Annotated in this window: 47 protein-coding genes and 1 pseudogene (1 of these 48 running past the window's edge); 23 read left to right on the forward strand and 25 right to left on the reverse strand. The window is 70.7% G+C overall.

Annotation, left to right across the window (positions count from 1 at the left end; all coding sequences use genetic code 11):
• Nucleotides 1-82 precede the first annotated feature (82 nt).
• Genes SSP08S_RS41570 through SSP08S_RS41585 form a run of 4 tightly spaced genes read right to left on the reverse strand, consistent with a single transcriptional unit; the run spans nt 83 to nt 4,090 of the window.
• Nucleotides 83-1,102, reverse strand: a complete 1,020-nt coding sequence (locus SSP08S_RS41570) for a Gfo/Idh/MocA family protein (protein WP_019073568.1) — start codon at nt 1,100-1,102, stop codon at nt 83-85.
• A complete protein-coding gene (locus SSP08S_RS41575) occupies nt 1,099-2,100 on the reverse strand; it encodes a Gfo/Idh/MocA family protein (protein ID WP_019073569.1) in 1,002 nt (333 codons plus the stop codon). Before SSP08S_RS41575 ends, SSP08S_RS41570 begins: the two co-directional genes overlap by 4 nt.
• A gap of 31 nt (nt 2,101-2,131) precedes the next feature.
• Nucleotides 2,132-2,893, reverse strand: coding sequence for an SDR family oxidoreductase (locus SSP08S_RS41580; RefSeq protein ID WP_019073570.1), 762 nt, complete (start codon nt 2,891-2,893; stop codon nt 2,132-2,134).
• A gap of 18 nt (nt 2,894-2,911) precedes the next feature.
• A complete protein-coding gene (locus tag SSP08S_RS41585) occupies nt 2,912-4,090 on the reverse strand; it encodes a phytanoyl-CoA dioxygenase family protein (RefSeq protein WP_019073571.1) in 1,179 nt (392 codons plus the stop codon).
• 108 nt (nt 4,091-4,198) lie between these two features.
• Between SSP08S_RS41585 and SSP08S_RS41590 the strand changes: the two genes are divergently transcribed.
• Both SSP08S_RS41590 and SSP08S_RS41595 read left to right on the forward strand, forming a co-directional pair.
• Complete coding sequence (locus SSP08S_RS41590; protein WP_019073572.1) at nt 4,199-5,245, forward strand: LacI family DNA-binding transcriptional regulator; 1,047 nt, start codon at nt 4,199-4,201, stop codon at nt 5,243-5,245.
• A 99-nt stretch (nt 5,246-5,344) separates the two neighbouring features.
• Nucleotides 5,345-5,791 (forward strand): SRPBCC family protein, encoded by a 447-nt coding sequence (locus tag SSP08S_RS41595; protein ID WP_019073573.1) that lies wholly within the window; start codon nt 5,345-5,347, stop codon nt 5,789-5,791.
• Nucleotides 5,792-5,805: 14 nt separating this feature from the next.
• Here SSP08S_RS41595 and SSP08S_RS41600 read toward each other — a convergent pair whose 3' ends face one another.
• Nucleotides 5,806-9,849, reverse strand: a complete 4,044-nt coding sequence (locus SSP08S_RS41600; protein ID WP_026179285.1) for a discoidin domain-containing protein — start codon at nt 9,847-9,849, stop codon at nt 5,806-5,808.
• 223 nt (nt 9,850-10,072) lie between these two features.
• Between SSP08S_RS41600 and SSP08S_RS41605 the strand changes: the two genes are divergently transcribed.
• The 10 genes from SSP08S_RS41605 (at nt 10,073) to SSP08S_RS41650 (ending at nt 22,044) form a co-directional block, all read left to right on the forward strand.
• Nucleotides 10,073-12,202 (forward strand): DUF8189 domain-containing protein, encoded by a 2,130-nt coding sequence (locus SSP08S_RS41605; RefSeq protein WP_102133518.1) that lies wholly within the window; start codon nt 10,073-10,075, stop codon nt 12,200-12,202.
• 78 nt (nt 12,203-12,280) lie between these two features.
• Nucleotides 12,281-13,573, forward strand: a complete 1,293-nt coding sequence (locus tag SSP08S_RS41610; protein ID WP_019073576.1) for an ABC transporter substrate-binding protein — start codon at nt 12,281-12,283, stop codon at nt 13,571-13,573.
• Between the two features lies 1 nt (nt 13,574).
• Complete coding sequence (locus tag SSP08S_RS41615; RefSeq protein ID WP_019073577.1) at nt 13,575-14,510, forward strand: carbohydrate ABC transporter permease; 936 nt, start codon at nt 13,575-13,577, stop codon at nt 14,508-14,510.
• Nucleotides 14,510-15,358: a carbohydrate ABC transporter permease gene (locus tag SSP08S_RS41620; protein WP_019073578.1), complete on the forward strand. Its 849-nt coding sequence runs from the start codon at nt 14,510-14,512 to the stop codon at nt 15,356-15,358. Before SSP08S_RS41615 ends, SSP08S_RS41620 begins: the two co-directional genes overlap by 1 nt.
• Nucleotides 15,355-17,415, forward strand: coding sequence for an alpha-galactosidase (locus tag SSP08S_RS41625; protein ID WP_019073579.1), 2,061 nt, complete (start codon nt 15,355-15,357; stop codon nt 17,413-17,415). The genes SSP08S_RS41620 and SSP08S_RS41625 overlap by 4 nt, the downstream gene beginning before the upstream one ends.
• Before the next feature lie 52 nt (nt 17,416-17,467).
• Complete coding sequence (locus SSP08S_RS41630) at nt 17,468-18,241, forward strand: SDR family NAD(P)-dependent oxidoreductase (RefSeq protein WP_019073580.1); 774 nt, start codon at nt 17,468-17,470, stop codon at nt 18,239-18,241.
• Nucleotides 18,242-18,275: 34 nt separating this feature from the next.
• Nucleotides 18,276-19,037, forward strand: coding sequence for a FadR/GntR family transcriptional regulator (locus tag SSP08S_RS41635; protein WP_026179286.1), 762 nt, complete (start codon nt 18,276-18,278; stop codon nt 19,035-19,037).
• Nucleotides 19,034-20,179, forward strand: a complete 1,146-nt coding sequence (gene dgoD / locus SSP08S_RS41640) for a galactonate dehydratase (RefSeq protein WP_019073582.1) — start codon at nt 19,034-19,036, stop codon at nt 20,177-20,179. Before SSP08S_RS41635 ends, dgoD begins: the two co-directional genes overlap by 4 nt.
• Entirely contained in the window at nt 20,176-20,994 is an 819-nt protein-coding gene (locus SSP08S_RS41645; protein WP_019073583.1) for a hypothetical protein, read from the forward strand. The genes dgoD and SSP08S_RS41645 overlap by 4 nt, the downstream gene beginning before the upstream one ends.
• 30 nt (nt 20,995-21,024) lie before the next feature.
• Nucleotides 21,025-22,044, forward strand: a complete 1,020-nt coding sequence (locus SSP08S_RS41650) for a sugar kinase (RefSeq protein ID WP_019073584.1) — start codon at nt 21,025-21,027, stop codon at nt 22,042-22,044.
• Here SSP08S_RS41650 and SSP08S_RS41655 read toward each other — a convergent pair.
• From SSP08S_RS41655 to SSP08S_RS41705, 11 genes are all read right to left on the reverse strand, one after another.
• The gene (locus tag SSP08S_RS41655; protein WP_019073585.1) at nt 22,022-22,378 is read right to left on the reverse strand and encodes a hypothetical protein; all 357 of its coding nucleotides are present in this window, start codon (nt 22,376-22,378) and stop codon (nt 22,022-22,024) included. The genes SSP08S_RS41650 and SSP08S_RS41655 overlap by 23 nt on opposite strands.
• Entirely contained in the window at nt 22,375-23,037 is a 663-nt protein-coding gene (locus SSP08S_RS41660; RefSeq protein WP_019073586.1) for an RNA polymerase sigma factor, read from the reverse strand. Before SSP08S_RS41660 ends, SSP08S_RS41655 begins: the two co-directional genes overlap by 4 nt.
• 123 nt (nt 23,038-23,160) lie before the next feature.
• Nucleotides 23,161-23,586, reverse strand: a complete 426-nt coding sequence (locus tag SSP08S_RS41665; RefSeq protein WP_158697287.1) for a hypothetical protein — start codon at nt 23,584-23,586, stop codon at nt 23,161-23,163.
• Between the two features lie 166 nt (nt 23,587-23,752).
• A complete protein-coding gene (locus SSP08S_RS41670) occupies nt 23,753-25,471 on the reverse strand; it encodes an MOSC and FAD-binding oxidoreductase domain-containing protein (RefSeq protein ID WP_019073588.1) in 1,719 nt (572 codons plus the stop codon).
• 144 nt (nt 25,472-25,615) lie between these two features.
• Complete coding sequence (locus SSP08S_RS41675) at nt 25,616-28,597, reverse strand: glycoside hydrolase family 2 TIM barrel-domain containing protein (protein WP_019073589.1); 2,982 nt, start codon at nt 28,595-28,597, stop codon at nt 25,616-25,618.
• A gap of 58 nt (nt 28,598-28,655) precedes the next feature.
• The gene (locus tag SSP08S_RS41680; RefSeq protein WP_019073590.1) at nt 28,656-31,382 is read right to left on the reverse strand and encodes a glycoside hydrolase family 38 N-terminal domain-containing protein; all 2,727 of its coding nucleotides are present in this window, start codon (nt 31,380-31,382) and stop codon (nt 28,656-28,658) included.
• A 29-nt stretch (nt 31,383-31,411) separates the two neighbouring features.
• Nucleotides 31,412-32,218: a carbohydrate ABC transporter permease gene (locus SSP08S_RS41685; RefSeq protein WP_234469586.1), complete on the reverse strand. Its 807-nt coding sequence runs from the start codon at nt 32,216-32,218 to the stop codon at nt 31,412-31,414.
• Nucleotides 32,219-32,265: 47 nt separating this feature from the next.
• Nucleotides 32,266-33,213, reverse strand: a complete 948-nt coding sequence (locus SSP08S_RS41690) for a carbohydrate ABC transporter permease (protein ID WP_019073592.1) — start codon at nt 33,211-33,213, stop codon at nt 32,266-32,268.
• 7 nt (nt 33,214-33,220) lie between these two features.
• Nucleotides 33,221-34,555, reverse strand: coding sequence for an ABC transporter substrate-binding protein (locus SSP08S_RS41695; RefSeq protein ID WP_019073593.1), 1,335 nt, complete (start codon nt 34,553-34,555; stop codon nt 33,221-33,223).
• A 245-nt stretch (nt 34,556-34,800) separates the two neighbouring features.
• Complete coding sequence (locus SSP08S_RS41700) at nt 34,801-35,808, reverse strand: LacI family DNA-binding transcriptional regulator (RefSeq protein ID WP_019073594.1); 1,008 nt, start codon at nt 35,806-35,808, stop codon at nt 34,801-34,803.
• 683 nt (nt 35,809-36,491) lie between these two features.
• Entirely contained in the window at nt 36,492-37,745 is a 1,254-nt protein-coding gene (locus SSP08S_RS41705) for an ROK family transcriptional regulator (RefSeq protein ID WP_019073595.1), read from the reverse strand.
• Between the two features lie 139 nt (nt 37,746-37,884).
• On the opposite strand from SSP08S_RS41705, the gene SSP08S_RS41710 reads away from it, so the two are divergent.
• The 3 genes from SSP08S_RS41710 to SSP08S_RS41720 all read left to right on the forward strand — a co-directional run bounded on the left by SSP08S_RS41710 (nt 37,885) and on the right by SSP08S_RS41720 (nt 41,368).
• A complete protein-coding gene (locus SSP08S_RS41710; protein WP_245608063.1) occupies nt 37,885-39,171 on the forward strand; it encodes an MFS transporter in 1,287 nt (428 codons plus the stop codon).
• A 63-nt stretch (nt 39,172-39,234) separates the two neighbouring features.
• The gene (locus SSP08S_RS56905; protein WP_019073597.1) at nt 39,235-40,677 is read left to right on the forward strand and encodes a carboxylesterase/lipase family protein; all 1,443 of its coding nucleotides are present in this window, start codon (nt 39,235-39,237) and stop codon (nt 40,675-40,677) included.
• 298 nt (nt 40,678-40,975) lie between these two features.
• A complete protein-coding gene (locus tag SSP08S_RS41720) occupies nt 40,976-41,368 on the forward strand; it encodes a hypothetical protein (RefSeq protein WP_019073598.1) in 393 nt (130 codons plus the stop codon).
• Nucleotides 41,369-41,514: 146 nt separating this feature from the next.
• Here SSP08S_RS41720 and SSP08S_RS56910 read toward each other — a convergent pair.
• A pseudogene (locus SSP08S_RS56910) lies at nt 41,515-42,540 on the reverse strand (FAD-dependent monooxygenase); the annotation flags it as partial.
• Between the two features lie 244 nt (nt 42,541-42,784).
• On the opposite strand from SSP08S_RS56910, the gene SSP08S_RS41730 reads away from it, so the two are divergent.
• Entirely contained in the window at nt 42,785-43,708 is a 924-nt protein-coding gene (locus tag SSP08S_RS41730) for an expansin EXLX1 family cellulose-binding protein (protein WP_019073599.1), read from the forward strand.
• Between the two features lie 12 nt (nt 43,709-43,720).
• Here the strand turns inward: SSP08S_RS41730 and SSP08S_RS41735 are convergent, their stop codons facing one another.
• From SSP08S_RS41735 to SSP08S_RS41750, 4 genes are read right to left on the reverse strand one after another with little or no spacing between them, the layout of a single operon-like run.
• The gene (locus tag SSP08S_RS41735) at nt 43,721-44,131 is read right to left on the reverse strand and encodes a hypothetical protein (protein ID WP_019073600.1); all 411 of its coding nucleotides are present in this window, start codon (nt 44,129-44,131) and stop codon (nt 43,721-43,723) included.
• Nucleotides 44,132-44,362, reverse strand: a complete 231-nt coding sequence (locus SSP08S_RS41740) for a hypothetical protein (protein WP_158697288.1) — start codon at nt 44,360-44,362, stop codon at nt 44,132-44,134.
• Complete coding sequence (locus SSP08S_RS41745) at nt 44,359-45,414, reverse strand: rod shape-determining protein (protein WP_158697289.1); 1,056 nt, start codon at nt 45,412-45,414, stop codon at nt 44,359-44,361. Before SSP08S_RS41745 ends, SSP08S_RS41740 begins: the two co-directional genes overlap by 4 nt.
• A 35-nt stretch (nt 45,415-45,449) precedes the next feature.
• Nucleotides 45,450-46,352, reverse strand: a complete 903-nt coding sequence (locus tag SSP08S_RS41750; RefSeq protein ID WP_019073603.1) for a helix-turn-helix transcriptional regulator — start codon at nt 46,350-46,352, stop codon at nt 45,450-45,452.
• Between the two features lie 88 nt (nt 46,353-46,440).
• Here SSP08S_RS41750 and SSP08S_RS41755 point away from each other — a divergent pair, with 88 nt between their 5' ends.
• Both SSP08S_RS41755 and SSP08S_RS41760 read left to right on the forward strand, forming a co-directional pair.
• Entirely contained in the window at nt 46,441-47,139 is a 699-nt protein-coding gene (locus SSP08S_RS41755; protein WP_019073604.1) for an SDR family NAD(P)-dependent oxidoreductase, read from the forward strand.
• A gap of 135 nt (nt 47,140-47,274) precedes the next feature.
• Nucleotides 47,275-49,056 carry an FAD-binding dehydrogenase gene (locus SSP08S_RS41760; RefSeq protein ID WP_019073605.1) on the forward strand — a complete coding sequence of 594 codons (1,782 nt, stop codon included), beginning with the start codon at nt 47,275-47,277 and terminating at the stop codon, nt 49,054-49,056.
• A 63-nt stretch (nt 49,057-49,119) separates the two neighbouring features.
• Here the strand turns inward: SSP08S_RS41760 and SSP08S_RS41765 are convergent, their stop codons facing one another.
• Nucleotides 49,120-49,776: a maleylpyruvate isomerase N-terminal domain-containing protein gene (locus tag SSP08S_RS41765; RefSeq protein WP_019073606.1), complete on the reverse strand. Its 657-nt coding sequence runs from the start codon at nt 49,774-49,776 to the stop codon at nt 49,120-49,122.
• 32 nt (nt 49,777-49,808) lie between these two features.
• Nucleotides 49,809-50,534: a TetR/AcrR family transcriptional regulator gene (locus SSP08S_RS41770; RefSeq protein WP_019073607.1), complete on the reverse strand. Its 726-nt coding sequence runs from the start codon at nt 50,532-50,534 to the stop codon at nt 49,809-49,811.
• 183 nt (nt 50,535-50,717) lie between these two features.
• On the opposite strand from SSP08S_RS41770, the gene SSP08S_RS41775 reads away from it, so the two are divergent.
• Genes SSP08S_RS41775 through SSP08S_RS41785 form a run of 3 tightly spaced genes read left to right on the forward strand, consistent with a single transcriptional unit; the run spans nt 50,718 to nt 54,389 of the window.
• A complete protein-coding gene (locus SSP08S_RS41775; protein ID WP_019073608.1) occupies nt 50,718-52,943 on the forward strand; it encodes an MMPL family transporter in 2,226 nt (741 codons plus the stop codon).
• A gap of 49 nt (nt 52,944-52,992) precedes the next feature.
• Nucleotides 52,993-53,460, forward strand: a complete 468-nt coding sequence (locus SSP08S_RS41780; RefSeq protein ID WP_019073609.1) for a MarR family winged helix-turn-helix transcriptional regulator — start codon at nt 52,993-52,995, stop codon at nt 53,458-53,460.
• Nucleotides 53,457-54,389, forward strand: a complete 933-nt coding sequence (locus tag SSP08S_RS41785; RefSeq protein WP_019073610.1) for an NADP-dependent oxidoreductase — start codon at nt 53,457-53,459, stop codon at nt 54,387-54,389. Before SSP08S_RS41780 ends, SSP08S_RS41785 begins: the two co-directional genes overlap by 4 nt.
• Nucleotides 54,390-54,407: 18 nt before the next feature.
• Here the strand turns inward: SSP08S_RS41785 and SSP08S_RS41790 are convergent, their stop codons facing one another.
• On the reverse strand, nt 54,408-55,370 hold the full coding sequence (locus SSP08S_RS41790; protein ID WP_019073611.1) for a GlxA family transcriptional regulator: 963 nt from the start codon (nt 55,368-55,370) through the stop codon (nt 54,408-54,410).
• Nucleotides 55,371-55,487: 117 nt separating this feature from the next.
• On the opposite strand from SSP08S_RS41790, the gene SSP08S_RS41795 reads away from it, so the two are divergent.
• Nucleotides 55,488-55,781, forward strand: a complete 294-nt coding sequence (locus SSP08S_RS41795) for a putative quinol monooxygenase (RefSeq protein WP_019073612.1) — start codon at nt 55,488-55,490, stop codon at nt 55,779-55,781.
• Nucleotides 55,782-55,785: 4 nt separating this feature from the next.
• On the opposite strand, the gene eno is transcribed toward SSP08S_RS41795, so the two are convergent.
• The gene (gene eno, locus SSP08S_RS41800) at nt 55,786-57,069 is read right to left on the reverse strand and encodes a phosphopyruvate hydratase (protein ID WP_019073613.1); all 1,284 of its coding nucleotides are present in this window, start codon (nt 57,067-57,069) and stop codon (nt 55,786-55,788) included.
• A 100-nt stretch (nt 57,070-57,169) separates the two neighbouring features.
• Here eno and SSP08S_RS41805 point away from each other — a divergent pair, with 100 nt between their 5' ends.
• Nucleotides 57,170-57,671, forward strand: the 5' portion of a protein-coding gene (locus SSP08S_RS41805; protein WP_026179289.1) for a winged helix-turn-helix transcriptional regulator. 362 nt of this gene lie beyond the right edge of the window; only the first 502 of its 864 coding nucleotides appear in the window; its start codon is at nt 57,170-57,172; the stop codon falls past the right edge of the window.

The following is a 57,671-nucleotide window of genomic DNA, read 5'->3' on the forward strand; positions in this document are numbered from 1 at the left end:
GGAGGCCGAACTCAAAGTCGGCTGACCGTACACAGCAGTTGGGGCGGTACCGGACCGGCACCGCCCCAACTGCTGTGCGGGCTCAGGCCGTTGGCAGCACCGTACGCGGCCGGACCGGGAACCCCGCCGCCAGGTAGCAGTCGTCGATGAGCCGCATCGTGGTCAGCGCGTCGTCGGCGTCGAGTACGAGCGGCGCGCCGTCCCTCAAGTGGGCGGCGAAGGCCTCCAGTTGGTAGGTGTACGAGGATCGGCGGCCGAGTTCCTCGGTGCGTTCACCGGCCGCCGTACGCACGACGACCCGGTCGTCGAGGTGGGGCTGCACGAAGTTCGTCACCGTGGCCTCGCCGCGTGAGCCCACGACGCGGCAGCTCATCTGCCAGGTCTCGTGGGCCATGTGGCAACGCGCGCTGCCCGTGGCACCGCCCGGGAACTCCAGGTCGGCGTCCAGCCATTCGTCGATCCCCGGTGCGTCGGCCTTCTCGCCGCCGCGCGCGGCGACCAGCCGGGGTGCCCCGCCGGCCCAGGGCGCGAGCATGCGCTGGGCGTGCAGGCTGTAGCAGCCGAGGTCCATCAGCGCGCCGCCCGCGAGCGGCAGCGACCACCGCACGTCGCTGTCCGGCGGTGCGGGCATGGCGACCATGGTGTCGACGTGCCGGAGCTCGCCCAACTCCCCACTGTCCAGCAGCTCGTGGAGGCGCAGGACGACCGGGTGGAAGAGGTAGTGGAAGCCCTCCATGAACACCGTGCCCGCTTTGGCGACGGCCTCGTGGACCTCGGTGGCCTCCGCGGTGTTGCTCGCGGACGGCTTCTCGGTGAGGACGTGTTTGCCGGCCCGGAGAGCGGCCAGGTTCCACGGTCCGTGCAGGCTGTTGGCCAGGGGGTTGTAGACGACCTCGACCTCCGGGTCGGCCACGAGGTCGGCGTAGGAACCGACCACCCGCTCCACGGCGTGGGCTGCGGCGAAGGTCTCGGCGCGGGACCGGTCCCGGGCGGCCACCGCGACGAGGCGGTGGCCGGTCGCCCGGGCGGGGCCCACGATGGACAGTTCGGCGATCCGGGACGCGCCCAGAACACCTATCCGCAGCGGCTCGTCCGTCGTCATGCGCGTACCTCTTCGAGTCGTACCGGGCGGTGTTCATGGAGGGAGAGGGTGCACGCGTCGGCGATCCTGCTCGCCTCGACGGCGTCCGCGACCGTGCACGGGGAGGTGCGGGTGCCGGCCACCACCTCGGTGAACGCGGTGAGTTCGGCGCGGTAGGCGTCGGCGAACCGGTCCATGAAGAAGGTGTGCGGCACCCCGGCGGGGAAGCCCGTGTCCGGCTCGACGGAACGCAGCGGCAGCCTGTCCTCCAGGCCGACCGCGATGCTGTCCTTCATGCCGTGCAGTTCCAGACGTACATCGTGACCGCGGGCGTTGTGGCGGGAGTTGGAGATGGCTGCGATGGTGCCGTCGTCCAGGGTGAGCAGGGCGGACGCCGTGTCGACGTCACCGGCCGCCCGGATGTACTCCGCGCCCCGATTGCCACCGGTCGCGTACACCTCGACCACCTCGCGGCCGGTCACCCAGCGCACGATGTCGAAGTCGTGCACGCTGCAGTCGCGGAAGATGCCGCCCGAGGCGGCCACGTAGGCGGCCGGCGGTGGAGCGGGGTCGAGGGTGGTGGACCGTACGGTGTGCAGGGCGCCGAGTTCGCCGCTGACCACGGCCCGGCGCGCGGCCGTGAAGCCCGCGTCGAAGCGCCGGTTGTAGCCGATGTGCACCTCGACGCCGCTGCCCTCCACCGCGCGCAGCACCTCGAGGCTCTCCTCGACACCGCGCGCCACGGGCTTCTCGCAGAACACGGGGATGCCCGCTTTCACGGCGGCGAGGATGAGCTCGGGGTGCGCGTCGGTCGCGGCGGCGATGACGACACCGTCGACCCCGGCGGCCAGCAGCGCCTCGGGGGAGTCGGCGGCGGTGGCCCCGAAGCGCTCGGTGACCGCCGCGACGGTGGCGGCCACCGGGTCGGTGACCACCAGGGAGTCCACCGCGTCCAGGCCGGCGAGGGTCTCCGTGTGGAAGGCGCCGATGCGGCCAAGACCCATGATGCCTATGCGCATGGGAATCGTGCTCCTTCTGCCGGGGTGTGGCTCAGTCCTGGCCGCCGAAGACGTTCTGGTCCCAGTCGATGACCGAGCCGGTGACCACGCCGCTGCGGTCGGAGAGCAGGAAGACGACGAACTCGGCGATCTCGTCGACCTGCCCGAGCTTGCCCATCGGCTGCGACGCGGCGGCCTTCTCCAGCCAGTCGTCCCCGGCACCGTGGAAGGCGCGCTGGGTGGCGTCCTCGCCCTCGGTGTCCGTCCAGCCGATGTTGACCGTGTTGATCCGGATCCGGTCGAAGCGGTGGGCGTGCGCCGCGTTGCGGGTCAGGCCCGCGAGTCCGGCCTTGGCGGCGGAGTACGGGGCGAGGTGCGGCGGCCCGCCGTGGGCACAGTTGGAGCCGATGCTGACGATCGTCCCCGGTGCCTTGCGCGCGGTCATGTCGGCCACCGTGGCCTGCATCGCGAAGAACGGTGCCTTCAGGTTGATCGCCATGTGCTGGTCGAACAGTTCCGGCGTGGTGTCCAGCAGCGAGCCGCGTGACGTGAGCCCCGCCGCGTTGACGAGGCAGTCGATGCGCCCGTGGGCCTCGACGGTCCGTACGACGCTGTCGCGCGCCTGCGCCGGATCGGCGAGGTCCGCGCGCAGGAAGTGGGCTCCCGTTTCCGCGGCGAGCTTCTCGCCCACGTCGGCCCGGCGGCCGGTGAAGACGACGGTCGCGCCCTCCGCCACGGCGGCCCGCACGACACCCGCGCCGACGCCCTGGCTGCCGCCGTTGACGAGGACGACTCTGTCCTCAAGCAGTCCCATGAGAGTGATGTGTCCTTTTCAGCTCTGGCGGCGCTTGGCCGCGGCCTGGAGTTCATGACGCAGCCGCTCGGGGTCCCAGTCCTCGGCGACGGCCTGTCGCAGAGTGTCCGCCTGCGAGGGCGGGGCGAGACCCTCGACAGGCGGGTCGAGGTCGAGGTTGGTGGGGAAGGGGTAGCCCTCGGCGGTGGCGGCGATCACGCGGCGCAGCCAGTCCTCCGAGACGCCCTCGGCCTTGCGGCTCAGCAACACCGGGAACACGGCGTTCGCCATCGCCTCGCGGTCCACCGTCTCCATGGCACGCCCGAACGCGGAGGAGATCTGCAGCAGATTGGCCATGCGCCTGATGTCGGCCGACCGGTTGTGCCCGGCGGCGTGGAAGAGCGCCGGGTTGAAGAAGACCGCGTCGCCCTTCTCCAGCGGGAGCTGGACGTGGTGCGCGTCGAAGTACTCGACGAACTGCGGGAGCCGCCAGGCGAGATAGCCGGGCTCGAACTTCTGCGAGTGCGGCAGATACAGCGTCGGACCGGACTCGACGGGCATGTCGCAGTGGGCCACCGCGCCCTGGAGGGTCAGCACCGGGGAGAGCCGGTGGACGTGCGCGGGATAGGCCGCGGCTTGTTCCTGGGAGAGGAAGCCGAGGTGGTAGTCGCGGTGCACGCTCTGTGCCGCGCCGCCCGGGTTGACCACGTTGACCTGCGAGGTGACCTGGTAGGCGGGGCCGAGCCAGGCCTCTGAGATCAGCTCCAGGATGTCGTTGGCGTAGTAGTCGGCGAACGCCTCGGGCGCCCGTACGGCCACCTTGTCCAGGGCGTTCCACACACGGTCGTTCGCGCCGGGCTTGGCGAAGTGGTCGCCGCGCCCCGCGCCGCTCGCGCGCTCCTCCTCGATCAGCGCCCGGAAGGCGTCGGACGCCCGGTCCACGACGGCCTCGTCGGGGAAGGCACCCTTGAGGACCACGATGCCGGGCCCGTCGAGCAGCGCCCGCACCAGTTCGCTCTGCACGTCGCGGCGGCCCTCGGCGGTGGCCGCGAGCTCACGGAGCCGGGCGCTGTCGTAGAGCGGGACGTTCTGCTCGATCCGCTCCGCCGAGGGGTGGTCGGCGAGATCGGTGCGCTGCTCCACGAGGGAGCGGAACACATCGAGATCGCAGTCCGCCTCGGTCAGCCAAGTCCGCGTCCCTGCGGTTACGGAAGACATCCGGGTCCTTTCGCTGTGCCGTGGTTTCTGCCAGTCTTGATAACTCGAACCCATCATTCAATGCTTGTCAGTACATCAAAAGTGCATCACCGGCTCTTGGGACCCGTCATGCGACACCGCTATCCGATCAGGGAAATCGCCCGCCAGGCCGGGCTGAGTACGGCCACGGTCGACCGTGTCCTCAATCAGCGGGGCAACGTGACGGAGAGCACCATCAGGGAGGTGCAGGAAGCCATCAAGGACCTGGACCGCCAGCAGAGCCAGGTCCGGCTGGGCGGCCGTACCTTCATGATCGACATCGTGATGCAGACCCCGGAGCGGTTCTCCACCGCCGTACGGGACGCGCTCGAAGCCGAACTGCCCTCGCTGCACCCCGCTCTCGTACGGTCGCGCTTCCACTTCCGCGAGACCTGCCCGCCCGCCGAACTGACCGCGACCCTGGACGGGATCGCGAAGCGCGGCAGCCAGGGCGTGATCCTCAAGGCCCCCGACGAACCGGAGATCGCGGCGGCCGTCGCCCGGCTGATCACGGCCGGTGTCCCCGTGGTCACCCTGGTGACCGACCTGCCGCACAGCGCGCGCCTCGCCTACGTCGGCATCGACAACCGCGCGGCCGGCGCCACCGCCGCCTACCTGCTGGGCCAGTGGCTGGGCAGGAGGCCCGGCAATGTGCTGACCACCATCAGCCGGGGTTCCTTCCGGGGCGAGGAGGAACGCGAGATGGGCTTCCGCAGCGCGATGCGCCTGGCCGACCCCCGGCGGTCCCTGGTGGAGGTCACCGACAGCGACGGCCTGGACGCCACCCAGCACGATCTCGTGCTGGCGGCGCTCAAGCGGGACGAGGACATCATCGCCGTCTACTCGGCGGGCGGCGGCAACCTCGCCACCCTCGACGCCTTCGACGCGCTCGGCCGGGAGTGCGCGGTGTTCATCGCCCACGACCTCGACCACGACAACACCCGGCTGCTGCGCGAGCGCCGCCTGTCCGCCGTCCTCCACCACGACCTGCGCCAGGACATGCGCCGCGCCTGCCAGATCATCATGCGCGCCCACAAGGCACTCCCCGACGACGGCCCGTCCCTGCCCTCGGCGATCCAGGTGGTCACACCGTTCAACATGCCGCCGGGAGCGCCCTCCGCGGCACCGGCCGACTGACAACGCGGGGCGCGTGCGGGGCCGCGCCGATAGGCTGGTGGTGGTCGGCACATCAGCGCGCTCAGCCGGAACTCCAGCGATCGCAGCACAGGAGGAACCATGGCCGGTCAGTTCGAGGCGACAGCCGAGATCAACCGCCCGGTCGAGGAGGTCTTCGCCTTCCTCGCCGCCGGCACGAACGACCCGAAGTTCAGCCCGAGGGTCCAGCAGATCACCAAGACCCCGGAGGGCCCGACGGCCGTCGGCACCGTCTTCACCAGCACGGTCAAGGACGCCGGCATGAAGACGGGCCGGACCTTCCGCATCACCGAGTTCGAGGCACCCCACCGCATCCGCTGGGCGGAGACCTCGAAGAACGTCGTCACGGCCGACGAGGGCGGCTACGACCTCGAATCCACCGGGCCGGGCACGACCAAGGTGCGGATCTTCAACGTCCTCGAAGGCCACGGCGTCGGCAAGCTCCTCGTGGGCTTCGCGCTGAGCGCGGCCCGCAAGGACGCCCCCGCGTTCGGGCAGCGCATCAAGACGGCGGTGGAGGCGTCCTGACACGCCGATGACCGTCAACGCGCCGTAGCGGGGCGGCTGTTGTAGGCCTCCACGGTCAGCAGCGGATGCCCCGAGGCCAGTGCCCGCGCCGGCCAGGACAGGGTGACGGTCTGTGACTCGCCGGGCAGCAGCCACAGGTAGTTGTGGCTGTACAGCGTCGGCAGCACACGGTGGCCGGTCGCGCCGTCCGTCAGCGCGAGCCGGACCATCGCGGCGACGGCGGAACCGTCGTTGCGGAGGGTGGCGGTGAGCCCGGAACGGGTCACGCGCCCCAGCGTCGCCGACATCGTTGTCCGCGGCGCCCCGCTCAAGCCCCGCATGGCGGCCGGCGTGCGATAACGCCAGTACGTGTTCCGCGACCGGAGCCGCCCGTCACCGTCCTGCAGTGTCAGCCGCAGCAGGTGCAGATCGGGCAGGTCGTCGGTCCAGGGGACGCTGAACGCCTTGGCGGTCGCGGCCGGTGCGACATCCAACTGGGTGCTCCTGTTCGCACCGAGCCGACGGCCCGACAGGTCGAGCAGCTGCGCGGAGACAACGGCCTTCCGCAGCCCGGCACGCGTGTGGTTGACGGCGATGACCTGCCCCTCGGGATCGGCCTGGACGTGCAGCGGCTCGCAGGCCGAACGGGCGCCGTAATACGTGCCGTTGACGTCGAAGTCGTAGTCGTAGGTCTGCCAGACCGTGCTGTGCCAGGCCGGGTGGGACATCCACAGCATGAGGCCGCTGGCGTTGTCCCAGAGGTTCGCGTTCCAGGCCTCGAACATGGCGCGCGTGTTCTCGTAGTTGACGAACTGCGCCTTGCGCGCGAAGTCGTCCAGGCCGGTGACCTCCCCGAGGCGCGTCTCTACGGCGGCCTTGTACGTCTGCGGTGCCTGGTTCCCGCGCTCGCTCCAGTCGTGGTAGTACCAGGCGCCCCGGATCGGCCACTCGGGTTCGTCGCCCGTCATGTTCCGCAGGCTGGCGGCGGTGGAGACCACGGGCATGCCGATCTCGGTGTGGAAACCGAAGTCCTTGCTGCCGTAGGTCGCCGGGTCGAAGTACTTCTCCGGCTCCACCCAGCCGTAGGGTCCGCCGCCGGTGATGATGCCGCCGGCCGAGTTGTTCTGGTAGAGGACGCCGGGGACCTGGTCCTCCACGGCCTTGCGCATGCCCTGGTCGATCGCGGCGGGCGGGTTGCCCTCGTTGGCGCCGCACCAGATCACCACGCTGGGATGGATGCGGTAGCGCAACACCGTGTCCCGGGCGAGGGAGTTGAAGGCGTCGTGGTCCGGCGGGTCCATGCCCCACGCGTTGGGGAAATCGTTCCACACCAGGATTCCGTGCTCGTCGCAGGCGGCGAAGAACTCCTCCCGGTCGGAGGTGCCGACCCAGTTGCGGATCATGGTGAAGTTCATGTCCCGGTGCATCCGCACGGCCGCGTCCATCCGCTCCGGCGGCATCCGGCGCAGCAGCTCGTCCCAGCCCCAGTTGCCGCCACGGGCCAGGACCCGCACCCCGTTCACGCTGATCTTCAGCGGATCCGGGGTGTTGGACACCGACTTCACGTCGGTCCAGGTGTCCGCGTCGTCCGACACCTGGATCACATACGTCTTCGGATACGCCGACTCCCATACGACTGCGACCCGGTCGAATCTCTTCGAGGAGCCCAGGTCGACCTGGATCCACTGGTGGTCCACGTAGGCCGAGGACCAGCGGGTGCCCGGATCACCGTCCGTGGCGTGCGCGGCCGGGTGGTCGGGATCCTCGGTGGAGGCGGTCGTCGTACGATGGAGAGCCAGGTCGGTGCCCGGGGCCGTGCTGTCGATGACGTTCAGGGACCACAGGGAGTTGCCCCAACTGGTGTTGCGCAGACCGCAGTTGATACGGACGTAGCGCGCGGTCCGGGGCGCGAAGTCCTCTGTCTGCAGGCTGGCGTTGCCGTTGTTGAAGGGCAGCGGGACCGCGCTGTTGTCCACCGACGCGGCATCGGTCCAGGTGGCGTTGTCGGTGGAGACCTGCACCACGAAGGTCTTCGCGTACGCCTGTTCCCAGACCAGGTCGACCCCGTCGAAGGACTGCGCGGACCCCAGATCGACCCGGATCCACTGGTCGTCCTCATAGGCAGAGGACCAGCGGGTACCGGGATCGCCGTCGGTCACGTTGCCCGCGCCGTGGTCGTCCCCGTCCGTGCTCGACGCGTCGGCCTGCGCGTGCAGGGCCAGGTCGACGGAGGAGCGGACGCTGTCGCGCACGGACAGCGTCCACAGGGAGCTGCCCCAACTGGTCGCCCTGGTAAGGCATTTGACGCGCACGTACCGGGCCTGCTGCCGGTCGAAGGTCACCGACTGGGTATACGCGTCACCGGAGTTGGTGAACGGCAGCGGCACCGCGTACTCGTAGCCGAACTGGCGGATGCCGAAGCGGGTGGTGCGGCGGTCGCTCTCCGCGCCGTCGAGCGAGGCGACCAGGGTGAGTTGGTGGAGCGTGGGGTCGCCGAGACCGTTGGGCCACCACAACTCCGGGTCGTGCAGTCGCAGTTGAGCGAAGGCGTCGGGGGTGAACACGACGTCGACGCTCTCGCCGGCTGGCACGGTGACGGCCTTGCTGACCTGTACGTCGCCGAAGGACGCGGAGACCGTCGTCCGGTGGTCGGCCGTGTCGGCGTTGCGGACCGGGACGACCAGGGTCAGTTCGGCGACCGACAGACCGGGCAGGTCCGGCAGCAGGGTGTCGACGCGCGGATCGCCGATCACCACATGGCCGGTCGAGCGCAGCCGGACGTGGTTCCAGATGCCGGCGGCCCGGTCGCGTACCGCCGGCATCCAGTCCCAGCCCGAAGCGGCCAGGTAGGTGGGGGAGTTGAGGTTCATCTGGTTCGCGCCCGCGTCCACCCAGGACTCGCCGGCCGGGCCCTTGTCGCCGGGGCTGCCGGGTACCGGCATCGGCGTGATCCGCACCGCGAGCGCGTTCGTCCCGCCCGGAGCGAGCAGTTGGGTCACGTCGAGGGCCGAGCGAGCGAAGGGGTACGTGAGTCCGCCCACGTGGTGGCCGTTGAGCCAGATGTCGGCCGTGTGGTTGACGCCGTCGAACTTCAGCCAGGTCCGGCGCCCGGCCCCGGTGCGCAGACCGCGCGGCAGCTCGAAGTCCCGCTTGTACCACCAGGCATGGCGTGACAGGGCCTCGGGGATGCGGAGGTTGTTGAGTCCGGCCACGGGATCGGGCAGCTTGCCCTGGTCCACGAGCGAGGCCAGCACCGTGCCGGGGACGGTGGCCGGCAGCCAACTGCTCGTGTCGAAGGACGACTTGGACAGTTCCGTACCGTCGGCGCCGGCCCAGTCGTCCAGCGTCAGCCGCCAGCCGGACTCCACCGGAACCGTGCCGTCCTCGGCCACCGCCAGCTTCGGCGCCGGGCCGGTGCGGGTGCCCCAGTCCGTCCAGCCCGTGGCCGACGGGCGGTGGCCCTTGACGGTTCCGTACACCTCGAAGCCGTTCAGGCCGAGGGGGTTGGGGTTGGAGCGGCGGGTCGAGGTGAGCCGTATCCAGCGTGCCGTGACCGGGTGCGGGGGCTGGATGTTCACGACTCCGCCCGTGCCGGCCGTGGTGCGGTGCACGGCGGTCCAGGAGGTCCGGTCGGTCGAGGTCTCGACGACGTACTCGACCGAGTAACTGGACTGGATCTCCTTGCCTGTTGTGCCGTCGGCCGGGTTGCCCGAGGTGGGCGGGGTGAACACCGGGTCGTTCGCGTCGCCTTCGAAGGTGAGGCGGACCGATGTGACCTCGCACGGGGCCTGCAGATCGATCGAGATCCACTGGGGGTCGCCCGCCCCGGCACGCCATCCGCTGCCGCGCACACCCGGTGAGTTGAACCGGTCCACCACGAAGGAACCCGGGGTGGGCGCGTAGGCGGTCGAGGAGACCGACACGGGCCGGTACAGGGCGAGTTCACCGGGTTGACCGGGGGAGGAGGGGGCGGCCGACGCGGGCGCGGAGAAACCGAGACCGAACCCGGCCAGCAGACCGGAACCCGTGGTGACGAAGGTGCGGCGCGACACGTGCGGTGAACCCGACTGATCTGTCATGAGCGTGATGTCCCATCAAAAACCGGCGGCACTGACAACGTTGCCAAAGGCTGTGACGCGAGGGATGCTGTGTCAACCCCTGAGGCGACCTTCTAATAAATTAGGAATTAATGTTGACAGGGTTTCGGCCGCACGCCACAGTCGTCGCCGTGACGCCCCCGGCCCCCTGTCGCAGCGCGGCCCGCGTCACGTCCTCCTGCTTCCCAACCTCCGGGAGAGGCACGTGATTTCATCTCCGCAGGTCCGCACACCCGCGGTAACGAGACTGACCCGCCGGGCCACCGTGATCGCCATCGCGACCGTACTGGCGGCGACCGCGGCCCCGGCCGCCACGGCACGGACCGGCACCGACCAGGGCGCCCCCGACTACTACGACAGCGGCCTCGCACCGACTCCCTACATGGGCTGGAACACCTACTACGGGCTCGGCGCGCCCACCGAACAGCAGGTGCGCTCCGTCGCGGACAAGCTGGTCAGCAGCGGTCTGCGGGACAGCGGGTACGACATCGTGTGGCTCGACGGCGGCTGGCAGGCCGACAACCCGCGCAACGCGCAAGGGCAGTTGGTCGCCAACCCGGACCGCTTTCCCTCCGGCATCCCGGCCCTCGTCTCCTATCTCCACAAACGCGGACTGCGCGCGGGCATCTACACCGACGCCGGCGCCTACGACGGCGGCAAGAGCTGCGGGCTGGGCAGCCGCGGGTACTACGACCAGGACGCGCGGCAGTTCGCCGGCTGGAAGATCGACGCGGTCAAGGTCGACTTCCTGTGCGGCATCGGCGCCAAGCTCGATCCGGGCCCGGCCTTCAAGGAGTTCAGCGACGCGGTCGCCAAGTCCGGCCGCAAGATGCTGCTCAACCTCTGCAACCCGCTCACCGACGACTGGGGCCTGCCGCACACACCGGAGCAGGACGCGCACAACACCTACGTCTACGGCCCGACGACCGCCGACTCCTGGCGCACCGGCACGGACATCGCGTGGGGTACGGCGAGCCCGGGGCAGTGGCCCAACATCCTGCGCAACATGGACGCCAACGCCTGGCACCCCGAGGCGCAGGGGCCCGGTCACTACAACGACCCCGACTACCTCATCCCGATGCGCAGGATGACCGACGGGTCGTACGAGCTGAGCCAGGAGGAGTCGACCAGCCAGTTCGTGATGTGGGCCGAGATGGGCTCGCCGCTCGTCCTCGGCTCCGACCCCCGCACCCTGTCCGACTCCATGCTGGCCACCCTGCGCAACCCGGAGATCATCGCCGTCGACCAGGACCCGCTGGCCGTCCAGGGTGTGCGCGTGGCGACCGACTCGGTCGGCGACGTGTACAGCAAGGTGCTGGACGGGCGCGGGCAGCGGGCGGTCGTGCTGCTCAACCGGTCGGACCAACCCGCCCTGCGCACCGTGCAGTTCGCGGACACCGGGCTCGGTGGACCGGTCCAGGTACGGGACCTGCGGGCACGCACCGACCGGGGTACGCACACCGGGTCGTACACCGTCGAGGTCCCCGCGCACGGCACCGCGTTCCTGAAGCTGACGGGCGCCGATGCCCTGCCCGGTACGAATCTGGGGCAGCAGGCCACGGCGAGTCCGGCCATCGTGAACGACGGCGCCACACCGACCACCTTCCTGCGCGGCCCGCACGGCTCGCTCGTCCAGCAGACCGATGGCAAGGCGAAGGATCTCGGCGGTCCGGCGAAGGGCCGGATCCTCGGCCAGCCCGCCGCGTACGCCTCGGCCGGCGGCCGGATCGACGTCTTCGTGCGCGGCACCGACTCCCGGGTGTACCGGCGGGTGTTCACGGCCGGGCGCTGGGGTGCGTGGCAGAGCCTGGGCGGCCAGGTGGCCGACGCGCCGTCGGTGGCGTTCACCGATCCCGCGCACTGGACCCTGTTCGCCACCGGCTCGGACGGACAGGTCGCGCAGCGCGGCCCGGCGACCGGCTGGTCCTCGCTCGGCGCCCCCGGTGGGCGGGCGGTGTACGGGCGGCCGTCCGCCGTCGTGGATGCCCAGGGGCGGGTCCATGTCGCCGTGCGCACCGCGGCCGACGACGTGTGGACGCGGTCCCAGGACACCTCGGGGGAGTGGTCGCCGTGGAGCTCGCTCGGCGGGACCGTCAGCGGCAGCCCGACGCTGGTCGCCGTGGGGGACGCCGTGGTGCTTTACGTGCGGGCCGCCGACTACACGCTCTGGCAGCAGCGGTACGAGAACGGTGCCTGGCAGGGGTGGACCAAGCAAGTGGCCTTCCCCAGCGCGGCGTTCGACGGCGCGCTCGGTGCGGTGGCCGGGCCGGGCGGGACGGTCGACGCGGTGTACCGGGGCGTCGACGGCTACGTCCACCGGACTCAGTTCAAATAAATTAGTAATTATTCTTGACGTGGTGGGGACGCCACGCGAATCTGGATCCGCCCGCGAGGGATCCACAGGGAGCCATCCATGACGAACCACCAGCCAGACCGACGCCGGTTCCTCGCCGGGCTCGGCGCCACGGGGGCGGCTGCGCTGCTCAGCGGCTGTGTCACCTCGACCTCCACCGGCAAGAGTTCCTCGAAGGGCGCGGTGACCCTCCAGTCCAACCTCTCCGCCCCGCAGGCCAAGGCCGCGATGGAGGACCTCGTCGCCGCCTACGCCAAGAAGGGGTCCGGGAAGGCGAGCCTCAACACGGTCGCCGCGGAGACCTACCGCACCCAGCTGCCGACGTACCTCACCTCGGCCAACCCGCCCGACGTGTACACCTGGTACCCCGGCTCGGTGGCGGACGCCTACGCCAAGAAGAACCTGCTGCTCGACCTCGACGAGGCGTGGACCACCTCGCCCGACCTCAAGCGCTACACCAAGGCCCTCAACTCGCTCTGCACGTCGACGAGTTCGGGCAAGAAGGTGTTCGTGCCCAGCACCTACTACTGGTGGGGCATGTTCTACCGGAAGTCCAACTTCGCCAAGTGGGGCGTCAGCGAGCCCAAGAGCTGGGACGAGTTCCTCGACCTGTGCGACAAGCTCAAGAAGAAGGGCGTCAACCCGATCGGTCTCGGCGCCGGCGGCGGCACGGCCTGGGTGGCCTCGGCGTGGTTCGACTACCTCGACATCCGGATCAACGGCGCCGAGTACCACCGCCAACTCCTCGCCGGGAAGCACAAGTTCACCGACCCCGAGGTGCGCAAGGTCTTCGACCGCTGGCAGGAGGTGCTGCCGTACTTCGACCCGAACGGCGCCGCCGTCGCCTTCCAGGACGCCACCACCTCCCTGCTCAACGGCCGCAGCGGCATGATGCTCATCGGCACCTTCTTCGCCGACGCCGCCCCCAAGGACGCCCTCGACGACATCGACTTCTTCCGCTTCCCGATCATCGACGCGAAGATCCCGCTCGCCGAAGAGGCCCCGGTCGACGGCTACTTCGCCAGCGCCCGCACCGGCCGCCGCGACCAGGTCATCGACCTGATGAAGTACCTCGCCACCGCCGAGGCCCAGGAGATCTACATCAAGGGCTCCTCCGGCACCGTCCTGCCCTGCCACCCCGACGCGAAGGACGCGGGCACGGCGCTGGTCAAGAAGGGCCGCGCGCATGTCGCGGAGGCGGCCGAGATCACCCAGTTCTTCAACCGGGACTCCAGCGACGCCCTCCAGCCCACCGCCGACAACGCGTTGACCAAGTTCCTGGCCAAGCCCAAGTCGATCGGGAGCATCCTCACCGACTGGCAGCGCGATGCCGAGAAGATCTGGAACGCCTGACATGGCCGTCCTGACCGCGCCCGACCGGACGTCCCCGGCCCGAACGCCCGCCCAGGGCAGGCGGGTTCGGGGACCCCGGCGGACACCCCCGCTGGTCCTCGCCTTCGTCCTGGTCCCACTTCTCGTCGAGGCCGTGTGGGTGTTCTGGCCCGCCGTGCAGGGCTTCTACCTCGCCTTCACCCGCTGGGACGGCGTCTCCCCGCCGCAGTTCATCGGCCTGGACAACTTCCGGGAGATGGCCCACGACGACGTCTTCCGCAGCGCGACCGGCCACACCGTCCTCTGGCTCGTCCTCTTCGGCGGCCTGTCCGCCCTGCTCGGCCTCGCCGCCGCACTCCTGCTCCAACAGGAGCGCCGCGGCGTGGGTTTCTACCGCGCGGCCCTGTTCCTGCCGGTCGTCTTCTCCCTGGTCGCCACGGCTCTCGTCTGGCAGGCGATCTACCAACCCGACGGCGTCCTCAACCAACTCCTCCAGTCCGTCGGCCTCGGCAGGCTCCGCCACGCCTGGCTCGCCGACCAGGACACCGCCCTCTACGCCGTGATCGTGCCCGCGCTCTGGCGCCAGATCGGCTACGTCATGGTCCTCTACCTGGCCGGCCTCAAGGGCATCGACCCCGCCCTGTACGAGGCCGCCAAGGTCGACGGCGCGAGCGCCTGGCAACGCCTGAGGCACGTCACCCTGCCCCAACTCCGCAGCGTGAACGCGGTAGTTCTCTCCGTCATCGTCATCGACTCACTGCGCTCCTTCGACGTCGTGTGGTCACTGACCCGCGGCGGCCCCTACCACTCCTCCGAACTCCTGAGCACCTACATGTACTCAACGGCCTTCCAGTCCCTACGACTCGGCTACGGCTCCGCACTCGCCGCCGTCATCTTCGTGCTGGCCTTCGGCGTCATCTGCTCCTACCTCGTCCGCGCGTTCCGGGAGGCCGACTGATGTCCGCCAACTCCACGGCCCTGCGCCGCAAACGGGCCGCGACCGCCGGATTCCACCTGGGCGCCGGCGCGCTGGCGCTCCTGTGGCTGCTGCCCATCGCCCTGGTCGTGGTCACCAGCCTGCGCTCCTTCGACGACATCGCCGCGCACGGCCTGGGCAGTTGGCCGCACTCCTTCACCCTCGGCAACTTCCGCCAGGCCTGGGTCGACGGCGGCCAGCAACGCGCCCTCATCAACAGCCTGGTCGTCACGATCCCCTGCGTCCTGATCACGCTGGCCCTCGCCTCGATGGCCGCGTTCGCCCTCAGCCGCTACGAAGTCCCCTTCCGCCGCTCCCTGTTGCTCCTCATGCTCGGCGGCAACCTGCTCCCGCCGCAGATCCTCCTGATCCCGGTGTCCAAGCTCAGCGAGGTGATGGGCGTCTTCGACACCCTGCCCGCGCTCATCGGCGTACAGATCGGCTTCGGCGTCGGCTTCTACGTGTTCGTCCTGCACGGATTCATGCGGTCCATCCCGGCGGAGATCCAGCAGGCGGCGGTCGTCGACGGCGCCGGCCCCTGGCAGATCTTCTGGCGGATCATCCTCCCGTTGACCCGCCCCGCCCTCGCCGCGCTCAGCGCCCTGTCCTTCACCTGGATCTTCAACGACCTGCTCTGGGCCATCACCGTCCTGCGCAGCGACACCAAGATGCCCATCACCGCCGCCCTCATCGGACTTCAGGGCCAGTTCGTGTCGATGTGGAACGTCATCGCGGCCGGCTCGGTCATCGCCGCCGCACCCACCGTCGCCGTGTTCCTGCGCTTCCAGCGGCACTTCGTGGCCGGCCTCAACCTCGGGGCGGTCAAGTGACGTACCAGCGCTGGACCCTGCGCACGGAGAACACCAGCTACACCGTGCGCCTGTCCCCGGACGGTCCCTGGGTCGAACTCGACGCCTGGGGACCCCCCGGTGTCGAGGACGGTCCGTCCGCGCTCGACTGGTCGCGGCGCACCCACTTCATCACGCCCGCCGACGCGGCCCCCGCCGAATATCTGCCGTACGGGACAAGGCCGTTCACCGGCTCGGAGCTGGTGGTCTCGGGCCCGGACGGGGACCGGGGTTCGTGGTGGGAGTTCGACGAGGTGGAGGCCGAGGAGACCGCGCTGCGGTTCGCCTTCCACGACGAGCGGCTGGGGCTGCGCACCGTCCTCCACTACGAGACCGTGCCCGGCACGGACGTGATTCTCCGCCGGACCGACTTCACCGCCACGCGCGAACTCCGCCTGGAGCGGCTCGACTCGGCCGCAGTGAACATCCCGATCACCGGAGTCGCCCGCCTGACCTATCTCACTGGCCAGTGGTCGCAGGAGTTCCAGCACACGCAACTCGACCTGCCCAGAGGCACGTTCACCATCGGCAGCCTCCAAGGCGTACCCGGTCACGCGTACGCGCCCTGGCTCGCGGTGCAGGACGGCGAGGCACCGGCCGCGTACGGGGTCGCCCTCGCCTGGCCCGGCAACTGGCACATGACCGCGGAGGCCGAACCCGGTGGCTCCGTGCGGGTGCGAGCGGGCCGCGTGCCCCACGGGGGCGCGGTGCTGCTCGCACCCGGCGAATCCCTCACCACCCCCCAACTCGCCTGCGCCTTCAGCCCGGACGGCCTCGACGGCCTCTCCCGCGTCTGGCACCGCTACGAACGACACCTCTCCGGCGAACGCCTCCACCGCCCCCGCAAGGTCCTCTACAACTCCTGGGAGGCCACCGGCTTCGACGTCGAAGCGGCCGGGCAACTGGAGCTGGCGAAGACGGCCGCCGACATCGGGGCCGAACTGTTCGTCGTCGACGACGGCTGGTTCACCGGACGCGCCGACGACACCGGGGGGCTGGGGGACTGGTGGCCGGACCCGGCCGCCTTCCCGCACGGCTTCGACCAATTCATCGCGGACGTAAAGGCGTTGGGCCTGGACTTCGGTCTGTGGATCGAGCCCGAGTCCGTGAGCCCGGGCAGCCGTCTGCACACCGAACACCCCGAGTGGGTCTACCGGATCGAGGGCCGCCCTGGCCGGCTCGTCCGCAACCAGCTCCTCCTGGACCTGGGCCGGACCGACGTCCAGGACTTCGTGATCGGCACGCTCGACCGACTGCTCGGCACGTACGACATCGGCTACCTCAAGTGGGACATGAACCGCCCGCCCACCGAACGCGGGCGCCCCGGCGCCGGCCCTGTCGACCTCGACGCCGAGCACGTCGCCGGATACCTGCGTGTCCTCGACCACCTCAGGTCGGCCCACCCCGACGTCACCGTCGAGGGCTGCGCGGGCGGCGGCGGCCGGATCGAGCACACGACCATCGCGCGCACGGACGTGGTGTGGCCCAGCGACAACACCGCCCCACTGGACCGGCTGAGGATCCAGCACGGCTTCCTGCACGCGCACGCCCCGCACGTCATGAGCTCCTGGGTCACCGACGCGCCCGGCGTCTTCGACCCGCGCCCGCGCAGCCTCGCCTTCCGCTTCGTCAACGCCATGTGCGGAGTGCTCGGCGTCGGCGCCGACCTGCGCGCCTGGACGCCGGAGCAGCGGGCCGAGGCCGCCGGCTGGATCGCCCGCTACAAAGAGGTCCGGGACGTGATCCACCACGGTGAGGCACGGCTCCTCGGCACACCGGAGGAGCCGAGCTGTGGCGTGCAGTACGACTTCGGTGACCGAACCGTCGTCGCCGCGCTGAGCACCGGGCGGCTCGACGGGGCCCCGCTCGTACCGGGGCGCCCGCAACGGCTCCGGCTGCGGGGACTCGAACCGGCTGCGCGGTACCGGGACACGGCGACCGGGACGTCGTACGGCGGAGCCCATCTGCTGCACCACGGGCTGCCGTTCGCGTGGAGTGCCGATCACGATGCCGACCTGGTCGTGCTGCTGCGCGAGTGAGCCCCGTTATGTTTCCAGGAAGCCCTGACGCGCGAAGGAGTCGAACCCCACGATGGACCAGCCCGTACGACGGCACGGCGCCCGCTTCACCGGGCGCACGGCCGTGATCACCGGAGCGGCCTCAGGAATCGGCGCCGCCACGGCCGTACGCCTCGCCGAGGAGGGCGCGGCCGTCGTGCTCGTCGACATCGCCGAGGAGCGCGGCGAGGCCGTGGCGGAACGCATCGGCAAGGACGGCGGGCGGGCCCGGTTCGTGGCCGCCGATGTCGCGGCCGAGGACGACTGGGCGCGGATCGTCGACGCGGCACACGGCTTCGGGCCCGTCGACGTCCTCGTCAGCAACGCCTTCACCGTCGACGTCACACCCGCCCACGAGATGAGCCTCGCCTCCTGGCAGCGGCAGCTCGACGTCAACCTGACCGGCAGCTTCCTCGGCTTCCGGGCGGTCCTGCCCGATCTGGAGGAGCGGCGGGGCGCGGTCGTGCTGACCTCGTCCGTGCACGCGTACAGGGGCCTTCCCGGGCATCCCGCCTACGCCTCCGCCAAAGGCGCCCTGCTCTCCCTGTGCGGCCAACTCGCCGTCGAATACGGGCCGGTTGTGCGGGTCAACGCCGTCGTGCCGGGACCGATACTCACAGCCGCCTGGGACAGAGTGCCGCCCGAGGAACGGGAACGCAGCATCGCCGAGACGGCCGCCCGCCGCTTCGGCACACCCGAGGAGGTGGCCGCGGCCATCGCGTTCCTCAGCGCGGACGAAGCCTCCTTCAGCACTGGTACGAGTCTCGTGGTGGACGGCGGCTGGAGCGTCGTCAAGGCCTCCGCGTGACCCCGCTCCCCCAACAGCAGAAAGGCTGTACGACATGACGCCCTATGCCCGTCGCGGCGTGCACGGCCAGACCGTGGAAGTCCTCGCCCGCCGCATCCTGGGCGGGGGGATCCCCGAAGGGGCCACGCTGGATCTGGTCGCGCTGCAGAGCGAGCTGGACGTGAGTCTGACCGCGCTGCGCGAGTCGCTGAAGGTGCTCGCGGCCAAGGGGATGGTCGACGCCCGTCAGCGGCGCGGTACGTTCGTGCGCCCCCGCGCGGAGTGGAACCTGCTCGACGCGGACGTGCTGCGCTGGCAGTTCGAGGGCGCCTCCACCGCCGAGTCGGACCGGGCGCTGCTGCACAACCTCGCCGAGGTCCGCGCCATCATCGAACCCGCCGCCGTCCGCCTCGCCGCCCAGCGCCGCACCGACGCGGACCTGGCCGCCCTGGACGGCGCCCTCGACGCGATGGGCGAGGAGGGCGGCGACGCGGCCCACGCCGTCGAGGCCGACCTCGCCTTTCACCGCGCGCTGCTCGCCGCCACCCACAACGAACTCCTCGAACGCATGGAGATGGTCATCGAGTCGGGCCTCGCGCACCGCGACCGCATCGTGCACAGCGCCCCGCACAGCGAGGACCCGGTCCCGGCCCACCGCGCCGTCCTGGACGCCGTACGCGACAAGGACCCGCAGGCCGCCGAGGCCGCGATGCGGGCCCTGCTCGACCAGGCAGGCCGCGACCTGGACCGGCTCGGCGAGTCCGAAGAGGGTTCAGAGACAGGCTCCGAAGAGACGGAAGGCTCCCGCTCCCAGTGAAGATCACCCGTATCGAGACCTTCCTCGTCCCGCCCCGCTGGCTGTTCTGCCGGGTCGAGACCGACGAAGGCGTGGTCGGCTGGGGCGAACCGGTCGTCGAAGGGCGCGCCGAGGTGGTGCGCGCCGCGGTCGACGTGCTGGCCGAACACCTCGTCGGCCAGGACCCGTTGCGCATCCAGGACCACTGGCAGGTGATGTCCAAGGGAGGCTTCTACCGGGGCGGCCCCATCCTCTCCAGCGCCGTCGCCGGCCTCGACCAGGCGCTGTGGGACATCGCCGGGAAGACCTACGGCGCTCCCGTGCACGCCCTGCTCGGCGGCCCGGTGCGCGACCGCGTCCGGGTCTACGCGTGGGTCGGCGGCGACGAACCCGCCCAGCTGAGCGAGCAGATCGCCGCCCAGGTAGAGGCGGGCTTCACCGCGGTGAAGATGAACGCAGCCGGGGCCACCTCACCGATCCCCACCCCCGCCGAGACCGCCGCGATCGTCGCCCGCGTCGCCGCCGCCCGCGAGGCACTCGGCCCCGACCGCGATGTCGCCGTCGACTGCCACGGCCGCTTCACCGCCCCCGCCGCCCGTCGTGTCCTCACCGAACTCGCCCCGCTGCACCCGCTGTTCGTGGAGGAACCGGTACTGCCCGAGCACGGCCATCTGCTGGCCGGACTGGTCGAGTCGAGCCCGGTACCCCTCGCCACCGGTGAACGCCTCTACGGACGCGCCGAGTTCCTGCCCCCGCTCGCCGCGGGCATCGCCGTCGTCCAGCCCGACCTGTCCCACGCCGGCGGCATCTCGGAGGTGCACCGCATCGCCTCCCTCGCGGAGGCCTACGGCGCCCAGCTCGCCCCGCACTGCCCGCTCGGCCCGATCGCGCTGGCGGCCAGTCTCCAGGTCGCCTTCGCCACCCCCAACTTCCTCATCCAGGAACAGAGTCGGGGCATCCACTACAACAAGGACGCCGACCTGCTGTCCTACCTCGTCGACCCCGCGCCGTTCCGCTTCGTCGACGGCCACGCCGTGCGCGGCGATGCCCCCGGTCTCGGCATCACCGTCGACGAGGCCGCCGTACGCGCCGCCGACCGCACCGGTCACGCCTGGCGCAACCCCGTGTGGCGGCACGCCGACGGCTCCTTCGCGGAGTGGTGACCGTGCCGCTGGACATCGTTATCGACCGTGCCCACGGCGGGCGTTGGACCTCGCTGCGGGCGGGGGACCGCGAATGGCTGTGGCGGCGTGACGCACCCGAGCGGGAGAAGGCCTTCCCCGGTGACGCCTTCGTGGACGCGGGCGGACTGGAGGAGTGCGTCCCCACGGTCCGTGGCAACCCCGACCACGGGGACGCCTGGTCACGGCCCTGGACGCGGGAGGGGGCGGCGGATGTCGTGCGCTGCGACCGCTTCACGCTGGCCCGTACCGTGCGCGGCACCACCGCCGGCGCCGAGGCCAACTATGTGCTGACGGCCGACGCGGGCTTCCGCTTCGTATGGGCCGCGCACGCCCTGCTCGACCTCTCCGACGAGGCGCGGCTGCACCTCCACGAGGGAGCGCGCACCCGGCTCTTCCCCGAGGCGGCGCCGCTGTTGGACGGGGTGTGGCCGGAGGGTGCGCCGTGGGTGGAGGGCGACTGGCCCGCGCCGCGCGGACTGCGCCTCGACCGGTTCGGGCCGGACGACGGCACGGCCGTAGGAGCTGTCGTGGACGCTTCGCACTGCTGCGTCCACGACCGGGCCGACCGGCTCTCGCTCGCCCTCGAAGCCGACGGTCAGCCCCTGTCGATCGCGCTGTGGCGCAACCTGGGTGGCTTTCCCGCCCCGGATCCCTACCGCAGCACGGGCGTCGAACCGATGCTCGGCCGCGTCTTCGACCTCGCCGAAGCGGGCCCCGGCGATGCCGCCCGGGTGCCCGCCTCGGGTGAGGCGCGGTGGCGGCTGACGCTGACCACGCACTGCCGTTGCGCCTGAACCGACCTGCACGGGAAGGGAATTCGTCACATGGATCTTGAAGACGCCCGAGCGACCGGTGTGGCCGTGGTCTGCATCGGGGAGACCATGGCGGCCCTGGCGCCCGCGCCGTCGGCATCGCTGGAGAGCGCCGACGACCTGCGGGTGTCGGTGGCAGGCGCTGAGTCGAACGTGGCCATGTACCTGGCGGACCTGGGCATCCCCGTGTCCTGGCTCTCGGCCGTCGGGGACGACGCGCTGGGCCGGCGGGTGCTGGCCGAGGTCGGCGCGGCGGGGGTCGACGTCGGCGGAGTGCGCCGCGACCCCGAGCGGCCGACAGGCCTACTGGTGAAGGAGCCGACCGGCGACCGCACCCGCGTCCACTACTACCGCGGCAACTCGGCGGCCTCGGCGATGGGCCCCGACGTACTGGCCGACGACCGGCTCGGGTCGGCCTCCGTCCTCCATCTCACGGGCGTGACCGCGGCGTTGTCCCCGTCCTGCCGGAGCCTGGTGGCCACCGCGCTCGCCGTCCCGGCCGGCGAACGGCCGTACGCCATCAGCTTCGACGTCAACCACCGTCCCGCGCTGTGGCCGCCGGACACGGCCGCCACCGTGCTGCGCGAGCTGGCCGACCGGGCCGACATCACCTTCGTCGGGCTCGACGAGGCACAGGAACTCTGGGGCGCGGACCTCGAACCGGACGGTGTACGAAGGCTGTTGCCCGGTCCGCGCCTTCTCGTCGTCAAGGACGGCGGGCACGCGGCCGTCGCCTTCGGCGCGGACGGCAGATGGACCGTGCCCGCGCTGGGCACGGACGTGGTGGAGCCGGTCGGCGCGGGCGACGCCTTCGCCGCCGGGGTGCTCACCGGTCTGCTGCGCGGCGGAGGCTTGGAACGCGCGCTGCGGCTGGGACACATCACGGCCGCGTCGGCGCTCAAGGTGACGGCCGACCACGGGCCCCTCCCGGACAGCGCCCGGATCGAGCGGCTCCTCGCACTCCCGGCCGACGAATGGGCCGCGGTCGCAGGGCAGTTGGCCGTCCCGGTCACGGATGGGGCACCGCGTTGACGGAGTTCGAACCGGGAGCCTCGGGGCTGGCGGTCATGTCACCGGAAGAGGGGGACACCGATGGGGGGCGCGCGGGCCCGACCGGCGTCCTGTGGTCCAGATGCGTCGCCGCGAACAGGACGCCGACCACCGCGGCGGCCACGACCAGCAGCGCGAGAGCGGTACGGCGCACGGGCCGGAGTGCCGTGAGCCGGAACCGGGCCCGCGCGGTCGGCGGGACGGCGGGGCGCAGCGCGGACAGGTCGACCGAGTCGGTCCGGGCCCGCAGGGCGTCGCGCAGCCGCTGTTCGACGGAGTCCGGCGGGACACCGGAACCGAGGTCCTGTTCGATCATCGGGGAGCCTCCAACTCTCGGCGCAGGGCGACCAGTGCCCGGCTAGCCGTGGACTTGACCGCACCGCGGGACAGCCTCAGCGTGTCGGCGATCTGCGCCTCGCTGAGATGGGACCAGTAGCGCAGGACCAGCACTTCGCGCTGCCGCCGGGTCAGCCGGTGCAGGGCGGCGATCACTTCCCCGTGCTCCTCGCGCAGCAGCACGGGTTCCTCGGCCGAGGGCGCGTGCCCCGCGCGTTCGGGGACGTGGGCTCGTACGGTACGGCGGCGGCGCAGCACCGAGCGCGAGGTGTTGACCACGCTCGTCCGCAGATACGCGTCGGGGTTGTCCAGGCCGGCCAGCCGCGTGCCGTAGCGGCGGTACAGCGCGGCGAAGACGTCCTGGACGACGTCCTCCGCCGTGGGGAGGTCGTCCACCAGCAGCAGGGCGAGCCGGACCAGGTCCAGGCGGCGGTGGGCGTAGAGCTCGTCGATACCGGGTTCGCCGAAGTCGGCGGGGACGGCCTGCGGAGTCGGCACCGTCGGCGGCCGGGCTCCCGGGGTCGCCTCGCGCACCAGCCGTCGTAACGCCCGGCGCAGTGCGTCGGCCCAGGTGGGAGCCGGGTACGCGCACGTGGGGCCGGTGTGGGCCGGAGCGGCCAGGGTCGTCGCTGCCTTCATGGATCTCCCGGACGTCATGGTCTTGGTACTCACCGTCCGGAACAGCCGGACGGGCGGTGGAGCCGCCGGGCGGTGACCCGGCGGCTCCACCCCGGCCCGGAGGGGCCGGTCATGCCGGGTCCGTCAGCGCTTGACGGGAGCGATCCGGGCGTCCGTCACGTGGTGGGCCGGGGTCGAGTCGTATCCACCGGGCACCGCCTCGACCGGGTCGCCAGGGTCCGGGACGGGCACCGCGTCGACCGGGTCGCCGCCGTCCGGAACGTGCACCGAGCAGTCGAAGAAGGAAGCGATCGTCCGCTGCGGGACGGGCTTCGGCTGCTTGTCCACCCCGCCCGGCACGGCCTCCACCGGGCTCGGGTCCGGAGTGTCGTCGCACAGACCGACGTCGATGGTGTCGGCCTTGTGGTGCGGGGTGACCCGGGCCGTATCGGCGTGGGCCGTGCTCAGAGACCCGCCGACGGCGAGCGCGACGGCGGCGGTGGTCACTCCCAGAGCGAGCCGCACCCGGCCCGAGCGGAGGCTGCTGCGAGCAGCCTGACCTGCGGACATGTGATTCCTCGAATCGTCGATGGTGAACGGTCTGTCGGGCCGCCGCCACGGGTGGCTTCCCGTGGCGAAGGCCCTGGCTCGGAGGCGCCTCCACCCGGACAGACGTTCCGGCCGCATCGAGGTTGCAGGTCGGAAGAATCTTTTCTACGACGCGTTCGCGTCGGCCCTACATGTCGAGGACGAGGTCCGTCGAGGGCCGGGCACAGCAGATCAGGACCTCACCGGCGGCGGGTGGTTCGAGCGGTTCGGGGGAGTAGCTGATCGTGCCGGACAGCAGTGGCGTCACGCAGGTGTGGCAGACGCCGGTGCGGCAGCTCCAGCGGGTGGGGACGTCGCAGGCGTCGGCGAGTTCGAGCACACTGCGCCTGCCGTCGTCGAACGGGACGGTGAGTCCGCTGCGCGCGAAGGTCACGGTCGGACCGGTGCCGGGCGGTCCCGGGGGTTGGTGGGGTGCTCGGGCGGGCTGCCCGGTGAGGCCCGGGTTGATGGCGGCCAGGGTCCCGAACAACTCGGTGTGGATGTGCGCGGGATCGACGCCCGCCTCGGTGAGGGCCTGCCGGATGTCGGTCATGAAGGGGGCGGGACCGCAGACGTAGGCGGTCGCGTCGGCCGGGACGGACAGCGCGATCAGCCTGTCCTTGGTGAGGCGCCCCGGCGCGGCATGGGCGAGCTGCCGTTCCTCGGGTGTGGCCGCGCTGTAGAAGACGTACTCGTGCGCGTGCGGCAGCGAGGCGAGCAGGTCGTGGGCCTCGGCCGCGAGGGGGTGTTCGCGGGGGCCCCGGGCACCGTGGATCCACCAGACCTCACGTTCGCTCTTCCGGGCGGCGAGCTCGTGCAGCATGGACAGCACCGGAGTCAGGCCGATACCGGCGGAGACCAGGAGCACCGGCCCGCTGCCCGCGGCGTACACGAACTCACCGCGGGGCGCGGCGACTTGGAGGTCCGCACCGGGCCGTAGCCGCGTGGTCAGATAGCCGCTCGCCGTGCCCTGGGGCTCGTGTTTGACGCTGATCCGGTAGCTGCCGGCGTCGGGCGCGGCGGAGAGGGAGTAGCTGCGCACGGGGGCGGGACCGGTCGTGGTGGGGACGCGCAGGGTGAGGTACTGGCCCGCGCGGGCGGTCGGGAGCGGGGAGCCGTCGGGGTCGGTCAGCCGGATCGAGGTGACCGTCGTGCTCTCGGCGGTGACGTCCGTGACCCGCAGTGGGCGGAAACCGTCCCAGGCCGGACGGGTGGTGGGTTCTGAGGCGGCGGTGAGCAATTCGCGGAACGACCCCTGCCAACCGGGGCTCAACGCGGGCACGCTGAGGGCGAGCCGCAGCTTCGCGGGGTCGCGGCCGGGGAGGTAGAGCAGCGCGTCCGTGTCGGCCACGCTCAGCGCGCCCGGACCGGTCCTGGTCCGTACGATCCGGTCACCGGCCTGCACATGACCCTCGCGGACGACGCGCATGTAGAAACCGGGACGGTGATGGCTCACCAGCAGGGCGGCCAACTCCGGTTCGCCGAAGCGCATCCCGACCCGGTAGCAGGTGACGCGCGGCTGGGTGACCTCGAACTCGGCCTCGCCGATGCGGTACCGGTCGCCGATGCACACCTCGTCGTCGAGGAGGCCGTCCACGGTGAGGTTCTCGCCGAACTGGCCGTAGCCGAGGTCGTCGCGGCCGAAGTGGCGCTGCCAGTGCCGGTACGACTGGATCTGGTAGACGAGCACGGCCCGCTGCTCGCCGCCGTGACCGGCGGTGTCGCCCTGGCCGTCGCCGTCGATGTTGAGCCGGCGGACCATCGCCGGACCCCGCACCGGGTACTTCCACACACCGGTGCGGACGGTCCTGCCCTCCCACGGAACATCCTTCGGCATCCCGACATTCACCGACAGCAGGGTGGGCACGGGGAACTCCTTCCCACGGGGACGACCGGCACGGTCGCGCCCGGGACGGCAGTCGTCCCCTTCCATAGTGAGGGTGCGGTCGCCGCCGTGCGAGTACTGGGGATGCGGCCTCGGACTTGCGAGACCGCACCCTCAGTACACGCTCTAGTTCGGTGCCGTGATCCGGAGCCTGATGGTGCGGGCTTCCGGGCGCAGTGCGAACGCGGGCCATACGTCCGGGCCGCAGGCCCGTGAACCGAGTCCGTGCTGCGCGGCGTCGACGGTCAGGTGGCTCGATGTCGAAACCGGCAGTTCGAACGGGTGTCCGGACCGGGCGATCTCCTGCGGGGTGTGACGGCTCAGCGTGAAGCCGGGACGTCGGCCCTGCGTGTCGGGGAGCGCCTCGACGCGCAGCACTTCGGTGTCGCCGGTCGTCAGTGCGAAGCGCCGGACCGCAGTACGGTGTCCCGTCTCCTGAGGCCGCGCATACTCGACCGAGAGGTCACGGATGCCGGCGGAGAACCGGCCGGCGCGGGCCGCGCGCAGACTGTCGGGGTACGACTCCAGCGGGCCCAGGCCGAACCACTCGGCGCCGTCGACGGGAGCCGTGCCGTCGGGCAGTTCGAAACGCACCCCGATCCGCGGCCACACCGTCTTCCAGCCGTGCGAGGGCTGGATCTCCACCCGCAGTTCGACCTCGCCGTCGCTCTCGCGCGACCAGACCGACTCCACCAGCACCGACAGCGCCGAGTCGGCGGCCGAGACCTTGTCGACCGTGCGCAGCGCGTCCTCGGTCTGCTCAACGGACACCCGTCGCGAGGTCAGCCGGTCGAGACCGTCGCGGAGCCACAGCTCGGCGTTGGACACCCCGGAGACGCTCGCGTCGCTCTCCTCGACCTCGCCCCACGCACCCTTGTCGTTGTCGGTCGGCGCGCGGAACAGCTCCAACCGGGGCCCCGATACGGCACGTTCACCAAGCCGCACGAGAGAACCGCCGACGAACTCGGCGATCCCGAGCGTGAGTGTCCCGTCGCCGGGCCGCCAGCCGCTGCGCGGCCTGACACCGGGCAACGGACGGCGAACAGAGCGGTCCAGCTGGGCAGTTGCCACCACATGGCCCTCGGACGCCCACGCCGTGTCCCGGGCCAGCTCCGCGTCGATCGTCAGCCAGGTCTCGGCGTCCGGCGACACCGCGACCGGCGGCAGCGACACCCACCCCGAGTCGCCCGCCCCGACGGCCGGGACCTCCAACTCCCCTGAGTCCACCGGCACTCCGTCGTGCTCGACCCGCCAGCTGAACCGCAGGTCGGACGTGTCGGTCGCGTGCCGCAGATTCGTGATGGCGACCTTGTCGCCGTCGAACGCGAAGTCCACCGGCGCCACTACGGTCTTGAACTCGAACAGGCTGGGCGTCGGGCTGCCGTCGCTCAACACCATGCCGTCCATCACGAAGTTGCCGTCGTGGATGACCTCCCCGAAGTCACCGCCGTACGCGTAGTACGGAGTTCCGTCCGGGGCCGTGGCCAGGATGCCGTGGTCGCGCCACTCCCAGACGAAACCGCCGTGCAGACGCGGGTGTTCGCGCACCAGCGCCTCGTACTGGTCGAAGGCGCCAGGACCGTTGCCCATCGCGTGGGCGTACTCGCACAGCAGGAACGGCTTGGTGCGCTGCCGGGCGCCCTGCGAAGGCGTGCAGTTGAGCAGTGGGGCGCGCGAACCGTCGGTGCCGATCTGCTCGGTCTCCAGCACGGACGCGTACATACGGGAGTAGACGTCGGTGTATTCGCCCGTGTAGTCGCCCTCGTAGTGCACCGGGCGTTCGGCGTCGCGGGCATGGACCCACGCCGACATCGCGGCGAGGTTGCTGCCGGTGCCCGCCTCGTTGCCGAGCGACCAGATCACGATGCTGGGATGGTTCTTGTCCCGCTCGACCGTGCGCTCGATACGGTCGAGGTACGCCTCGCGCCAGGCCGGGTCGTCACTGGGGTTGCCGGTCCAGCCGACCTTGTCGAAGCCGTGCGTCTCCAGGTCGCACTCCAGGATCACCCAGAACCCGAGCTCGTCGGCGAGGTCCAGCAGCCGGGGGTGCGGCGGGTAGTGGCTGGTGCGGATCGCGTTCACGTTGAACCGCTTCATGAGCGCCAGGTCCTCGCGGGCGTGCGCCTCGTCGAAGACCCGGCCGCGCTCCGGGTGGGTCTCGTGCCGGTTCACGCCGTGGAACACGACCCGGCGCCCGTTGACCAGGAACTGGTCCCCGCGGATCTCGACCGTACGGAAGCCGACCCGCAGGGAGACCGTCTCCGCGGCCGTCGACACCGTGGCGTCGTAGAGGCGCGGCCGCTCGGCGGACCACGGCTCTACGACGGCGATGTCGACGGGCGTCACGTCAGCCGGCGTGGCCCAGACCCGCTCCACGCCCAGTTCGGGGATGCGCAGGGTGACCGGGAACGCCGTGGCGTCGGCGGTGATCTCCGCCTCGACCCGGCCGCGCCCGTCGTCGAAACCGGTCCGCAGCCAGACGTCCTCGATGCCCCCGGCCGGCCGGGCGACCAGGGTGACATCGCGGAAGATGCCCGGCAGCCACCACTGGTCCTGGTCCTCGACATAACTGGCCGCCGACCACTGGTGCACCCGTACGGCGACCACGTTCTCGCCGGGCCGCACCGCGGACGTCACATCGAACTCATGGGCCAGCCGGCTGCCGCTCGCGCCGCCGATCTCCACCCCGTTGACCCACACCCTGAACAGCGACTCGACACCGTCGAAGCGCAGCACGATCCGCTCGGCGTCCGACCAGTCGGCGGGCAGGTCGAAGGTACGGCGGTAGTCGCCGGTCGGGTTCTCGTCCGGGACGTACGGCGGATCGATCGGGAACGGGAACTGGATGTTGGTGTAGATCGGGCGGCCGTACGCGCCGTCGCCCTCCAGCACCCAGTGCGCAGGCACGGGGATGGTGTCCCAGCCGCCGGCGTCGAAGGCCTCGGCCGCGAAGTCCTCCGCCGCCGACGCCGTGGGGGAGAGGCGGAAACTCCAGGACCCGTTCAGGGAGAGGGACTTCGCGTCGGAGTGCAGCCACGAGCGCGCCGGGAGCAGGGCACCGCGACCGGGTGCGAGGTCGGAAACATGGGGGGAGAACTCGGGGAGCAAGAGGTCACAACGCTTTCATGAGAGCAGAACGGGGCGTATTGCATTCGATCATGGCGGTCTACCGGAGTACGACGGTGTGGATCTCCCACGGACCGAGGTCGAGTTCGAGCTCGTCGGCGACCGGGGTGCGGGAGAGCGGCCGGCCCAGCAGATCGACGGTCGTGGCCTCGGTGAAGGCCCCCGTCACGCGGACCGTGGACGGGCTGTCGCTCATCGCGGTCAACCGCACCTCGGTGCCGGTGACTTGTGCGTCGTCGCCGCCGACACGGCGGACGGCCGACACGAGGACGTCCTCCCCGTCGACCCTCAACCCGGCGGTGTCCGGAGGCAGGTGACGCCCGGCGGACCCGGTTCCACGAGTCACCAGGACGTCGTTGCGGAACTCCTCGGCGAGCGCCACCGCGTGCGCACCCCGCCAGCCGGACGCCGAAGGCACGACGGCGAACCGGTTCTCGATCCGCATCCCGAGGTCCTGCGCACCGGGTACCGGGATCTCGCTCGCCGCCGGTTCGTCGCGCAGGGGATGGATGTTGACACTGATCGAGCCGATCGCCCGCAGCAGCGTGATGGCGAGTTCGGAGCCGTCGCCGACGAGTTCGTACTCGCTGGAGTGGTCGAGCAGGACGGTGGCCGCGCCCGCCGAAACAAACGAACCGGCCGGGAAGGTCGGCAGCGGATACTCGCCCCAGCCGCCCTCGGCGGTCAACCCGCGCTCGGTGACGGCGAATTGGCCGGCGGACGCGGACGTGGTCACCGGCTCGGGCAGCGGCACATGGAAGCGCAGCCGGTGATCGGCGGACTGGTTCAGGAAGGACGTGGACACCCGAACGAACGGCTCGCCCACCCGCACTTCCACCAACGTCTCCACCGGGGTCGGCACGACCTGGTCGCCGCGCACATCGCGGTCGGCGGAGAGCGCGGCGGGCCACTCGTAGACCCGCGTGACACTCAACCGTGAGCGCAGCGGGCCGGTTTCGAGCACCTCGACGGTGATCTCCGTGGGCTCCGAGACGAGGACGTCCTGCGCCGGGGGAGCGTAGTTGTAGCTGTCGCCCCGGTCACCGCCGTCGACCAGGCGCCCCACGCCGTACAGCACGGTGCCGTCCGGCCCGGTGATGTCCAGGGTGCCGTCGGCGGCGACGGTGACCTCGACCAGGCCGTTGGAGAGGGTGCGGTCCGTCGCCGTGGCGGGGACGTGCGCGGTCGCAGCGGTGGTTTCGCTCGGTTCGACCCGGAAGCTCGCCAGCCCCGAGGCCGGAACGTCCACGGGCACGAGCGCGGTGGCCCGGGCCTCCTCCAGCGTCAGCACCCGCCACTCGCCCGGATGTGCCGCGGCCGCCTCGGCGACCTCACGGCGCAGGATCAACAGGTCGAAGGGACCGCTCGTCGGTACCTCGGCGAGGTGGAACACCAGCTCACCGGCGGTGAGTTCGTAGTGGTCGATCAGCCGGCCGAACAGTTCGCGGCGGTGGATTCGGCGCAGCACGCGTTCCAGCTGCGAGGCGTCCATGCGCTCGTCGGCGAGGACGGTCGGCGCCTGGGAGATCAGCTGCACGGGGGCCGTCGAGCCGTCGGCGGCGGTCGCGAGGAGCGCGGTGCCCTCGGGAGGGGCCACGACGTCCACCTCGACCAGCGCCGTACGGTCGAACGGCAGCGGGTTGGCGACCAGATGGCCGTCGCTCGGCACCTGGGCGGCGGGCTCGGCGAGCGCCGCGTCCCGTACGGCACGGGCCGTCTGGGCGGCTTCCGCGAGGCGGGCGGCGACCTGGTCGCAGGTCTCGTCGGTGCCGGAACCGACGACCGAGTCGTGCGCGGTCGACTCGATGATCTTGTGCCAGGCGAGGCGGAGGAAGGGGGAGTCGTCGCGCCGGGACCACAGCGCGTTCATGCGCTCGGCGTGGTCGATCGTGCGCTCGGCGAGCGCCATGCGCTGCTTGAGCCCGAGCCGTACCGACAGCACACCCGGGAGGATGTTGCCGCGCACATGGCTGCGCAGCTCGCCCGTGACGGCGGCGGACACCTCGTCGCGGACGTGCTTGCGGACGTACTCGTCGAGGGTGGCGACGGTGATGGGGCGCCCCTCGCCGGAGGCCCGCCGCAGCCAGGAGGCGAGTTGGGGGTCGGGCGCGTTGTGGTCGGTGCCGGCCATCGCCAACACCGGGTCGGTGCCCCACCGTTCGGCCGTCATCTCCGCGTAGTCGTTGAGAGCGCGGCCGATCTGCTCGGGGATGAGCAGTACGTCGAGGCCGTTGTCGTAGCCGTCGAAGAGGAACTCGGTGCGCACCTGGGAGCCGTCCGGCGCCCGCCAGTTGAAGGCGTGACCGTCGACGGAGCCGGGCACCCCGCGCCACAGCGCCGCGTGCTCGATGCCTGCCCGCGCCAGGATCTGCGGCATCTGTGCGATGTGGCCGAACATGTCGGGCAGATAGCCGACCGGCATCGCGCCGCCCAGTTCCTCGGCCGCCGTCCACCCCATCTGGAGGTTGCGGACGATGGTCTCGCCGGAGCAGAGGAACTCGTCGAGCAGGATCAGCCACGGCCCGATGGCGAGCCGACCCTCGCGGACCAGGGCGACGACACGGTCGCGGTTCTCCGGCCGCATCTCCAAGTAGTCCTCGATCGCGGCCAGTTGGCCGTCGACGGTGAACCGGAAGTCCGGGTCCGTCTCCGCCGTCTCCAGCACGGTGTCGAGGGCGGCGACCAGCCGGTGCCGGAACACCTGGAAGGGCTCGTACCACTCCCGGTCCCAGTGGAAATGGGGCACGAAGACAGCGGAGTCGCTCATGACGGGTGGCACCTTCTGTGCGGGGGCGGTCACTTGAGGGAACCGGCGGCGAGTCCGGTGCGCCAGAACCGCTGGAGCAGGATGAACAGGATGATCACCGGCACGATCGACACCAGCGAGCCGGTGATGACGGACTCCTGGAGGAGCGGGGCCCGGGCGGTCTGGCCGTTCCACTCGTAGAGGCCGAGCGTGATCGGGAAGAGGGACTCCTTCTGCAGCATGACCATCGGCAGGAAGAAGTTGTTCCAGATGGCGACGAACTGGAACAGGAAGATCGTCACCAGCGACGGGGTCATCAGCTTGAACGCCACCGAGAAGAACGTGCGGAACTCACCGGCGCCGTCGAGGCGCGCCGACTCCAACAGCTCCTGCGGGACAGCCGCGTTGGCGAAGATCCGGGCGAGATAGACGCCGAACGGGCTGACGATGCTCGGCAGGAACACCGCGAAGTACGTGTTGACGATCCCGGTCGCCGAGAACAGCAGGAACAGCGGGAGCGCCAGCGCGGTGGTGGGGACGAGGACGCCGCCGAGGATGACGGAGAACAGGAACTCGCGGCCACGGAACTGGAACTTGGCGAGCGCGTAGCCGCACAGCGCGGAGATCAGCGTGCCCACGACCGCACCGAACACCGCGTAGATCACGGTGTTGACGATCCATTTGCCGAAGATGCCGTCGCTGCGGGTGAACAGGACACGCAGGTTCTCGAAGAGGTTGAAGTGCGAGAACGTCAGGCCGTTGGTGGCGGCGAGGTCGCCCTGCGGCTTGGTGGCCGCGACGATCAGGAAGTAGATCGGCAGCAGGAAGTAGATCGCCAGGAGGAGCATCAGGGCCATGGCGGCCGTACGGCTGACCTGGCTCTCACGGTTCACGGTTTGCTTGCTCACAGGCCGGCCCTCTTCGAGGTCAGTCGCATGAACCCGAAGCTCAGGACGAAGGTGATGACGGCGATCACGACCGAAATGGCCGCGGCCTGCTGGTAGTTGTTCCCGGAGGCCACCGCGTACGCCAGCATGTTCGGCGTGAACGTGCTGGAGATGTTCGAGGAGATCTGCCGCAGCACGGCCGGCTCGGCGTAGAGCTGGAGCGTGCCGATGATCGAGAACACCGTCGTGAGGATGATCGACGGGGCGATGATCGGGACCTTGATCTGCCAGGCGATGGTCCAGTTGCTCGCGCCGTCCAGCTTGGCGGCCTCGTACAGCTCCTGCGGGATCGACTGCAGCGCCGAGAACATGATCAGCATGTTGTAGCCGGTCCACAGCCACGTCGAGATGTTCGCCGCCGACCACAGCACCGCGCCCGGCCCGAGGAAGTCGGGGTGGAGCCCGATGCCGTTCAACAGGTCGACTACGGGGCTCAGTTGGGGCGAGTAGAGGTACGACCACATGATCGCGGCGATGACACCGGGCACCGCGTACGGCATGAACGCGGTGATGCGGAACACCGACTTGAGCCGCAGCAGGGGAGTGTCGAGCAGCAGCGCGATCACCAGGGCGACGAACAGCATCACCGGCACCTGCACGATACCGAAGAGCCCGATGCGGCCGACGCTGGACCAGAACTCGTCGTTCTGGAAGACCTTCGTGTACTGCTCGAAACCCCCGAACGTCGTGTACGAGGTGCCGTACTGCCCGCCCGTGCGGCGGACGACGCGGACGCTCTGCCAGAGCGCGTAGCCGACCGGCACCAGGTAGAAGAGCACGAACGGGAGGAAGAAGGGGATCACGAACGCGAAGATGGTGCCCGCCCGGGGGCCGCCGCCGTTGAGACGGCGGCGGCCCCCGGGTGACGCCACCCGACGCGTCGCGCGGGTCGCGATGTCGGTCATCGTGCGGTCACTTGCCCGCCGCTGCCGGGATCGCCTGATCCTTCATCGACTTGAGCGCGGTTGCCTGTGCCTTCGCCAGGGCGTCGGAGAGCGTGCCGCTCCCGGCCGCCGCCTTGGCCATCGCGTCCTGCAGCGCCAGGTTCACCGTCTTCTGGGTCGGGCCCCAGGCGAAGCTGGTGTTGATCTTCTTGGACGAGGCGGCGAAGACGTCGAAGATCTTCTCGTTGTTGTAGTACGGAACTCCCTTGGACAGCGCGGGGAGTTGGAGCCCGGCGTTGGCCGCCGGATACAGGCCGCCGAGCTGGTTCTCCAGCGCGAGGGCCTCCGTGTCGGTGTTGAGCCAGGTGTTGAACTTCACCGACTCGTAGAGGTGCTTGCTGCCCTTCATGAACGCGACGGTCGAGCCGCCCCAGTCACCGGAGGCGCCGTCCGAACCCCACGTCGGCATCGGGACGATCGTCCACTTGCCGGCCTGCTTGGGGAGGTTGTCGCGGAACATGCTGTAGCCCCAGGCGGCGCCGACGTAGCTGGCGATCTGGTCCTTCTGGTACGCCGCGTACATCTGCGTCGAACCGTTGGCGAGGTCGGTGCGCACGAGCTTGCCGGCGATCAGCTTCTGCCAGTAGTCGGCCACCTGCCTGCTCTGGTCCGAGGCGACCGTGACCTGCCACTTGTTGCCGGAGTAGCTGTACATCTGGGCGTTGTTCTGCCAGAGCAGCCCGTTGAACCACTCGGCGTTGTTCGGGTCGAAGAAGGTGATGTCGAGCTTCGGGTCCGCCTTGTGCAGCTTCGCCGCGGCGGCCGCGTACTCGTCCCAGGTGGTGGGGATCGCGATGTTGTACTTCTTGAAGATGTCGCTGCGGACGTAGAGGGCCATCGGGCCGGTGTCCTGCGGCAGGGCGAACACGCCGGTGTTGCCGAAGCTGGTCTGCGACCAGGTCCACGGCACGAACTTCGACTTGGCCGCCGTGGCCGCGGAGCAGGCCGACGCGTCCACGAAGGCGCTCTGCGTGCGGAGGTTGGGGAGTTCGTCGTAGCCGACCTGGGAGAGGTCGGGGGCCTTGCCCGCCTTGAGGGCGTTGCTGAGGATGCCGTACTGGTCGTTGGAGATGTTCTTCGTCTCGACCTGGATGTTCGGGTTCTTCTTGTTCCACAGGGCGACGACCTTGTCCATGCCCGGAACAGTGTTCCAGTACTGGAGGGTCACCTTGCCCTTCGCGGGGGCGCAGGAGGTCGCGGATGTCTTGGCCGACGGTGAGGATGACGAGCATCCGGCGAGTACGGCGACACTGGCGGCCACGGCGACGACGGCGAGGCGGAAGCGAGTGACTTTGCTGCTCATAGTTTCCGTTCCAGACAACGACTAGCAGCGGTGCTAGGCGGCTCGATGCTGATCCCTCGGGCGGGATGCCTGCTGGAGTGGGTGCACCATTTGGGGCGGTCTGCGGTCTCCCCGTGAGCGCTCCCGTGAGCGCTCACGGGACTGCTTGTGGAGTGGCCTGTTCAAGTGTGTTGCGAATGTTCGGAAGTTTGCGCTCCGGCGCGAGGGGTGTCAAGACATTCGGACCGGATGCGCACCCGCGCGGCTCACGCGGAGCCACTGAGCCGCAATTCGCCCCGTACGACCAGCTCGTCGGCCGCCAGCGCCTCGGTGCCCGACAGCAGCCGCGCGATCTGTTCGATGGCGAGGGCGCCGAGGCCGCGCGTGTCGAGGGCGACGCTGGTGAGCGGGGGCTCGACCAGCGCGCCGAGCTGCAGACCGTCGAAGCCGATGACCGCCAGCTCGTGCGGGACGTTCCTGCCCAGCCGGCGGGCTTCGCGCAGGGCGCCGAGCGCGATGATGTCGTTGAACGTGAAGACCGCGGTGACATCGGGGTGCGCGGCGAGCATGGCCCGGAGCGCCGCCCCGCCGCCGTCGGCGGTCTGGTCCGCGCCGACCACCAGGCCGGGGTCGATCCCGTGTGCCACCGCTGCCGTGGTGAACCACTCGTGCCGGACGCTCGGTTCGGCGCGGGTGTGGTGGTCGAGCATGCCGATGCGGGTGTGCCCCCGCGCGACCAGGTGAGCTACCGCGGCGTGCACGCCCTCCGAGCCGTCGATCGTGATCGCGCTGAACCGCGTCCGCTGCTCCCGGCCGATCAGCACCACCGGCATCCCACGCGTGAACTTCTCCAACTCGCTTTCGGGACAGCTGAAGTAGCCGATGACCGCGTCCACCTGGGAGCTGATCACCTGGAGGGTGCCGAGTTCCTCCTCCGCCCGGTCGCCGGTGTCGTACACGACGACCTGCCAGCCACGGGAGCGGGCCGCCTCCAGCGCGGCGGCGGCGACCTCGGTGAAGAACGGGTTGAGCAGATCGGGGATGACCAGCCCGATCGTCATCGTGTCCTGGCGGACCAGACCGCGGGCGAACCGGCTCGGCCGGTACCCGAGCGCCCGAGCGGCGTCGAGCACCCGCTGCTTGGTGTCGACGTCGATCTCGTCCTTGTCGTTGAGCGCCCGTGACACGGTCTGCCGGGACACCCCGGCCGACTTGGCGACATCGTTGATCGTGATTTTCCGGGGCTCGGCCCCCGCTGTCGATGGCAGCACCATCGCCCACCTCCCGCTTCTCGCGAACGCCGGTGCGCGCGCAAGGCCCGAGTATGCCTGCACCGGGGCGACCGGACGAAGCGACGGCCACCGGCGGGAGGGTGCCGGCGGGCAGTGGGGAGGGTCTTGGCGCCGTACGGCGGTGCCGCTACGGGGACGTGGCGGCGATCGGGGTGCGGGGGATGGCCGGCACGTTGGTCGGGTTGTCGAGGGGGGCGCGGCAGGTCCGGGGCGGTTGGACGAGGCGACGGCCGCCGGCGGGAGGAGCAGGCAGGGGCAGCGGGGAGGGCCTTGCCGCCGTACGGCGGTGCCGCTACAGGGACGTCACGGTGACGGGGTGTGGGGGATGGCCGGCATGTTGGTGGGGTCGTCGAGGAGGGCGTTGGGGCAGGTCCGGGGCGGTTGGACGAGGCGACGGCCACCGGCGGGAGATGTCAGAGTGGGTGTCGGGCAGCGGGGAGGGCCTTGGCGCCGTACGGCGGTGCCGCTACGGGGACGTCGCGGCGACCGAGGTGCGGGGGATGGCTGGCACGCTGGTGGAGTCGTCGAGGGGGGCGTCGCGGCAGGTCCGGGGCGGTCGGATGAGGCGACGGCCGCCGGCGGGAGGCGCCGGAGCGGGTGTCGGGGTGCTCCGTGACCATGGTGACGGGTAGCGGGGAGGGGCCCGCTGCCGGACGGTCGCAGTGCTACGGGGGCGTCGCGCCGACCGGGGGTGCCGGCAAGGCCGGCACGCTGGTCGGGTCGTCGAGAAGAGCGTCGCGGCAGGTCTGGAACGCGCCGCGCAGTGTCGCCGACGTGCCGAGGACGCCGAAGGTGATGTCCGGCTGGGTGTCCGGCGCCAGGGCGCGGCGCCCTGCCATACGGGCGTCGAGGCCGGGCCGCAGCCACTTGCCCCAGGTGGCGAGGTAGCCGCCGAGGATGATCTCGCCGACGTCGGTGACACCGCAGACACCGAGGACAGCCGCACCCAGCGCGTGCCCGGCGGCGCCGAGCGCGGCGGTCGCGTCCGGGTCGCCCGCGCGCAGCCGGCGGTCCAGCTCGGCCAGCGCCGCCTCGCCTCCCTCCGACTCGGCGACGGCGTCCAACCCGGCCGCGTGGATGAGGGGTTCGGGCCCGATGTACATCGCCAGACAACCCCGTGTGCCGCACCGGCATTCGGGGCCGTCGAGGGCGATCGGCAGATGTCCGATCTCACCCGCCATGCCGTGACTCCCGCTGTGCACACGGCCGTTGACGAGCAGCCCGCCGCCGACTCCGGTGTCGGCCTTGATGTAGGCGACGGTTTCCGGGTGTCGTACGCCGGCTGCCGCGAGGGCGTGGTACTCGGCCAGGGCCGCCATGTTGGCGTCGTTGACCACATCAACCGGGCAGTCGAGACCGGGGAGTTGGTCCACCACCAGGGCGCGCAGGTCGGTGCTGTGCCAGCCGAAGTCGATGGCCGCGGCCACCAGTTGGCCGGGTCCGACGACCGGTCCCGCCATGGCGACGGTGAGTTGGGCGACATGGGCGTCCGGTGACGCGTCCCGGACCACTGCTTCGGCCGCCCGCGTGACACAGCCGATGACCGCGGCCAGGGCGCGCGGATCGCCGTACGGCGCGTGGTGCGGCGCCGACTCGCGGTGCAGGACGTGGCCGCGGAAGTCGGCCGCCATGACGTGCACGGACTCCAGGGTCACCTGCGCGGCGAGGATGACCACCCGCTCCGGCACCAGCCGCAGCAGCCGCCGGGGCCGGCCCCGGCCGCCGGACGGCACCGAGCCCGCCTCGCGGACCAGGCCGCGGTCGATGAGTTCCGCGACGAGCGCCGTGACGGAGGCGTGCACAAGACCGGTCCCGGCGGCGACCTCGGTACGGGCGCAGGGGCCGTGGGCGTCGAGATGGCGCAGCACCAGGGCCAGATTGCGGCGTCGTACGTCGGCGGAGTCGGCGGGGGCGTTCACACCGACGATTGTGCCCCGGCACGGTGCGATCCGGTCAGGGTGGCCAAGACATATTTTTTCGAGTCTTGAAATAAATAAATGGGCGTGCCCATACTCCCGACACCGGCAACGAAGCCGGTCCGTCCCCGTGGAGGCGTCCTTGTCCGCTTCGACCTCTTCCGCCCCCGCCACTTCCCGAAAGGACGACACCCTGGGCCGCTCCCGGGTCAACGTCCTGATGTGGTCGATGGGCGCGGGGTTCGCCGCTCTCTACACCGCCTACGCCGGTCTCGTCGTCGTTCTGCTTCCCACCCAGATCCAGAACCTCGACGCCGCCGCGAAGGAATCGAACCTCGCGCTGGTCACGATGACCTCGTCCATCGTCACGCTCTTCGCCCAGCCGATCATCGGCGCCGTCTCCGACCGCACCCGGGGCCGCCTCGGCCGCCGCACCCCCTGGATGCTGTTCGGCGCCGTCGGCGCGGTCCTCACCCTGCTGGCCATCTCCCACGCCACCACCCTGCTCTGGCTCACCCTGCTGTGGGTCGCCGTCCAGGTACTGCTGAACGTGGTCCAGGCCCCGCTCACCGCCGTCATGGCCGACCGAGTCGCTCCCCGCCGGTTCGGCATCGTCTCCGCCTTCGTCGGCCTCGGCTCCAACCTCGGTGCCACCCTCGGCGTGATCCTCGCCGCCCGCTACGCCGGACGCCTCGGCCTCGGCTACGGCGTCATCGCGGCCGTCGTCCTGGTGACGGTCCTCGCCTTCGTCCTCCTCAACCGCGACCGCACCCGCCCCGAACCCCCGGAGCCCTTCTCCTGGCGGGAGTTCCTCACCGGCTTCTGGGTCTCGCCGCGTCAACACCCGGACTTCGCCTGGGCGTTCGTGGCCCGCATGACCTTCATCCTCGGCTATTGGGGCGTCGCCACCTACCAGCGCTACGCCCTCCAGGACTACGTCGGCCTCGACGGCGACGCGGTCGACAGCGCCCAGCAGTTGATGTCCGTGCTCGCCCTCGTCGGCACCCTCGCCGGTGCCGTCCCGGCCGCGAAGATCTCCGACCGCACCGGCCGCCGCAAGATCTTCGTGATCGGCGCGTCCGTCCTGCTCGCCCTCTCCATGGCCATCCCGCTGCTCAGCCCCACCCTGCCCGCGATGTACGCCTACGCGCTGGTCAGCGGCATGGGATTCGGGACGTACATGTCGCTGGACATGGCCCTGATGACCGAGGTCCTGCCCAAGGGCTCGGCGGCCGGAAAGGACCTCGGCATCCTCAACATCGCCACCAACATCCCCCAGGCCCTCGGCCCGATCATCGCGTCCGTACTCATCACCTCCTTCGCCGCGGGTTCCGACAAACTGCCGGGGTACCGCGTCCTGTTCGTCTTCGCCATGGCCGTCGTACTGATCAGCGCGCTCGCCATCCGGCCGATCAAGAGCGTCAAGTAGCGGATCAGGCAAGAGACTTCGACCACCGACCGTAACCGCCCTCCTCCACAAGGAAGTTGCTCCGTGCCCCAGTCCGTGATCGCTGCCACGTCCCAGGGACCCGTCCTCGGGACGTGGCAGCACACCACCGCCCGCTTCCTCGGCATCCCCTACGCCAAGCCCCCGGTCGGCGACCTCCGCTTCGCCGCCCCCGTCGCGCCCGAGCCGTGGACCGAACCACTCGACGCCACCCGGTACGGGCCCACCGCGCAACGCCGCCCCTTCATCCTCGACGGCCCCACCACCATCCCCGAACCGTCGATACCGGGCGACGGCGTCCTGAACCTCAACGTCTTCACCCCCGACCCGCAACCGGGCGCGAGCCTGCCCGTCCTCGTCTGGATCCACGGGGGCGGTTACGTCGCCGGATCGGCCGCCAGTCCCTGGTACGACGGCTCGGCCTTCGCCCGCGACGGAGTCGTTCTCGTGTCGATCGGCTACCGGCTCGGCATCGAGGGCTTCCTCCACCTCGACGACGCCCCCGACAACCGCGGCGTGCTCGACTGGATCGCCGCACTGACCTGGGTACGCGACAACATCGACGCGTTCGGCGGCGACCCCGCGAAGGTCACCGTCGCCGGGCAGTCGGCGGGTGGCGGCGCCGCGCAGACGTTGATGGCCACGCCCGCCGCACACGGACTCTTCCGCGCCGCGATCTCCCAGTCGGGCGCGGTCAGGTCCCCCCAGCACCGACGCGACGCCCTCGCCGACTCGGCCCGCCTGACGGAACGCACCGGCGTCCCCGCCCTCGCGTCCGCGCTCCGCGATCTGACCGTCGACGAACTGCTCGCGCTTCAGGACGCGTTGGCCGCTCCGGAGGCCGGGCTGACGCTCGCGCCCTTTGCGGACGGGGAGTTGATCCCGATCCCTGTGGCGGAGGCTTTCGCGGAGGGCAGCGCGGCTTCCGTCCCGCTGGTGCTGGGCTTCACCCAGCGGGAGTTCAATCCGCCGGTCGGGACCGGTCCAGTGCCGACACCCGCACCGGTCGAGGCCGTACAAGCCGTGCTGGCCGCAAACGGGTTGGCCCCGGAGGCCGTGTCCGCCTACGCCGCCCTCCACACCGACGACGACCCGGCGCAACGCATGGGCCAAGCCCTGACCGACGCCATTTTCCGGGGCCCTTCACTCGCCCTCGCCGAGGCCCGCGCACACCGCGAACTCCCCACCTGGCTCTACCACTTCACCTTCGGAACCGCCGCCCACTGCGTGGAGATCCCCTTCGCGTTCGACGTCCTTGACGCCGAGCGCGTCACGGCCGCGACGGGCCCGCATCCGCCCCAGTCCCTCGCCGACGCGATGCACGGAGCCTGGGTCGCCTTCGTCCGCGACCTCGACCCGGGCCCCGAGTGGCCCCGCTACACCGACAAGCGCCGTACCACGATGACTTGGGACACCACCCCGCAGGCGCTGGACGACCCGCTGAGTGCGGAGCGCCGCATTTGGACCGGGTCGCCGGCCACTCCTTGAACCGGCCGGACCTCCGCTGCTGCCAGGCCGACAGCGGAGGTCCGTTGCGGGTCGCCCTTATGCTGCGTCGGGGCGACGGGAGGCACGTATGCACAAGCCCGGCACGAGGGCGCCGGTCAGAGTGATGCTTGGCGTGCTCGTGACGGTGACTTTGGCGGCGTGCGCGCATCAGAACCCGGCGGCGGTGAAGGAACCGTCTGGGAGTGCCCCAGCCTCACCGGAATCCACGGTCTACGCCTCCAAGTTGCAGAAGAGCGACCTCCCTTGGAGCGGCAGTCCAAGCCCGTACAACGCCGAGGTGAAACTCGCTGACGGCCGCCGCGTGGCCCTGCACTACCGCCGGGGCAAGGGGCTTGTCGAGCAGCACTACAGCCCCCGGGCGAAGGCCTGGACCGTTCCGACGGTCATCTACCGCACCACGACCGACGCATGCCAGGGCATCCACCTGCGCACCAAGAACGGAACCGTCGCGGCCATCGCCGACTTCGGCCCCTACTGCTACGACGGCGAGCCACCGACCGAGTCTCTCGCGGCCGTCGGTGTCGGCGACCTGACCGACTGGAGCGTCGACGTCACGAGGAACTTTGACGGTTGGGAACGGGCCACGGTCTCCGAGGACGGTCAGCGGGTGGTCTTCGGGAGCAACACGACCCTCAACTGGAGCCGGACCGACGGGTTCGAGGGCCGGTGAGCTCCGGCCTACGGCCCCGCCCGGTACCGAGGGCGCGCCGCTCAGCTCGAACAATCCCGGCCCGGGCCGGGCTCACGCGCAACACGCTGTACAACTCGCCTGCGACAAGGACGACGGCAGAGGTGATCCGTGCTGTTCTCATGCCGGATGAACGGCGGGGTGAGGTGGGCGGCATCGCCGAGGAGGAAGACACGGCCACTGCGCCAGCGGTCGGCCGTGCGGGCCCGGAAGGTGTACTGCGCCTGCCGCACCACCTCGAAATCGGCGCCGGGGGAGAGATCCACCCAGGGCGCGACCAGCTCTCGCAGCCGTTCGTGATCCAGTCGGGCGTCGTCCGGCAGCCGGAATTCCCAGCGGTAGCGGTCCTCGCCGATGCGCATGAAGGTGGCCGGCCGCGCCGGGTCGCAGACCTGGTCCACGCCCTCCCAGCAGTGGACCGGGAGGCTGGTGCGCACGTCGATGACCGTCCAGCGCTCCTCGAAGCGCAGGTCCTCCCATCGTGAGCCGACGGCGGCGCGGGTGACGCTGCCCGCCCCGTCGCAGCCGAGTACGGCGGCCGCGAGCAGCACGTGGTCGCCCTTGGCCCTGCGGTACGTCACTTGGACCGGTCCCGCACCGCTCTGCTCGACGCCGGTGACCTCCACCCCCTGCCGCAGCTCGCATTCCGGGGCGCGTGCCAGCGCGGCGCGCAACACGCGTTCCAGCGCGGGCTGGTCGAACATGCTGGTCTGCGGGAAGCCGTGCGCGCCCTGTGCGGCGCGGGGGAACTCGGCCATCACTCGGTGCCGGGCGTCCAGCAGCCGCAGCCCGCGCGCGGGCCGGGCGATGGCGTCGAACTCCTCGTCCACGCCCGCGGCTTGGAGGATCCGGCGTACCTCGTCGTCCGTGGCGACGGCGCGCGGCAGCGGGTAGACGTCCTGGTGGCGTTCGAGGACGACGCTCCGGACGCCGTGCCGGGCGAGCAGGAGGGCGGCGGTCACGCCCACGGGCCCGGCTCCGACGATCACCGTCCGGCCGGGCAGCGCCTCGACCTGTTCCGTGAGCGTCGTGAGGTCCAGGGGCAGGGTCGGGCGCCGCTCGAAGCTCACGCCCAACTCCCGGTAGCGCTCAGCCACCACGTCCAGCGTCTCGTACAGCCCCGGCCTGGGTTCGGCCGGGAAGGCCTCGCGCATGCGGACGGCTGCCGGGAGGCGGTGGTCCCGCCGGATCAGCTCGTCCACGGCGGAACGCTCGGCGGCCGACAGCGCGGCCCAGATCGGGGAGTCCATGGCCGTATTCAATCCACATCCGCCACTCCACTGGACACCCGCCCCAACTGCCCATCCTCAGAAAGGGCTTGCCGCCCTCCCCTTGAGGCTGGCACGATCGCCTCCTCCATCACTCCGGGCAACGGAGGGTGGCCGTCGAGGAGGTCCGGTGTCCAAGCGGTGGCTGTTTCTGTCGGCGGCCGCGGTGCTGATCGTCGTGTCGCTCGCCCTGGTGCTGCTGCCCGGTGACAAGGACGGCGAGGACGTGAAGACCGAGGCGGGACACGCCTCCACCGCACCCGCCACCACCGGATCCGCGACGAACTCCCCGTCCGCGACCGGCACTTCGACCACCTCCGCGTCGCCGTCCCCGCACGCGACCGACGCGTCCAAGAAACCGTCGGCGACGGCGTCCGCCCGCTCGGCCACCCCGTCGGCCACGAAGACTCGCCAACAGGCCGCCGGCACCGCCTCGTTGGCGGGACGCATCCGGCCCGGCGTCACCTACCGCGGTGTCGCCACCTTCTACGACGCGGACGGCGGCGGTGGCGCCTGTCTGTACGACCGGGGCGACGACGTCCTGACCGGCGCGATGAACACCACCGACTACGAGTCGTCCAAGGCCTGCGGGGCGTATGTGCTCGTGCACGCGGCCGGTGGCGCCACGGTCACCGTGCGGATCACCAACGAGTGCCCAGGGGACTGCGCACCCGGACAGATCGACCTCAGCGCGCAGGCCTTCGCCAAGCTCGCCAGCCCGTCGGCCGGCCGGATCCCGATCACCTGGAACCTGGTGAGCCCCAGCACCTCCGACACGATCTCGATCCGCTACAAGACCGGGTCCAGCCGCTACTGGTGCGGTATCCAGGCGATCGGCCACCGCAATCCGCTGGCCCGCCTCGAGGTCCTCGCGGGCGGCACCTGGCGTCAACTGCCGCGCGCCAGCTACAACTACTTCCTCTCCGAGAGCGGCAGCGGCTGCGGCGGCTCGATCAGGCTCACCGACATCTACGGCGAGCAACTCACCGTCCCCGCGCTCGCGGTGCGCCCCGACGTCGTACAGTCCACGCGCCTCCAGTTCGCCCAGCACTGACAGGTCTCCCGATCACCTGGTCCGCCGCGCCCAGCGCTCTCGCTCCCTGGCCGCGCCGAAGCCGAGCGAGGCGGTGAACAGGGCCTGAACCGCGGCGGACAGGTCCCACATCCATCCGGGAGCGGCGGGCGGCGGACCGGCGCTGACGCTGTATCTGCCCCGGGGATCGACCGTGACGGTGAGACGGTCACCGACAGCGAGGTGCCCCGCGCCGATGACGCCGAGCCGTCGATGGTGAGCGGCGTCGGCCAGGACCGCGTTCGTTCCGGCGTCGTACACACCGGTGCTGGGCCGCAGGTCCGTCACGACCGCCCGGACGGCCCGGCCACGCTCGTGCAGCGCCTGATCCTTCAGCGCGAGCCAGCACACCAGCATGGTCGCGGCGACGCAGGCGGCGACCGCGGTCTCCCGTACCGGGATCACCTACCCGCGGGTATCGCCCCGAATGTCGTACAGGACGAACGCCAGCCCGCCCAGAGCACCGGCCAGCACGAGCGCGCCGACGCCCAGGACCACCGGGTTCCGCCATCCGACGGGGGTCAGCGACGCACCGTAGACGACGCCGAAGGCCATACCCGTCAGCACCGCGCTCACCGGCACCGCGAGTGCCGTCCACAGCAGCCGCACGCCCCATCTCCGCCCGGTGGCGCTCACCGCTCGCCGGTTTTCGGACGACCCGGCAGCAGGCGGAGCGCGTCCAGCAGTGCCAACTCCTCTGGTGTGTAGGCGTCTTGGTCCTCGACCGAGGAGGAGGCCCAGTCCTCGACGACTTTGCGGAACCGCCCGGCGCGGTCCTCGACGACAGGGGCCGGCGGATTCTCGGCGAGCAGACGGGCCACCCCGTCGCGGAGGACCTGAGGGTGTTCGAACCCGTTCCTCGGTTCGGTGATCCGGCGCGCGGGCAGCCCGGTGCGTTCCGTCAGATGGTCCTCCGCTCCGGGCGGATGCGGGCCGGTCAGCAGCAGCCCGCCGGCGGTCGCCTGCCGGGCGGTCTCCGGCGGCGCGTCACGCAGTACCCGCGCCACGAGGTCCACCACGGGCTGGTGGGCAGGGGCCACGACGGCGCGCAGTTCGGTCGGCGACAATGTGATCTCGGCCTGCTGCCGGGGGCGGGGGCGGTCGTCGGTGATCGGTGATCCGTGGACGGACAGAGGGCCTGGCACCGTCGGCGACGGCGCGAACGCCCCGCCGTGGACGACGGCGGACCACGCTGTTTGCAGGCCGAGGTCGAGGCCGTGCTCCTCGCGCACATGCCCGATCACCACGTCGGCCAGACCTCGTGCGCCACCGGTGGCCAGACCGCTCGCGACCACCTCACGCCCGGCGACGAGGGCGACCGAGATGTGCACCGCGTCCAGGTGCACCACGACACACGCGGCCGGCTCCGGATCCTGGCCCGCACCGACCAGGGCTGCCACCGTCTCGTCCACCACCCTGACTTCCGCACCCGGCCACTGCTCCCGGACCGTGTCCACGGCCGGCTGCACCCCCGGGTGCGCGCCGGCTCCGGGTGCGACGAGAACCACCGACCCGATCGGGGGCCACAACTGCGACGCCTTCGGCACACCGACCGCCAGCAGTTCCGCCGCGAGCGACGCGTCCGAGCCCGGGCCCGGATTCCAGGCCAGCTCCAACAGCACCTGCGTGTACCGGGCGTTGCGTCCCGCCCGCTGTATGCGTATCTCTTCCAGAGCCCACCAGAGCACGCCGCCACCCCGCACCGTTGTCCTGTGCGGCGATCTTAGGTGATTGACGACATACCGGTAGTCGTGCCTGTGCGGTCGTGCAGTGGTGCGGCGACGACCCGTCGCAGCCTCGCCTCGTCCGAACTTCCGGGCGCCGCCGTCAAGATGACGATCTTCAGCTCCGAGTCGCCGTCCGTCAGGACGTCGCAGTCCACGTCTATCGCCCCGACCACCGGATGCCGCACCGTCTTGTGGTCCTCGCGGTGTGCGGCCACCGTGCCGCTCGCCCACAGCCGGGCGAACGTCGCGTTGCCCGCGGTGAGTTGACGGATCAGGTCGGCCAGGCGCGCGTCGTGCGGGTAGCGGCCGGTGGCGCGGCGCAGGTCGGACACGACGGCCAGGTCCGAGTTGTCGCCGTCGGGCACCAGCACCGGCCAGGAGGCGATGCGTACGTCGTCGTCGGCGCCGATCGGGAAGCGTTCGCGGGCGAAGTTGCGGAGTTCGGGAGGCTTCGCCGACGGGTCGCCGAGCAGCGCGGCCCATTCGGGGTTCCACCAGATCAGCTGCCAGTCGGCGGCGAACACGGCGACCGCGACCTCGCCGAGCCGGTTCAGCACGCGGTGCACGCCGGGCGGGAGGTGGTCGGGGATCGGCTCGTGGTTCGGCGCGACCAACCCCGCCATGCGGTAAAGGTGTTCGCGCTCGATGTCGCTCAACCGCAATGCGTGAGCAAGGGAGTTGACGACCTGCGCCGAAGGCGCCGTGGACCGCCCCTGCTCGAGGCGTACGACGTAGTCGACCGACACGCCCGCGCGCTCGGCGAGTTCCTCACGGCGCAGGCCGGTCGCCCGCCGGGACCGGCCGGACGGCAGGCCCACCGCCGACGGCGACAACCGCTCCCGCCAGGCCCTGATCGTCGCGCCCAGCCCGAGGCCCTCGTTCTCTGTCATGCCCTCCATCCTGCCCCCGACCCGCCATCCTGGTAATGCCGTTCCTACGGTCGTGCCGTCCCTGGCACAGCACGGGCGCGGCGCGGACGATCGAGGCATGACCACCACGTTCATCACCGGAGCCAACAAGGGCCTCGGCCACGAGACCGCCCGCCGCCTCCTCGCCCTCGGCCACACCGTGATCGTCGGGGCCCGCGACGAGGAGCGGGGTGCCGCAGCCGCCGCCGAGTTGGGCGCGCGGTTCGTCCGTATCGACGTCACCGACGACGCCTCCGTGGCCGCCGCGGCGGCCGATGTCGCCATACACGAAGGCGTACTCGACGTCCTGATCAACAACGCCGGAGTGCACGGCCCGTACGGGGATCCCGCCGAACTGACGGGTGCCGACGCGCTCGGCGTCTTCGACGTCAACGTCTTTGGACCGGTCCGCACGACCACCGCCTTCCTCCCGCTGCTGCGCCGCTCGGCCGACCCGGTCGTCATCAACGTCAGCAGCGGCATGGGGTCCCTCGCCATCACGCACGACCCTTCGCGGATCGAGTCCTCCGTCGTCGCGCCGCTCTACACCGCGTCCAAGGCGGCCCTCACCATGCTGTCCACTCAATACGCCAAGGCCCTCAAGGACGTTCGGGTCAATGCCGCCGATCCCGGCTACACGGCGACCGACCTCAACGGCCACAGCGGCCCGCAGACCGTCACCGAGGGAACCGACGCGATCGTCCGGCTCGCCACCGAGGGACCGGGCGCGGGCTCCGGCCGCTTCGTCGACCGGGAAGGACCGCTCGACATGGCGTGACCCGGACCTGCGCAACACTGCCGACACAGCTTGGTTTCCTTAGGTGCTACCGGCGGTAACAACAGAGGTGTCGCGGCACGCGCCACGTGTCGCGCACACCTCCCGCACCTCCCGTACTCATTCGGAAGGCACCTCATGGAGAACCTGACGTCCCCCACGGCGATCAGCAGACGAAGAGCACTGACGGTGGCCGGTGGCGTCGCCGCCGGTGCCGCCCTCGCGGCGCACGCGGTACCGGCGTTCGCGGCCGGCACCTCGGACGCCGACGCCATCGTCGTCGGCCACGGTCTGGCCGGACTGGTCGCGACGGCCGAACTGGTCGCCGCCGGAAAGAAAGTGCTGCTCCTGGACCAGGAGCCCGAGTCCAACCTCGGCGGCCAGGCGTTCTGGTCCTTCGGCGGACTGTTCCTGATCAACTCGGACGAGCAGCGGCTCATGGGCATCAAGGACTCCCGGGAGCTGGCCTGGCAGGACTGGCAGGGCACGGCCGGCTTCGACCGCGGCATCGACGACCCGACCGGCCAGGACTACTGGGCCCACAAGTGGGCCGAGGCGTATGTGGACTTCGCCGCCAACGAGAAGCGGTCCTGGCTCTACGGCCTCGGCATCCGCTGGTTCCCGATCGTCGGCTGGGCCGAGCGCGGTGGCGGCCTCGCCGACGGCCACGGCAACTCGGTGCCCCGCTTCCACGTCACCTGGGGCACCGGACCGGCCGTGGTCGAGCCCTTCGAGAAGCAGGTGCGGGCCGGGGTCGCGAGCGGCAAGGTGGTCTTCAGGTTCCGCCACCAGGTCAACGAGATCGTCCGCACCGGCGGCGCCGTGACCGGAGTCCGCGGCTCGGTCCTCGAACCCAGCACCGCCCAGCGCGGCAAGGCCACCTCCCGCACCGTGGTGGGCGACTTCGAGCTCAAGGCCCCCGTCGTGATCGTCACTTCGGGCGGCATAGGCGCCAACCACGATCTCGTACGGCAGAACTGGCCGGCCCGGCTCGGCACCCCGCCCAAGAACATGATCACCGGCGTGCCCGCCTACGTGGACGGCCGGATGCTGGGCATCACCGCGGCGGCGGGCGGCCGTATCGTCAACCCCGACCGGATGTGGCACTACACCGAGGGCCTCAAGAACTACGACCCGATCTGGCCCAACCACGGCATCCGCATCCTCCCGGGCCCGTCCTCGATGTGGTTCGACGCCAAGGGCAAACGGTTCTCCGCCCCCGACATGCCGGGCTACGACACCCTCCACACTCTGGGCTCGATCACCGCGAGCGGCTACGACTACTCGTGGTTCGTCACCACCAGCAAGATCATCGCGAAGGAGTTCGCGCTCTCCGGGTCCGAACAGAACCCCGACCTCACCAACAAGGACATCCTGATGCTGCTCTCGCGCATCTGGCAGACGCCGGAGCCGATCGAGAAGTTCAGGAAGAACGGCGTCGACTTCGTCACCGCCTCCAGCCTCTCCGAACTCGTCCTCGGCATGAACAAGCTGACCGGCGACGGCCTGATCCAACTGGCCGATCTCCAGCGGCAGATCGAGGCCCGGGACCGGGAGATCGACAACCCGTACTCGAAGGACGCCCAGGTGATGGGCATCCGCAACGCCCTTTCGTACACCGGCGATTCACTCAGCCGCACCGCCGCGATCCACAAGATCCTGGACCCGGCCGCCGGACCCCTGATCGCCGTCCGCCTCAACATCCTCACCCGCAAGACCCTCGGCGGCCTCCAGACCGACCTCTCCGGTCGCGTCCTGGACGCCACCGGTGCGCCAATTCCCGGTCTTTACGCGGCCGGTGAGGTGTCCGGCTTCGGCGGCGGGGGAGTGCACGGCTACCGCTCGATGGAGGGCACCTTCCTCGGCGGCTGCCTGTTCTCCGGCCGCCAGGCGGGCCGCGCGGCGGCGGCAGCGATCTGAGTCGCCGCGGCTGCTTGCCTCATGTCGGCAACTCGGGCGCGTCGAACCCGAGTTGCCGACAGATCAGCCGAGGTAGAGCGGCAACTGTGCTGCCAATGAGCCGAGTTGGTGTGTCTCCGCCTCCGTCGGCGTACGCCGTCCGGTGCCGACGAGCAGCACGTCCCGGTCGGAGAAGGACGCGGGGAACGCGGCTCCGGCGATCCCCTCCAGCAACTCGCGTGCTCCGGCGAGTGTTTCGGCGGGCGGCCCCGCCGCGTCCGGGAGGTGTGCGACCAGGTCGAGGTGGTGCAGCGTCCACTCCAGGACGTACGCGGAGAGATAGTCGCCCGCGGTGAGCACCTGGTCCTGTGTGCTCACCCGCAGACCGGGGTCGGCGAGCCGGGCGGCGCGGCCGGCGGCCGAACCGACGTCGTCCAGATGGAACTTGAGCAGCCCGGGCTCCTCGTACGCGGCGGCCAGCCGGACGATCAGCGCGTCGAGCGGGTCGTCACCGGTGGGCGCCGTGCGGGTGACCGCCCAGTAGGTCACCGCGTCGCGGGTCGGTTCCGTGTCGGCGGGTGTCACCAGGGTGATCAGCACGTCCTGGGCGTCGATGACCAGATGACAGACCAGGTCCCGCACCAGCCACCCGGCACACCCCGAAGGCCGCGCGAAATCGGCGTCCTCGAGGTCGGCGACCGCCGCGAGCAGAGCTGTCCAGGAGCGTGAGAAGAGATCCACCTCGGCACGCTACGGCGCCCGGGCGGACAGTGTCACGTGATCCGGCGGTGGATGTCCGCCAGCAGGTTCCGCATCGCCATCCGGAAGATCTCCTCCTGGTGACCGCCGAGGAACGTGGTGTGCCCGAACACCTCCAGCGCGACCAGACCGTGCAGATGTCCCCACGCGCTCATCAGGAGGGCGGTCGCGGGCGGCGGCAGATGTCCCTCGCCGTAGTGCGGAAGCTGTTCCACATAGGCCCGCAGTGCCGGCGAGAGTTCGGGGATGTCGGCCGCGGCGAGCTGCTCCGGGGTGAACTCCTCGAACAGCTCGCGCTCGAAGATCACGCTCATCCGCCGCGTGGCCTGGGTCGTCGGACCGTCGGCCGGTGCCGCGTAGTCCCTCAGCGGTGTGCCGTAGAGGAGTTGGAACTGCTCGGGGTGGGCGATGCTCCACCGCCGGTAGCCCTCGGCCGCCCGCACGAGGCGCGGTAGGTCCGGGTCGTCCGCAGGGGTCTCGACTGCGGTCCCCACGGCGTCGGCCAGGTCGTCGTAGGCCTTGGTGACGAGCACCGTGATGAGGGCGTCCCGGCTCGGGAAGTAGTGGTAGAGCGCCTGCACGGTCATGCCGAGGCTGCGGGCGACCGCGCGCAGGGAGAGGGCCGCGGGGCCGTGTTCGGTGAGGTGGCGCTCGGCGGCCTCCACGATCTCCTGGGTGGCGGCGGCCCGGCGTCGCTCGCGCAGGGACGGAAGGGCGGTCGTGGCTTCTTCGGCAGGCATGCGGCGACCGTACGACGACAACTCGCGCCGGGGAACACGAAGTTGCGAGGTGTGAGGAAAATCTAACACTGCCAAATCTTCTTGCTCCTCACTAGCGTCGTGCGCGGCGACGAAGAGTGCCCATTGGTCAACTCTGGCTGTTTCGCGCCTTTTTCGACGTACGCACATCAAAGGAGAACGGGCGTGTTTGAACGCATAGCCGAGCTGGTGATCCGCCGGTCACGGCTGGTACTCGTCGTCGCCGTCGTGGCCGTGGCCCTCATGGGGGTCCTGGGCGCCGGCGCGTTCGGCAAACTGCTGGGAGGCGGCTACGACGACCCGTCCTCCGCGTCCTCCCGGGCCGCGAAGGTCATCGACCGGAAGTTCGGCGGGGAGACGAACCTGGTCCTGCTGGTCGGCGCGACCGAAGGCCGCGTGGACGGGACGCCGGCGGAGCAGAGCGGCCGGGCCCTGGTGGCCAAGCTCAAGAAGGAACAGCACCTGGAGAACGTGATCTCGTTCTGGGACACGTCCAGCCCCGACCTCAGATCCAGGGACGGCCGCGAAGCCGTGGTGCTCGCCCATGTGAAGGGCAACGACACCGAACGCGACGAGAACGCGAAGAGCGTCATCGACGCCTATGCCGGACCGTTCGAGAACACCCTCACCGTCCGGGCGGGCGGCGGTGCCGCCGTGACCAGCGAGATGGGCACCCAGTCGGCCAAGGACCTCGTCCTGGCCGAGTCCATCGCCGTACCCCTCACCCTCGTACTCCTGCTGCTCGTCTTCGGCAGCGCGGTCGCCGCCCTGCTGCCGCTGGCGATCGGCACCATCGCCATCGCGGGCACGTTCGCGGAGCTGTTCCTCCTCGGCAGTGTCACCGACGTCTCCGTCTTCGCGGTCAACCTGACCACCGCACTGGGCCTCGGCCTCGGCATCGACTACGCGCTGCTGATGGTCAGCCGGTTCCGGGAACAGCTCGCGACCGGGGCGAGCGTGGACGACGCCGTACGGCGGACCGTGAGCACCGCGGGCCGTACCGTCGCGTTCTCCGCCGCGACCGTCGCGGCGGCGCTCGCGGCCCTGCTGGTGTTCCCGCAGTACTTCCTGCGCTCCTTCGGATACGCCGGGGTCGGTGTCGTCGTCATCGCGGCCGTCAGCACCCTGTTCGTCATGCCGGCCCTGTTCGTCGTCCTCGGCCACCGCGTCAACGGCGGACGGCTGCCGTGGGCGAACCGTGCCCGCTCCGACAGCCGGACGCCCCTGTGGGGACGGCTGGCCCGCACCGTCATGCGGCGGCCCGCGCTCACCGCGCTGCCCGTCCTCGCGGTCCTGCTGCTCGCGGCGAGCCCGCTGCTGGGCATCACCTTCGGCACCCCGGACGAACGCGTACTGCCCGAGGACGCCGCGAGCCGCCAGGTCTCCGCCGTACTCCGGGAGAAGTTCAACGGCAGCGACGACGCGGCCCTCCACGTCGTCATCGACTCACCCGTCAACAAGAGCTCGCTCGGGGTGTACGCGACCCAGCTGTCAGGACTCAAGGGCGTCGTCCGCGTCGAGACCAGCGCCGGTACCTACGCCGAGGGACAGCCGACCGCGAACGACCCCGGCAACCCCGCCCTCGGCCGCCCCGACGCACAGCAGATCAACGTGGTGAGCACCCTGACACCGAAGTCCGACGCGGCCCAGAGCCTGGTCCGGGAGGTGCGGGCGGCCGCCGTGCCCGTCGGAACACAGCCTCTGGTGGGCGGAGTCGACGCCGTACTGGTCGACTCCAAGCACTCCGTCGGCAGCCGGCTCCCGCTCGCCGTGGCCCTGGTCGCCCTCACCACCTTCCTCCTGCTCTTCCTCTTCACCGGCAGCGTCGTACAGCCGCTGCGCGCACTGCTCCTCAACATGATCAGCCTGGGTGCCACCCTCGGCGTCATGACCTGGATCTTCCAGAACGGCCACTTCTCCTCCGTGCTCGGCTTCACGGCACAGCCGATGGACGTCTCCATGACCGTGCTGATGTTCTGCATCGCCTTCGGCCTCTCCATGGACTACGAGGTCTTCGTCACCAGCCGGATCAAGGAACTCCACGACCGGGGCGCGGACAACGAGTCCGCCGTGACCAACGGCCTCGGACACACCGGGCGCATCGTGACCGCGGCGGCCTGTCTGCTCGCGGTGAGCTTCTTCGCCTTCGGCACGGCGAAGCTCGGCTTCATGCAACTGTTCGGCCTGGGCAGCGGACTGGCCATCCTCATCGACGCCGTCGCCGTACGCGGTGTCCTCGTCCCCGCCGCGATGCGACTGCTCGGCCGCTCGGCCTGGTACGCGCCCGGTTTCCTGCGCCGCTTCCACGCACGGTTCGGCCTCAGCGAAGGCGGCAGCGCCCCGGCAGCCGCACTCGATCCGCTTGTGAAGGGCGCATCCGAAGTGCATTAGGGCTAAGATGATTACAGCTAATGCATTTCGGCCCGGAAGGAGCCCGCCCGTGGACCTGCGACAGCTGTTCGACGACCTGGTGCGTTTCGAGACGGACCTGTGGAACGGGATCGACGCCCGGCTCCGCCAGGACTGCGGCGTGACCCTGGGCAGCCTGAACGTGCTGCTCGTCGTCGAACGCGCGGGCTCCTGCCGGGTCAACGACATCGCCGCCGCCCTCTCCATCACGGTCGGCGGCGCGAGCCAGGCCGTCGACCGGCTGGAGAAGGCGGGCCACTGCGCACGACGGCCGCACCGCACCGACCGCCGCTCCTCGATCGTCGAACTGACGGCGGCCGGGCGGGACTTGGTGAACGAGGCCGGTCCCGTCTTCGACCGTGAGCTCGCGACCTGGCTGGCCCGTCCGCTCCCGGACACGGCACTCGGCCACCTCGCGAGCACGCTCGCCGTGCTCCGTGCCGCCAACCCGCGCACCCCGGACCCCGGGCCAACACCCCTGACGAAGGAGACCAGATGAGCCCCGCGCAAGCACGAGCAGTCCGCTTCGACCGGTACGGCGACCGTGACGTCCTGCACGTCACCGAGGTGCCGATGCCCACCCCCGCCGCCGGAGAAGTCCTCGTCGAGGTCCGGGCGGCCGGCGTCAACCCCGGTGAGGCCGCGATCCGTTCGGGCGTCATGCACGAGCGGTTCCCCGCCACCTTCCCGTCCGGCCAGGGCAGCGACCTCGCCGGAATCGTCACCGCGCTCGGCGAGGGCGTCACCGACTTCGGTATCGGCGACGAGGTCCTCGGCTTCTCCTGGCAGCGCTCCAGCCACGCCACCCACGTCGTCGTACCGGTGACCCAACTGATCCCCAAGCCGGCCGCCCTGAGCTGGGAAGTGGCCGGCTCCCTCTACGTCGTCGGCTGCACCGCGTGGGCCGCCGTCGACGCGGTGGCCCCCAAGCCCGGGGAGACCGTCGCCGTCTCGGCCGCCGCCGGGGGAGTGGGCACCGTCACGGTCCAACTCCTCGCCGTACACGGCGCGCACGTCCTCGGCATCGCCTCACCCGCCAACGCCGAATGGCTCACCGCCCACGGCGCGACCCCGGTCCCGTACGGCGACGGACTCGCCGGGGCCCTCACCGCGGCGGCACCCGGCGGGATCGACGCGTTCATCGACCTGTTCGGACCCGACTACGTCCAACTCGCCGTCGATCTCGGCATCCCCCGGGACCGGGTCGAGACGATCATCTCGTTCCAGAAGGCGCAGGAACTCGGTACCAAGAGCGCGGGCAGTGAAGGCGCTTCCACCCGCGAGGTCCTCACCGAAATGGCCGACCATGTCGCCGCCGGCCGTATCGAGATCCCCGTCGCGGCCACTTATCCGCTCGACCGCGTCCGCGACGCGTACGCCGAACTCGAACAGCGCCACACGCGCGGAAAGATCGTCCTTATCCCCTGAACTGCCTCTGAACCAACGTCACTTGCTCTCGCGGAGGGCCGACGTGGTCTTCCCGGTGCGTTCGCGCAGCAGCACGCGCAGGGTGTTGGGGTGCTCGTAGCCAACCCTCCTGGAGATGGTCTCCAGGGAGAGGTCGGTGGTCCGCAGCAGGTGGGAGGCGCGTTCGATCCGCAGGTCCTGGACGAACCGGATCGGCGACGTCCCGACGGTGCGCCGTACGGCACGCTGCAGGGTCCGCTCGCTGACGCCGATGGCCCTGGCCGCGTCGGGGATGCCGAAGGGCTCGGCCAGATGCTCACGGGTCCAGAGTTCGAAGGCCGCGACCGTGGGATCGCTCTGGGCCAGCGCGTTGGGAATCGTGTACGCGGCCTGCGAAGGGCGTTCGTCGACCACGAGATAGCGGGCGACCAGGTCGGCGAGCGCGGGGCTGGCCGCCCGGACGATCGCCAGCGCGAGATCGACGTGTCCGAAGGCCGCGCCGGCGGTGATGACGCCCTCGCAGCTGATGACCATCCGGCTGTGATCCAGCTCGACCTTGGGATACCTGTCCCGGAACGCGGGCGACAGCGACCAGGACGTCGTGGCCCGCAGGCCGTCAAGCACCCCGGCCTCCGCCAGCAGGAAGGTACCCGCGCATGCCGAGGCGATGGTCGTTCCTCGTGCGCGGGTTCGCGTGATCAAGTCCCGGACGGGCCGGGACACTTCGCCGCCCACATGGTCGAGCAGCGCCGAGGGATCGCTCTCCCCGAGCGCGGGTACGACCAGGAGGTCCGCCGTGTCGGCCAGTTCAAGCGGCTCGGGAGCCACGAGGAGTCCCGCCCTGGTCCGCACCTTCGGGCCGGGGCCGACCAGGGTGACGTCCCAGGTGGGCGACGACTCGTGGAGCTGCCCGCCCAGCGCGTTGGCGTTGTTCAGCACGTCCAGGACGGCCGAGAGCCCCGAGTCGAACACCCCGTCGTAGACGACGACCGCTAGCTTCATGGCGGGAACGCTATCAACCGTGTCGTTTCCGCCGCTGATGTGATCACCGATCACGGCCATAGGTTCGAGGCACGTCGGACATCCGACGCCCTGGACGTCTGCACAAGGAGTGGTGACATGAAGGTCGGTCTGCTGGTACGCATCGAGGCCAAGCCCGAGCACGCCGACGAGGTGGAGGCACTGCTCCGCGGTGCCCAGGAACTCGCCGAACTGGAACAGGGCACGGTGACGTGGTTCGCGTTCCGCGAGAACGCCACCACCTTCGGCGTGTTCGACACCTTCGAGGACGAGCAGGGACGGCAGGCGCACCTGACGGGCCGGATCGCCGCCGCCCTGGGGGAGATCGCGGAGACGAAGCTCAGCGCGCCGCCGGTGATCGCCCCGGTCGACCTGCTGGGAGCGAAGGTCTGACGCGTCAGACGCGCAGTCCCAGTGCGTCCCGCCCGGCGTACCGTGCCTGGGTGCCCAAGTCCTCCTCGATACGGATGAGTTGGTTGTACTTGGCGGTGCGGTCGGCGCGGGACAGCGACCCGGTCTTGATCTGTCCGCAGCCGGTGGCGACGGCGAGATCGGCGATCGTGGTGTCCTCGGTCTCGCCGGAACGATGGGACATCACGACGGTGTAGCCGGCCCGGTGGGCGGTGGCGACGGTGGCCAGGGTCTCGGTGAGGGTGCCGATCTGATTGACCTTCACCAGGATCGAGTTGGCGATCCCGTCCCGGATTCCGGCGCTGAGCAGCGTCTCGTTGGTGCAGAAGACGTCGTCGCCGGTGAGCTGGCAGCGCTCGCCGAGCCGCACGGTCAGGTCGCGCCAGCCGCCGTGGTCGTCCTCGGCCATCGGGTCCTCGATCGAGGCGATCGGGTAGCGGTCGACCAACTCGGCCAGGTAGTCGGCGTGTTCGGCGGGGGTACGGCGGACGCCCTCGCCCGTGTAGTCGTAGACCCCGTCGCGGAAGAACTCGGAGGTGGCGGGGTCCATGACCAGAGTGATGTCGGTGCCGGGCTTGTAGCCGGTGCGTTCGATGGCGTGGAGGACGAAGTCGAGGGCCTCGTCGGCGGTGCGCAGGTCGGGGGCGAAGCCGCCCTCGTCGCCGACGTTGGCGCTGTGGCCGGCGGCGATCAGGTCGCGGCGCAGGGTGTGGAAGACCTCGGAGCCCATGCGGACGGCCTGGGCGAAGGTGGCCGCGCCGATCGGGGCGATCATGAACTCCTGGAAGTCCAGCGGATTGTCGGCGTGCGCGCCGCCGTTGACGATGTTCATCATCGGCACCGGCAGCAGGCGGGCGTCGACGCCGCCGATGTAGCGGTACAGGGGCAGCCGGTGGGCGGCCGCGGCGGCCTTGGCGGTGGCCAGGGAGACGCCGAGCAGGGCGTTGGCGCCGAGGCGCGACTTGGTGTCGGTGCCGTCGAGTTCGATCATGGTGTGGTCGACGGTCGCCTGGTTCTCGGCGTCGAGTCCGGTCACGGCGTCCGCGATGGTCTCGTTGACGGCGTCGACGGCGCGCCGAACTCCCTTGCCGTGGAAGCGTGTCGGGTCGCCGTCACGCAGTTCGACCGCTTCCCTTGCTCCGGTGGAGGCGCCCGACGGTACGGCGGCCCGGCCGAGCGATCCGTCCTTGAGCTCCACGTCCACCTCGACGGTCGGATTGCCCCGGCTGTCGATGATCTCGCGTGCGACGACCCGGCTGATGGCGGTCACGGTGCAACTCCTCACGCAGGGCCCGCGTCCCGAACGTCGGCGGGCGGTAAGTTCCGTCATGAAACAAAGTGAGTCCTGAATGAGAACCTACTATGGGTCCATGAGGATGCACAACGCCGACGAGACCTGCGGCATCGCCCAGGCCGCCGTGGTCCTGGGGGACTGGTGGAACGTTCTGGTGCTGCGGGAGATCGCCCGCGGCCATGTCCGTTTCGATGCGCTGGCCGCCGGGATCGGCCTGTCCCGCAACGTCCTGACCGAGCGGCTCGGCCGGCTCGTCGCGAGCGGGGTACTGCACCGCCGCCTCTACCAACGGCGGCCGGTGCGCTACGAGTACGTGCTCACCGATGCCGGGCTCGCGCTGCTGCCCCTGCTCGTGGCGATGCAGGACTGGGGCGACCGGTGGATGCTGGGCGACGGCACCCTCACTGCGACTACGGCCGAGGACAGCGCCGAACACGCCCGCGTGCACACCTTGCCCGGTACCCGTCTGCCCGACGACCTTCAACTCCCCGGCATCCAGGGCACGGACCTGCCCGTCGTCTCACCGGACGCCGCCGCGACCGTGCTGTTCACCTACCCGGGCACGGGTATCGAGTGGG

The organism is Streptomyces hokutonensis (assembly GCF_000376565.1).
Taxonomy (GTDB): Bacteria; Actinomycetota; Actinomycetes; order Streptomycetales; family Streptomycetaceae; genus Streptomyces; species Streptomyces hokutonensis.

Bases quoted from the DNA above. Each gene is read 5' to 3' on its own strand.
- SSP08S_RS41690 (WP_019073592.1), bottom strand. From the start codon at position 33,213: ATGACCGACATCGCGACCCGCGCGACGCGTCGGGTGGCGTCACCCGGG.
- SSP08S_RS41620 (WP_019073578.1), top strand. From the start codon at position 14,510: ATGTCCGCCAACTCCACGGCCCTGCGCCGCAAACGGGCCGCGACCGCC.
- SSP08S_RS41590 (WP_019073572.1), top strand. From the start codon at position 4,199: ATGCGACACCGCTATCCGATCAGGGAAATCGCCCGCCAGGCCGGGCTG.
- SSP08S_RS41575 (WP_019073569.1), bottom strand. From the start codon at position 2,100: ATGCGCATAGGCATCATGGGTCTTGGCCGCATCGGCGCCTTCCACACG.
- SSP08S_RS41685 (WP_234469586.1), bottom strand. From the start codon at position 32,218: ATGGCCCTGATGCTCCTCCTGGCGATCTACTTCCTGCTGCCGATCTAC.
- SSP08S_RS41660 (WP_019073586.1), bottom strand. From the start codon at position 23,037: ATGAAGGCAGCGACGACCCTGGCCGCTCCGGCCCACACCGGCCCCACG.
- SSP08S_RS41750 (WP_019073603.1), bottom strand. From the start codon at position 46,352: ATGGAGGGCATGACAGAGAACGAGGGCCTCGGGCTGGGCGCGACGATC.
- SSP08S_RS41580 (WP_019073570.1), bottom strand. From the start codon at position 2,893: ATGGGACTGCTTGAGGACAGAGTCGTCCTCGTCAACGGCGGCAGCCAG.
- SSP08S_RS41655 (WP_019073585.1), bottom strand. From the start codon at position 22,378: ATGATCGAACAGGACCTCGGTTCCGGTGTCCCGCCGGACTCCGTCGAA.
- SSP08S_RS41770 (WP_019073607.1), bottom strand. From the start codon at position 50,534: ATGCCTGCCGAAGAAGCCACGACCGCCCTTCCGTCCCTGCGCGAGCGA.
- SSP08S_RS41570 (WP_019073568.1), bottom strand. From the start codon at position 1,102: ATGACGACGGACGAGCCGCTGCGGATAGGTGTTCTGGGCGCGTCCCGG.
- SSP08S_RS41630 (WP_019073580.1), top strand. From the start codon at position 17,468: ATGGACCAGCCCGTACGACGGCACGGCGCCCGCTTCACCGGGCGCACG.
- SSP08S_RS41755 (WP_019073604.1), top strand. From the start codon at position 46,441: ATGACCACCACGTTCATCACCGGAGCCAACAAGGGCCTCGGCCACGAG.
- SSP08S_RS41665 (WP_158697287.1), bottom strand. From the start codon at position 23,586: ATGTCCGCAGGTCAGGCTGCTCGCAGCAGCCTCCGCTCGGGCCGGGTG.
- SSP08S_RS41610 (WP_019073576.1), top strand. From the start codon at position 12,281: ATGACGAACCACCAGCCAGACCGACGCCGGTTCCTCGCCGGGCTCGGC.
- SSP08S_RS41790 (WP_019073611.1), bottom strand. From the start codon at position 55,370: ATGAAGCTAGCGGTCGTCGTCTACGACGGGGTGTTCGACTCGGGGCTC.
- SSP08S_RS41635 (WP_026179286.1), top strand. From the start codon at position 18,276: ATGACGCCCTATGCCCGTCGCGGCGTGCACGGCCAGACCGTGGAAGTC.
- SSP08S_RS41600 (WP_026179285.1), bottom strand. From the start codon at position 9,849: ATGACAGATCAGTCGGGTTCACCGCACGTGTCGCGCCGCACCTTCGTC.
- SSP08S_RS41650 (WP_019073584.1), top strand. From the start codon at position 21,025: ATGGATCTTGAAGACGCCCGAGCGACCGGTGTGGCCGTGGTCTGCATC.
- SSP08S_RS41595 (WP_019073573.1), top strand. From the start codon at position 5,345: ATGGCCGGTCAGTTCGAGGCGACAGCCGAGATCAACCGCCCGGTCGAG.
- SSP08S_RS41760 (WP_019073605.1), top strand. From the start codon at position 47,275: ATGGAGAACCTGACGTCCCCCACGGCGATCAGCAGACGAAGAGCACTG.
- SSP08S_RS41785 (WP_019073610.1), top strand. From the start codon at position 53,457: ATGAGCCCCGCGCAAGCACGAGCAGTCCGCTTCGACCGGTACGGCGAC.
- SSP08S_RS41695 (WP_019073593.1), bottom strand. From the start codon at position 34,555: ATGAGCAGCAAAGTCACTCGCTTCCGCCTCGCCGTCGTCGCCGTGGCC.
- SSP08S_RS41700 (WP_019073594.1), bottom strand. From the start codon at position 35,808: ATGGTGCTGCCATCGACAGCGGGGGCCGAGCCCCGGAAAATCACGATC.
- SSP08S_RS41585 (WP_019073571.1), bottom strand. From the start codon at position 4,090: ATGTCTTCCGTAACCGCAGGGACGCGGACTTGGCTGACCGAGGCGGAC.
- SSP08S_RS41795 (WP_019073612.1), top strand. From the start codon at position 55,488: ATGAAGGTCGGTCTGCTGGTACGCATCGAGGCCAAGCCCGAGCACGCC.
- SSP08S_RS41680 (WP_019073590.1), bottom strand. From the start codon at position 31,382: ATGAGCGACTCCGCTGTCTTCGTGCCCCATTTCCACTGGGACCGGGAG.
- SSP08S_RS41615 (WP_019073577.1), top strand. From the start codon at position 13,575: ATGGCCGTCCTGACCGCGCCCGACCGGACGTCCCCGGCCCGAACGCCC.